Raw genomic sequence first — 56255 nt, 5'->3', positions numbered from 1 at the left:
ACCTCTTCGGCCGTGGCAACCAGGGGTTTGCGGGTGGTGACCTTGACTATCGGCACGTTTCCGCACACGCACACCGGAATGTCCGGCGGGCAGGTGCAACCCTTCGAAAGCTCCTGGAACAGGCGCTTCACGATGCGGTCCTCCAGCGAATGGTAGGAGATGACGCAAACGCGGCCACCGGGGTTCAGCCAGCGGATCGCGGCCTCGAGGCCGCGCTCGAGGACATCGAGCTCATGGTTGACCTCGATGCGGATCGCCTGGAAGCTGCGCTTTGCCGGATGGCCTCCGTGCCTGCGGGCAGCCGCCGGGATACCGGCCTTGATGGCATCGACGAAATCTCCCGTGGAGACGAGCGGGCTCTCCTGCCTGCGGCGCACGACCTCGCGGGCGATCTGGCGGGCGAACTTCTCCTCTCCATAGATGCGAAGAATCCGGGCGAGGTCGGCTTCGGTATAGGTGTTCAAGACCTCAGCTGCGTTTAGGGTGTTGGTTCCCGGATCCATACGCATGTCGAGCGGGGCGTCCTCGTTGTACGAGAAACCCCTACCAGGGATATCGAGTTGCGGGCTCGAGACGCCCAGGTCGAAGAGGAATCCATCGACGCCCGGCACCTGCGCCGAGCACAGGAGCTCATCCAAATCCCCAAAGTTGCCCTTCAGGAGCTTGTGCGGCGTATCGGGGGCCTCAGCGTCAAGTCGCTTCCCCGCTGCCGCGAGCGCCATGTCATCCTGATCGACACCGAGCAGCAGCCCTTCCGAGCCCACGCGCTCGGCCATCCTGACGGAGTGACCGGCGCCGCCGAGCGTGCAATCGCACACGACCGAGCCGGGCTTGAGCTGAAGCTGCTCGAGCACTTCTTGGAGCATGACGGGTTCATGCCGATATTCAGGTGTCAACGTACCTGCTGCCTTGTTCGCGTCCATGTGGGGGCGTCTCCTTTAGTCGAAGAAGTCCGCGAGGATGTCCTCGGTCTCGGCCTGACGTGCCGCGTAGGTCTCGCGATCCCAGATCACCAGACGGTCATCGCTGCCGACGACCGTGACCTCGCGATCGAGGTGCGCCTTCTTACGGGCGGCTTCGGGAAGGCTGATGCGGGCGGCGGAGTCTATTTCAAGTGTGATTGCCGCACCGTACAGAGCCTCCTTGACCATGCGATGAGAGCGGTTGGTGGGGTCGAACCCGCCCTTCGCCTCAAACACGGAGTCAAGCCAAACCTTGAACGTGTCCTCAGTGAACACGTACAGGGCGTCGACTTCCTTTTCAGGGGCAGGAAGGACGCGCACATGCTCCTCAAGCTGCTTTTTGAAGGCGGGCGGCAGTGACAAACGTCCCTTCGCATCGAGATTTCGATCGTAGGTACCGTTGAAATACACTGGCGCGCACCCCCTTAGGCTTACTCGTGGGCATATGCGGGAGCCACCCCGCCGTCGACGTTTTCAATTCTATGGGGCCTACTCCCCTTTCGCAACACTTTTTCCCACTTTCTCCCCCACACTCCCCCACTATCCCCCACAGACCCCAAACGAGACAGCGAACAGGTGTTGCCCTCAACACAAGATATTGTGTTTTGACTGCAATGCGGCACCACTACTCGATGCCGTTTTCCCAGGTTAAACCTTCTAGTTGAGGTTGAAGCGATTTTTAAATTGTGCCCGACTTGTGGTCGCAGCCTCCCACCGAGCCCTCACCGGCGAAGGCGCGAAACGCCTCCCGATCCTAGGCGCGTGGATGCGCCGCCAGATAGACCTCGCGCAGCTGCGTGCGGTCGATATGGGTGTAAATCTGCGTCGTGGCGATATCCGCGTGCCCCAAGATCTCCTGCAGGGCACGCAGGTCCGCACCGCCTGCGAGCATATGCGTTGCGAAGGAGTGTCGAAGGGTGTGCGGGTGCAGTCCATCGATCCCGACCATACGTCCGTAGCGCTCGCAAATCGCATGGACGCTTTGACGCGAAAGGCGCGTGCCCCGCATATTCAAGAACACCGCGGCCGACGCCGAAGCCGATCGCGTGTGGGAGAACAGCTCCGAGCGCGCCTCGGCGAGATAGGTACCGAGAACCCGCCGTGCCGTACCCACAAGCGGGACCAAGCGTTCCTTGGAGCCCTTGCCCATCACGCGCACGAATCCCTCATCCAGGTAGACCTCGTTCACGTCCAGGCCGCACAGCTCGCTGGCGCGCAGGCCGCATCCATACAGCACCTCGAGCACCGCACGGTCCCTCATGCCGGCGGCCGTTGCGGGAAAATCCTGGTCGAGCAAGCGCTCGGCAGCCTCAATTGAAATCACATCGGGCAGATGGTCGCCCATTTTGGGAACGCGCAACGTGGCCGTGGGATTGACCGAAGAGAGACCCTCGCGAACCATGAACCGGTGAAACCCCTTGACGGCGGAAAGCGCTCGGTTCACCGATGCATCCGCGGCATGGTCGGCGCGCTTGGCGGCCACGAAATCCTCCACATCGCGGCGAATCACATCATCCGGGCGGCGCGTTCCGCGCTCTCCAAGAAAGGCAAGGTAGGCTCTGAGGTCGCGCTCGTACGCCGCGATGGTGTTGGCGGCCAAATTGCGCTCGACCGTCAGGTGATTCAAGTATTCGCCTCGACAGCGCTCAAGCTCGGTCACGCCTGTCCGCCTCCTTTCGACTCGACCATTGTAAGACGCCCGCCGGTCCTCGACACCCTGCTCGGGGTCGCGGACCGGCGGGCGGTCAAGACGCATGTATGCGGACGGGCCTATCGATGGTAATACCCGCTGCGCTCGAACTTGGGCTCGCAGCACACGTTGATGCCGAGCTTCTTGAAAAGCGCCTCATCGGAGCTGGAGATGATCACCGAGAAGAAGGCATCACAACCGCGCAGCTTGGGCAGGCCGGCGAGCACGCGCTCGGCGATCTCGCTGGATGCGGAGGTGATGGACAGGGCGATCAGCGTCTCCTCGGGGTGCAGGCGCGGGTTGGCGCTGCCGAGCTGGCTGGTCTTGAGGCGGCTGATGGGCTCGATGGCATCGTTGGAGATGACCTCGAGCTCCATGTCGACGCCAGTCACAGCCTTGAGCGCGTTCATCATGAGTGAGCTCGCCGCGCCCAGACGCGTGGAGGTCTTGCCCGTGACCACGGAACCGTCGGGCAGGACCATGGCGCCGGCGGGCGCGCCGGTGGTCTGCTCCTTGAGCAACGCGGCGGAACGCGCTGGGGACTGGTCGTTGGTCACGCCCACCTTCTGCATGATGGCCTTGAGCTTGTCCACCTGCTCCTGACCGCTGCCGGTGCGCTTGACATCGGATGCGGCCGTGAAGTAACGACGCACGATCTCCATGCGCGCGGCCTCGCGGCAAGCCTCATCGTCGCAAATGGCGTAACCGACCATGTTGACACCCATGTCGGTGGGGCTCTGATACGGGCTCTCGCCCAGAATCTTCTCCATCAGGGCCTTAACCACGGGGAACGCCTCGACATCGCGGTTGTAGTTGACCGTGGTCTGCCCGTGCGCCTCGAGGTGGAACGGATCGATGATGTTCGCGTCGTCCAAATCGACCGTGGCGGCCTCGTAGGCGATGTTGACGGGATGGTTGAGCGGGAGGTTCCACACGGGGAAAGTCTCGAACTTGGCATACCCGGCGGCAACGCCGCGCTTGTGCTCGTGATAGAGCTGGGACAGGCAGGTGGCGAGCTTGCCGGAACCGGGGCCGGGGGCGGTCACCACGACGAGCGGGCGCGTGGTCTCCACGAACTCGTTCTTGCCGTAACCCTCCTCGCTCACGATAAGGTCGATATCGTGCGGGTACCCCTCGATCGGGTAGTGCAGCTTGCACGTGATGCCCAACATGTTGAGACGACGGCGGAACTGGTCGGCCGCAGGTTGGCCCGAGTACTGGGTCAGCACGACGGCGCCCACAAGGAAACCGCTGGACCGGAAGATGTCGGCCAGGCGCAGGACATCCTCGTCGTAGGTGATGCCGAGGTCGCCGCGGGCCTTGTTCTTCTCGATATGATTCGCGTTGATGGCAATGATGATCTCGACGTCATCCGCAAGGCTCTTGAGCATGCGAAACTTGCTGTCGGGCTCGAAGCCGGGCAGCACGCGGCTTGCGTGGAAATCGTCGAACAGCTTGCCGCCGAACTCGAGGTAGAGCTTGCCGCCGAACTGGGCGATGCGCTCCTTGATGTGCTCGGCCTGGCTGGCGATGTACATATCGTTATCGAAACCCTGGCGCATGTGGCGGCTCCCTTTTTGTCATGGCGGTACCGAAACAGTCTAGCCGAGATTCGCGCGCATGCGGGGGCGGTCAGGGTTTCTTCACGCAAACGGCCCCGGCCGCGCGGTCTCATACACACGCAGCCAGGGCCGAACACTCATATGGGGAACGGCGCACGAGGCACCCGCAGGGACGGCACCCTCCCTATCCCTATCGATCGAACTCCGCGAGAGCCTCGCCCAACAGATCGAGACCCTTTTTGAGCACGTCCGGCTGGGCGCAGTACCCCAAACGGGCACCACAAGGCAGCTCGAAGCGGCTGCCAGGGACAAGCAAGACGCCGCGCTCCTCGAGCAGACGCAAGCAGAACGCCTCATCGTCCTCGGGGATATCCAGTCGGATGAACGATGTCGACACGCCCTTGGGAGCGACCCAGCTCACACGGGGCTGAGAATTAATCCACGACTGGGCGATCTCGCGATTGCCGAACACGATCTCACGGTTGCGGTCGAGGATCTTGTCGCGATGGCGCAGCACGTAGGTCGCGAGTTCATCGTTGAACACACCTCCGCAAATCATGGTGTAATCGCGATAGGTGCGAATGGCGTCCGAGACCTCATCATCGGCGATCACCCAGCCGCAGCGGGCGGCGGGCACCGAATAGGTCTTGGACACGGAATTGGTGACGATCGCGCGATCGTACACATCGGTCATCGACTTGAATCCCTCGGTGTTCTCGAGCGGCAGATACACCTCGTCGCACAGGACGTAGGCACCCACGCTGTCGGCGATCTCCGCAATCTGCTCGAGCATCTTGGCGTCGAGCACCGCACCCACCGGATTGGAGGCGTTGTTGATGCAGATGAGGCGCGTGTTGGGGCGGACCAGCTCGCGCAGCTCGTCGATGTCGGGCATCCAGCCGAGCTCCTCGTGAATCTGCCAATACTCGACCTCGGCGCCAAGCGTGCGCGGGATCTCGTAAAGCGGGGCGTAGGTGGGCCATTCGGCGATCACATGGTCGCCGGGACGCACCACCGCCATGAGCGCGTTCAAGTTCGCACCGGTGCATCCGTTCGTCTGAAGAATGTTCCGATGCTCGACCTTGCGGTCATAGAGCTTGGCGACCTCGTCCTTGAACTCGGGCGAGCCCTCAATCCAACCGTAGTTCATCTTCTGCGCATCGAGCATCTCGTAAAACGAGGCGCCCTCCTGACCGTCGAGCGCGCGCAGCTCCCCCATGGTAAGCGACGAGATGGTCGACTGGGCGATATCCCAGGTCGCGTCCATCTCGTGGACGTTCAGCCAATCCTCGACTCCGATAACCGGAATATCCATAGCAGGCTCCTTTTTTCTCAACTCATGAACCCATGCACCCATACGGGCCCGTACCGCCGCCGTCGACGGCGCGGTCGGGGCGTCGACGCGAAAGTGCATCCGCCCCGACCTGCAAGGGCCCGCTAAAAAACGGGAATGATGCCGGCGGCCGTCAGCGGGATCGACACGACGGCGAGCACGGCGAACACGGCGATGAAAATCCAATCGCGCTTGGTCAGGCTCTCCCCCGCCTCCTGACGGGCCTTCTTATAGAAGAAGAAGCCGGGAAGGTAGCCAAGGCAGGCAAGCAGGAGGAAACCCCAACCTGTCATGAGAACGCCCACGACCTGGAAGGCAAGTGCGATGACGCCGAATGCCATCTGCATGGGCTCGTTGCGCTCGCGGGAGAGCTTGATCTGGTACGCCGCGGCATAGGCCCACGTAATGGCGATGGTAACCGTGCACATGGAGATGGCGAAGGTGTACGCATCGGCGGCGAACGTCGCCACGATAATGAAGACCTCGGTGAGGACGCCGACGATGAGCAGGGCCATCTGCGGCGCTCCCTTCGCATTCATCTTGTTCCAAGACGCGGGCAGCAGGTGATGCTCGCTCATCATCGAGGAGGTCTCGGCCGGAAGCATGGTGAAGGAAAGCCAGGAACCGCAAACGGAGATGATGATGGCCCAGGAAATGAAGGCGCCGCCCCAACCGGGAGCCATGTACTCGAAGACGGAGATGGTGGCGGGCTTGGGAGCCGCGATGAGGTCGGCGTAATCCATGACGCCGTAGGGAATGATGGAGGCGCCGATGTAGAGGGCGAGCAGTACGCCGAGACCGAGAACGGTGGCGCTGCCGACCTCGCTGCGGCGACGAGCGCGACCGGACATGACGGAAGCACCCTCGACACCGATAAACGCCCACATGAGGATCAGGACGCACTGGACGATCTGGTTGGCAACGCCGCCGAGGCCGGTGCCATTGGCGGCAAGCACAGTGGCATTGCGCTCGACAGTACCCCAGAAATCAGCGGTGAACAGGCCCGCGTTGAAACTGAAGGTGGCAAAGGCAATGAACACGAGAATGGACGCGATCTTCACGACCATCACGACGGCGTTGAGGAACGCAGCGCTCTCGACACCGCGGATGACCAGGAACGTGATGGCCCACAAAACGAGCGAGACGATGATGACGCCGCCGACGGCGGGATTACCGGTCACGGGATCGGAGAAGACGCCGGGCAGAAGGCCACCCAGGCAGTAATCGCTGCCGAGTACCTGCGCGACCATCGTGCCGAAGCCGACGTTGCCGAGCCAGGCGGACAGCCAATAGCCCCAACCGGAGACGAATCCGTGGAACGGACCGAAGCCCTCCTCGGCGTACGCGCAGATACCGTCAAGGTCGGGTCGCTTGGCACCCACATTGGAAATGGACAACGCCAGGAACAGGAAGCCGGCGCCGCAAATGAGCCAAGCGAGCAGAGCCGCACCGGGCGAGGCGACATTGGCGAGCTGGCCGGTCAGGGCAAAAACGCCCGAACCGATGCAGGACGAGACGACGAGGCCGATCAGGCCAAAGTAACCGACACCGTTCGGGTTGTCGACATGCGTGTCATGAGACATAAGTACCCCAATTATTAGACACAGCGGGAGCGTTCCCGCAACTTATAAGGACATGTGTAGCCGTTTTTTAGATCGGTAAAGAAGTGCCCCCCTCCGCGCACGGATACGGAAGGGGGCTGAAAGGTAGGTCGCAACCGGGACGCCTAATGCCGAGCCGGCTGGACGACTCAAAAACAGCGGGGCGTCATTTCGAAAACACCGATAGACGCCCGGACCGCGTTGCGCCTGGAAGGCGCTTAGATCATGACGCAGGCGATGGTCAGGATGACCGCGCAGACGATGGTCAGCACCACGATGAGCTTGAGGGCGAACTTGAGCCAGGTCGTCCACTCAACCTTGGCCAGGGCGAGACCGCCCATGATGGCGCCGGAGGTGGGGGTGAACAGGTTCACGACACCGATGGCGGCGGAGAAGATCATAACCATGACCTCAGGAGCGAAACCGAGCTCAGCGGCCAGGGGCCCCATGATGGGCATGGACACGGTGGCCATACCGGAGGTCGAAGGAATGAGGAAGGACAGGCCGAAGTAGACCAGGAAGCTCATGGGGGCGAAGATCACACCGGACAGGCCGGCGAGCGCGTTGGCGGCAGCGTCGAGGACGTAGACGTCGAGGCCGGTGGCAGCCATGAGGACGGAGATACCACGGGCGAGGGCGATGATCAGAACGACGGACATCATGTCGGCGGCGCCGGTGATGAAGGTGTCGACGATCTTCTTCTCAGACAGGCCACCCACGATACCGATGACGATGGCCATCACGAAGAACCACGTGGAGGCCTCATCGAAGTACCACTGGCCGATGGGCAGACCGGTGATGACGGCGGACCAAGCCTGGGTGATGACGTTGCCCTCGGCATCGTACACGCCGTTGTCGAAGAAGCCAGCCACGCCGGCGTTAAGGTCGGCGAGCGGGATGAAGCCAACGATCATGACTGCGAAGGTGAAGGTGAAGATGCCCAGGACGGCCTTCTGGCGACCAGTGAGCTTGACGTCCTTGGTGACCTCAGCGGCGGCAGCGCCGTGGGCCTCCTCGGCGTCCTTGAGCTCCTGCATGGACAGGATGGTAGAACCCTTGTCAGCCTTGACCTTCTTGGCGTAGTTCATCACGAAAGCGATGGAGATCAGGGTGGTCACAGCCCACAGAACGAGGCCGAGGCCGATGATGATGGTCTGGTTGACCTCGATGCCGACGCCGGTGAGGGCATCAACGGCGGCACCGACGGCGAACGGGTTGACCGTGGAGCCAAGGCAGCCGCAGCCAGCGCCGAGCAGGACGGTGGCGGCGCCGACCAGCGGGTCAAAGCCGGCGGCCATCATGGTGGCAGCGAGCAGGGCGTAGAACGGCACGGTCTCCTCGCACATACCATAGGTGGTACCACCGAGGGAGAAGATGAGCATCAGGACGGGGACCAGCATGATCTCGCGGCCATGGAGCTTCTTGACCAGAACGGCAATACCGTTATCCAGGGCGCCGGTCTCGGTCATCATGCCGAGGAAGCCGCCGAGAATCATAACGAACAGGCAGACGGGCAGAGCGTCTGCGAAGCCCTTCACCGGGGCGGTGAAGAAGTCGCTCGGACGAGCAGCGGTAACGGCGCCGCCGGACGTACCGGAAATGACGACGGTGATAACCGCAACGATAGCCAACAGGAGCAGAAGAATGGTGAACGATGAAGGCATGCCGCGCTTTTTCTTAGCGGTCTCAGTCATTGTTCTCATCCCCCCTTCTTTAACACGTGTCATTGATCTTGCTTACGCGGCCTTTCCGTGCCGTGCGCACCGCATGGGCAAGATTGTTACCAAGGAGCCGCTCGGAGCGCGCAGCGATGCGCTCCGAGCGGACCGACAAATCGCTCCTACTTGAGCGTGGCGTACATAATCGCCTTGATGGTGTGCATGCGGTTCTCGGCCTCGTCGAAGACCTTGGACTGCTTGGACTCGAAGACGGCGTCCTCGACCTCCATCTCGGTGACACCGAACTTCTCGGCGATGTCCTTGCCGATGGTGGTGTTGGTGTCGTGGAAGGCCGGCAGGCAGTGCAGGAAGATCGCAGAAGGATCGGCCATGGCCATGAGCTCGGTGGTGACGCGGTAGTCCTGGAGCTGGTTGATGCGCTCGGTCCAGACCTCGTCGGGCTCGCCCATGGAGACCCAAACGTCGGTGTAGATGACGTGAGCACCGGTGCAGGCGTCCTTCACGTCGGAGGTCAGCTTAATGGTGCAGCCGTTCTCCTCGGCGATGGGCTTGCAGGCCTCGATGACGTCGTCAGCGGGCATGCACTCCTGCGGGCCGCAGGCCACGAAGTTCATGCCGAGCTTGGCGCAAACGACCATGAGGGAGCGAGCGACGTTGTTCTTGCAGTCGCCCATGAAGACGAGGGTCTTGCCCTTGATGTCGTAGTTGAAGTTCTCCTGAACGGTCAGGATGTCGGCGAGCATCTGGGTGGGGTGCCACAGGTCGGTCAGGCCGTTCCACACCGGAACGCCGGACTTGGCGGCGAGCTCCTCGACGTCCTCCTGGTCGAAGCCACGGAACTCGATGCCGTCATACATACGGCCGAGAACGCGGGCGGTGTCCTCGATGGACTCCTTCTTGCCCATCTGGGACGAACCGGGATCGAGGTAGGTGACGCCCATGCCGAGGTCCATGGCGCCAACCTCGAAGGCGCAGCGGGTGCGCGTGGAGGTCTTCTGGAACAGCAGGACGATATTCTTGCCCTCGAGGTAACGGTGCGGGGTGCCCGCGCGCTTGAGGTCCTTGAAGTTCTTGGAGAGCTTCAGCATGTACTCGATCTCCTCGGTGGTGAAGTCGAGGAGGCGCAGGAAGCTGCGACCGGAGAGATTAACGCCCATGTGGGCTCCTTTCATACATATGAATAGGTCATGCGGATGCCCAATGCACCCGCATCGAAGTACGACGGCGCACCGGAGCCGATGCGCCGCCGAAGAAGATGCTTAGAGATCCTCGCGCCAGAAAGGCATGCTCATGCAGCGCGGGCCGCCACGGCCACGGGACAGCTCAGCGGAGGGAACGACCAGGAGATCCAGGCCCTCCTTGTAGAGCACGTCGTTGGTGACGGTGTTGCGGGCGTACACGCAGATCTTGCCGGGGGCAACAGCCAGCGTGTTGGAACCGTCGTTCCACTGCTCGCGAGCAGCAGCGATCGGGTCGCCGCCACCGCAGGGGATCAGCTTGATCTGATCAACGCCGGTAGCATCCTCGAGGATGTGTTCGAGCGTGTCGACCATTTCCTTGATGTTGACCTCGCCGGGGTTATTGCCCGGGGTCAGCTCGTACACCTTGAGGGTGCCCATGATGGCCGGGTGGATAGTGAACTTATCCACGTCGATCTGGGTGAAGACGGTGTCGAGGTGCATCATGGCGCGGTTGTTCGGGATGTCGAAGGCGAGGATGCGATCGACCTTGGAGTCGCTGTTCCAGAAGATGTTCTGGGCCATGACGTCGATGGCGGCAGCCTGGGTGCGCTGGGAGATGCCCACGGCCAGGGTGTGCTCGTTGATGTTGAGCACGTCGCCACCTTCGGTGTGGTAAGCGGCGTCACGGCGGAAGTACAGGGAGACGTCCTTGTAGTCCGGGTGATACTTGAAGATGTACTTGCCGTACAGGGTCTCGCGGTTGCGGGTGACGGAGTACATACGGTTCAGGCAAACGCCGTTGCCGACGACCGCGAACGGGTCACGGGTGAAGTACAGGTTGGGCATCGGGTCGATGATGAGATCGGACTCGGACTCGGTGTTGACCAGGGAGTCAAGCGTGGTGGAGCTCACGAGCGGCATCTCGATCTCGGCCTTGGTGAGACCGGCCATCGTCTTCTGGACGAACTCGAGGTTATCCTTGATGGAATCGAGCTTCTCGCGGACGACCCTGGGCATCTCCTGGCCCTTGATGCCGGCCTCGGCGATGTACTGATCCAGGAACTCCTGGCGTGCATCGGGGTTCAGGTCGAAGACCTCGGCAACGAGCTTCTCAAGATAGAGAACCTCGACACCCTGGTCGCGCAGGATCTGGGCAAAGGTGTCGTGCTCCTCCTGAGCAACCTCGAGGAAAGGAACGTCGTCAAAGAGCAGGCGCTCCAGCTCGAACGGCGGCAGATTCAGAAGCTCCTCGCCGGGCCTGTGCAGGCAGACCTTTTTGAGCTGTCCGATTTCGCTCGGGACATGCAAGCCTTTCGTCATTGCCTCCTACCTTTCTTTTCTGGAACCGCATGTGCGATTCCGGTTCAAGCCCCTCGCGGGGCTCCGTTCAACAGTTACCGTTATATCCAAATTTCAGAGAGGGATACACGAGAACGCCAAACGGACGATATTGAGGAGTGAACGGTATATCTCGATCAATCTCCCAGTTGGCTGCTTTTATCTAATAAAGCGTTTTACGTGCGTAAATATCGTTCCTGGCGGAGTTTACCATGAGGGATAAATGAATAAGAACATACTCAATATTGCATATTTTCGTACTTGTTCTGCATATTGGGAAGTAGCTGGCCTGGGATTTTGCACTGGTAATCAATATGCAGTGCCTGAAAAGATTTATTCAGAATTCTTCTCATAGGGACCGTTTAGCCGCCGAATCCTACCGTCCGCCCCACCCGCGTGTCATCGGCCTGACGATCGCGACGGCCGCGCATGCAACGGACATGAGACATCCTGTGGCCCCGATGAAGGGCATAATGCCCGAAATCGACCTGAACGGCATGTGCTTGATGCGTTACACGACCTTTGCACGCCAGAAGAATCCCCGCTTCCGCTATCATGGGTAAGATTGACGCTCAAAGCGTCCCTGTGTTCGATTCGTCTGCAACGGTGGTGCCCTACTTATGGAGCAAGCGATGCCATACATATATGTGGCTGCCGCGGCCTTCATCGCCACGTACCTGTGCGTGCCGCTCACCAAGCGGCTGGCGCACCGACTCGGCGCGATCGACTACCCCTCTAAGCGCCGCATCAACACCAAGCCCATCCCCCGTCTGGGCGGGCTCGCCATGTTCGCAGGACTCTGCGTCGCGCTCATCGTCGAGATAGCGGGCATCAAAATCTTGGGTTGGCCCCCCATCCTCATCCCCCACCCCAGCATGAGCATCAGCTACCCGGTCCTGGGCCTGTCCTTCCTCGTGATCGTGATCACGGGCGCCGTCGACGACGTGCACTCGCTCAGCCCGCGCAGCAAGCTCCTCGGACAGATCCTCTCCGCCTGCATCGCCGCCGCCGGCGGCCTGCTCATCGGCCGCGTGGTCAATCCGTTCGCCCCGGGCACCTATATCGAGCTCGGCCTCATCGCCTACCCCATCACCGTCATCTATCTCGTGGCCTTCACGAACATCATCAACCTCATCGATGGTCTGGACGGCCTGGCCGCCGGCATTTCGGGCATCGCGTCGCTTTCCATGTTCTCGTTCGCCGTGCTCTCCGGCCGCCTCGACGCAGCCGCGCTGTCCATCGCGCTGTTCGGCGCCTGCCTCGCCTTTTTGCGCTACAACTTCTACCCCGCGTCGATTTTCATGGGCGACTCCGGCTCGCTGCTTCTCGGCTTTGGACTGGGGACCATCTCGCTTCTCAACGTGAGCCGCACCGCCGCGCTCACCTCCCTCATCATCCCGCTCATCGTGGCCGGCGTGCCCATCCTCGACACGCTCTCGGCGATCGTCCGTCGCAAGCGCGCCCACGTGAGCATCGGCCAGGCGGACACGGGCCACATCCACCACCGTCTCATACGTGAGGGCTACGACCAGCGTCAGGCGGTGCTGCTCATCTACGCATGGTGCCTGCTCCTGTCGCTCGGCGCCGTGGTGATCAACCAGGTGAGCGTGGGCTGGCGCGTCGCCATCTTCCTGGTCCTGCTCGCCTGCTCCGCGCTGTTCGCCACCAGGCTCCATCTGTTCGAACCCGTCCTGCGCCATCACTACAACCCCAAGACGCAGCAGGACGAGATCGTGACCCCCGACGACCCGGCCTTTGCCGCCGAGGAACGAGCCGCAGCTGAGATGCGAGAAGAGCGCCTCGAGCACCTCATCCCCGGAAAATCGCCCAAGAGCACCGATTCCCACAAGTAGACGAACGGCATCGCCCGAGCGCACATGCCTCGTGGCACGCACGACCAGCAAAGGAGAAGTCATGCCCAACGAGCTCAGCTACGAGGTCAGCCTCGAACGCAGCAATCAAATCCGCGCCGACCTGCCGCAGCACCCCGAGAAGTACACCATGCTCACCGGCGATCGCCCCACCGGCCGCCTGCACCTGGGCCACTACTTTGGCACCCTCAAGAGCCGCGTCGAGTTGCAGGAGCTGGGTGTTCACACCAACGTGCTCATCGCCGACTACCAGGTCATTACCGACCGCGACAGCACGGACAACATCCAGGACAACGTCTACAACATGGTCATCGACTACCTGGCATGCGGCCTGGACCCCGACAAGACCATGATTTACACGCACTCCGCGGTTCCCGCTTGCAACCAGCTCATGCTGCCGTTCCTCTCCCTCGTCTCCGAGGCCCTGCTCCAGCGCAACCCCACGGTCAAGGCGGAGATGGAGGCCAGCGGGCACGAGCTCACCGGCCTGCTCCTTACCTACCCCGTGCACCAGGCCTGCGACATCCTGTTCTGCAAGGGCAACGTCGTGCCCGTCGGTCGTGACCAGCTGCCCCACATCGAACTCACCCGTACCATCGCCCGCAAGTTCAACAACCGCTACGGCAACGTCTTCCCCGAGGTCGACGCTTTGCTGTCCGATACTCCGCTGCTCCCCGGCCTCGACGGCCGCAAGATGAGCAAGTCCTACGGCAACGCCATCAACATCTCGATGACCGCCGAGGAGACCGCGAAGCGCATCAAGAAGAGCCAGACCGACGGCGAGCGCATGATCACGTTCGACCCCGAGGCGCGCCCCGGCGTGTCCGGCCTGCTCTCCACCGCCGCCATCTGCACCGGCCGCTCCGAGGTCGAGATCGCCGAGGAGATCGGCATGGGCGGCTCCGGCGCGCTCAAGAAGTACGTCACCGAGAGCGTGAACAACTATTTCGCCCCCATCCGCGCCCGCCGCGAGGAGCTCGTCCAGGACATGGACTACGTCAAGGACGTCCTGCGCGAGGGCAATCGCCGCGCCAACGAGGTCGCCGAGGCGACGCTCGCCGAGGTGCGCGAAGCCATGGGAATGGTGTACTAAGCCATCCGCCCCGCACACGCGCGGCGGCACGCGAATGGGCCATCTTCACGTGCCCGCGCTTTCGACATAGCCAGGTCTTACGAGGTGGGTGATAATAAGCCCGCCTCGTTTTTTACGTTGTATGGGGGATTGCATGTACCGACTTGTTGCCAGCGATATGGATGAGACGTTTCTCGATGCCGACCACGCCATCCCGGCGTCCAACCTCCGGGCACTCAAACGCATGAGGGAGCTCGGCGTGCTGTTCGTCCCTTCGAGCGGGCGATGGTATTCCTCTATCATGGACAACTTCTCGGGGGAGGCCCGCGAGCTGATCGAAGACGGCTATGTGCTCTCCTATAACGGCGGCTTCATCAACCGCGTGGGAGACCCCACCCCGCTCACCACCTGCGGCCTTTCCAACGAATGCGCGAACGCGATCTATGCAAAGGGGCTCGAACTCGGACTCTGCATGCACGTCAACGTTGCCGACGGCCACGTGTTCGTGAATGACGCGCCCGCACGGGAGCGCGACTATCTGGAATCGATCACCGGGGTCACTCATTTTCGCGGATCTGACCATCCCGACCTCTCATTCCTCGAAGGCCGTGGCATCGTGAAGATCCTATATGTCGACTGGGACTTCGATGCGCTGCAGGAATTGGGCCGCGAACTCGCGCCCATGGCCAAGCGCCTCGGCGTTGACATCACCTTCTCCTCCAAGCGCTACCTCGAGCTCATGCCCGCAGGCGTTGACAAAGGGACGGGACTCGCACGCCTTGCCGATATGCTGGGAATCCCGATGTCCGAGGTCATCGCCGTTGGCGATTCCGCAAACGACCTCTCCATGATCAAAGCGGCGGGGCTGGGAGTCGGCGTGGCGAATGTCACCGACGACGTGCGGCCGTATTGCGATGTCATCCTTGAAACGGCCGGGACCGACGGCGCCTTCTCCGAGCTCGTCGAGCGATTCCTCGAGCCCTAACGCCCGCATGACGCCGCGTCTTTCTATTTGTAACCCTTGGTTAACTTGTGGAGAGGCTATGTGCTCGTCGGTCTACGACTTGGGTCTCATAGAATTAGCTATAGTTAACTCAACGAAGGCACAGGCGAATTAAAGACCTTCGACACGAACGTTGCGCCTTCCCTCCCCTCGCGCAACACCTCTTTGGAAAGGCGCCCCGCACATGTGGGGCGCCTTTCTTGACTACAATGGCGGTATCGATCGAAAGTGAGGATGGCATGGCGGACCGGAACACCGACGGATTCTTCAACCGCGTATACAACATGGTGCGCCAGGTACCCTGCGGCATGGTTGCCACGTATGGTCAGATCGCCAAGCTCGTTGGTGAGCCCCGTCGAGCTCGATATGTGGGATACGCCCTGCACGTCAATCCGGAACCCGGGGACATACCTTGTCACCGCATCGTATTCGCGGACGGGCGCCTGGCGGAGGGTTTCGCCTTCGGCGGACCCGAGGTGCAGCGCGCATTGCTCGAGGATGAAGGCGTTGCCTTCCTCGCCAATGGGCATGTCGACCTGCAGGCCTCTCGCTGGCCCGCAGGCCTGGTATGACAAGGGGCGCCGACAGCGCCCCTTCCCGTATTTGAAACTATGACAGGCAACCCAATCAGACGGTCGCCTCGAGCGCATCCTCTGCACGGTCGACCGTGCTTCTGACCTTGGCGCCCTGTTTGAACCACAAGCGCAGGTCCTCGAGGGTGCTGCCCGTTGCATACACCTTGATTTTGCGACCGCCCTTCGTAGTCACCGTGCAGCGGTCGCCGCTCTCGCTGTCCTCGTGCGCCGTGACCTTCTTGAGGTAATCGCGGCGGAACGCCACGACGCGGGCGTTGCTGATCTCGATGAACCAATCGTCGTCAACGAGCGAAGTGCCCGTGGCACCCCGGCTTGTCATCTCCTCGGCAAAGGAGAAACCGAGTTCGCGTTCCTGCCTGCCGATCTCGTAGATACCACGAGCGGGCATGCTGAGCATGAGCAGGGGCAGGAGTCCCCCTATGAACAGGAAGAGGAACGGGACGAGCAAGAGCAAGCGGGCTCCGGCATCGGTGAAAACAGCCATGAAGGCGATCACGAGCGAGAAGACGAGTGCCATGCCGTTGAAAACAATCGTCAACGGCTTGATGGCAGACCAACACAGGCCCGCCTTGGTCATGGGGCCGTCGACAGCGTCCGAGATCTCGATGCCCTCTTCCTCCAGACGGGCGAGGAGATTGAGCGAGCACACCCCCTCAAGGCTTATCGAGCAGAACTTTCGATCGCCCTCGAACAGGTCGATCCTCATCATCTGCGTGTGAAGCGTTGCACGGGCGATGTTGCCGAACGTCGACTCCCTGCGGACGCCAAAGGCGTTACGCGAGAGAATTCGCTCACCGTCCACGTCGATGCGCGGGATGCTCAGCAGGGCCCAGATGGCCATGCCCGCAAGTGCCATGGCGTGGCCGAACCACACAAGCTCGTGGTCCCACTCGCCCAGCGAAACGCCCTGCCAGACGTAAACACCCAACATGAGCAGCTCGAACGCGACCGCGCAGCAGGCGATGATCGTGCGGATGGCAGCGGGCATGCGCACCGTGAAGCGATCGAGGCTGTCCGTCGCCTCACTGCGCTCGCGCGCACCGCGACGGGCGACCCATGCAGTGAGCGGACCGACGATGAAGACCACCATCGCCACGCGCAGGAACGATTCGAGCATGTCGCCCATATTAACCACCATCCCAGTAGAAAACGTGAATTTGGGAGACTATAGCAGAGCGAAGCGATCTGCACGGCATCGTCCGGGTGTTTTCGGCATACGGTGGAAACCAGCGGCAGCATCTCGAACGCTCGCCGACTCGATGATGGCCATGGACTCGACGCCGCGAGAATAAGCGGCCAACGGCGCCCTCGCGGGCACGCCGTCGGCCGTCCTTCGCATCGCAACGACCATGCTAGCCGCTTGGGGCGGGTCGCCCATCCAAAAGCGCTACCCGATCTTCCTGATGCTCGGTATCGTCCAGGTGATACCCGCAAGGATCACCATCGCAGCGCCGATGAGCACGAAGCACGCGCTCACGCCGATGGCGTCGGCGAACAGGGTCGACGCGACGAGCCCCACGGGCATGGCCCAGCTGCAAACCGCCCCGTAAAGGCCGAAGACGCGCCCCATGCACTCGGGATCGATGCGCTCCTGCATGAGCGCCATCTGCGGGGCGCTGTACAGCGGACTCGACAGCCCCATCGCGAACGTGAGGCCCAAAAACACGACGAGGGCCGAGGGCGGCACGAGACCGCTCGCGAGCGTGGCCGCGCCGAAGAGCGCGATTGCGAGCGCGCACGAGAGCGCGTGGTTCCTGAGGCCGCCCGTCACCCCAATCCAGCCGCTCGCCGCGATCATTCCGACCGAGAACGCGATCTCGGCGATAGCCGACTGCGTGGTGGTGCCGCCGAAATGGTCGAACACCATGAGCGGGAACAGCGCGGAGATAGGCGAGAACAGCACGGAGAACGCAAATCCGATCCAGAGCATGGCGAACAGCCCGCGATGGCGCTTGAGCTCGCGGTAACCGTCGGCCGTCTCCGAGAGGAACGCCCGCACCGCACGGCGCGACGCCTCGGCGTTCTCCTCGAGTGCATGGCGCTCGGGCACTGGCGTCTTTATACCGGAGACCGCGACCGCGATGCTCGCGAGCACCGCGCCGGCGACATCGAGCGCGATCATGAAGGTCAGGCCGAACGCCGGATAGATGACTGCCGCGATTGCGTTGCCGATGATGTAGCTGCCCGACTGCATGAACTGGAGCATGCCCGCCAGCTTTCCGAGCGCCTCGGGCGGGGCCATAAGCGGCGTGAGCGCGTTGAACGCAGGCGTGTGGAGCGTGCTACCTAGGGCGCGAACGAACAGCACCGCCGCCACGGCAGTGACGGAGAGATCGCCGCGTAGCGATCCGAAGACGAGCGTGAGACTCACGGCGGCTATGAAGAGGTCCGCGCCGATCATGAGCCGCTTGATGGACGTGCGGTCCACGATGGTGCCCGCGAAGGCGCCGAGGAGCGCCATGGGCAAGAAGGCCGCCAGGCTCACGAACGACAGGGCGCTCGCGGAGCCGGTGGTGAGGGTGACGTGCCAGATGAGGCCCATCTGCAAGATGGAGCTCGTGAGCACGGAGAAGAACTCGCCGATCCAGACGATGGCGAGCGAGCGCTTCCAGGAAGCGCGGGGATTCGGTTGTGTCATGGAATAATCCTTTGTTGCGATCGGTGATATGCAGCGAAGTACCGGTCGCTCACGCGACCGTGGCTAGAGCCAAATCCTCATGGAAGCGAGCATGATACAGCTCCCCTTTCCTAAATCCAGGTGCACCTTCAGTCGTGAGTAGGAGCTATTCTAGGGACTTGCCGGCAAAGATGCAACAGAGCGGCCGCGGCGGAGCACAGAAGTGCGCGCGCAGGCACCGATTCTTCTTGACTTGGTCTCAATGTGATATCACAATGCAATCAGCAGCCGCACGGACTGCTCGGGGATTCGCCTCCTCCCCATCGCAATCTGGAGGCGGCGCCGGGGCCGTCACGCAAACGCCGGCGCAGTCGTGAAAGGAACTCGCATGAGCGTGGAAAAGCAACTCAAGGCCACGTCGGGCTATGGCATGCTCGCCGCCGTCATCGCGGCGCTGCTCGCCATCGTCGGCCTCTTCATCTGGAGCGTCGCGGGGCTAGCCGGAACGCCGGACGGCGTCGACGCGCCGGCCGCCTACGGCTGGGGCATGGGCATCAGCATCACGGCGTTCTGCTTTTGGTTCCTGCCGCTCAACGGCTTCTTCTCGCTGCAGCCCGGCCAGGCGCGCGTGTGCATCCTCTTCGGCAAGTACGTGGGCACCGTGCGCGACGAGGGCTTTTTCTGGGCGAACCCGTTCTTTAGCAAGAACATGGGTGTGAGCGACGCCTCCGAGGACGCCATGGCCGCAGCCGCCGTAAAGGCAAGTCTTTCCCTGAGCGAGAGCGTCAAGGCGGCGGGCAACGCCGCCAAGGGCCTGTCCACCACCATCTCCACCCGCGTGCGCACCCTGAACGGCGAGCGCCTGAAGGTCAACGACAAGATGGGCAACCCCATCGAGATCGCCACCGTCGTGGTGTGGCACGTGGCCGACACCGCCAAGGCCCTGTTCGACGTGGACGACTACCTGAGCTACGTGGCCATGCAGGCCGAGACGGCGCTCCGCCACGTGGCCAGCGTGTACGCCTACGACCACCTGGAGGACGAGTCCGACGCCGCCGGCGCCATCACCCTGCGCGCCAACGTTGAGGAGGTCTCCGAGGCCCTGCGCCGCGAACTCGCCTCACGCCTGGCTCCCGCCGGCGTGGAGGTGGACGACGCCCGTCTCACGCACCTCGCCTACTCCCCCGAGATCGCCCAGGCGATGCTGCGCCGTCAACAAGCGGAGGCCGTCATCGCCGCGCGCAAGAAGATCGTCGAGGGCGCCGTCTCCATGGTCGACATGGCCGTCAAGGAGATGGCAGCGGGCGGCACCATCGAGCTGGACGACGAGCGCAAGGCGCAGATGGCCAGCAACCTCATGGTGGTGCTCTGCGGTGAATCCGAGGCGCACCCGGTCCTGAACGCAGGTTCCCTGTACTAACCACGCAACCTCAGTTTAGGGACAGTCCCTAAACTGAGGTTTTCCAGCCACACGCACCTCAGCTCGATAAGAAAGCACGTCATGGCACGCAAGCAATACCCCCTTCGCATAGACCCCGCCATATGGGAGGCCGTCCAACGCTGGGCGGACGATGAGATGCGCAGCGCCAACGGCCAGGTAGAGTGGATCTTGCGCGACGCCCTCAAGCGCGCGGGAAGGCTGCCAAAGAAGGAGAAGCCACGCAATGAATCCGAGGGGCAGGTAGACAGCCTGTAGTCGCAACCCGCCAATCGATGTACCCCCCCCCTCCGAAAGCACGTCGCTTTCGAGGGGGATTTTTACGTCTCTGAACGATAATGGACGCACCCGAGGCAGACGCGGACGAGGAGACCAACATGACCGCGAACATCCTGGTCGTCGAAGACGACGCCGACATCAACGAGATCATCTCCACCCAGCTCTCGCGAAATGGGCACACCTGCACGCAGGCGTTCTCCGGGACCGAAGCGCTCATGCGTCTCGACCCCAATGGCGGCCCGCTCCCCTACGACCTCGTCATATGCGACCTCATGCTCCCCGGGGCCACGGGCGAGCAAATCATCGACAGCGTGCGGGGAATCGATTCCGCGCTGCCCGTGATCGTCATATCGGCGAGGACCTCGACCGCCGACCGCGTTGAGCTGCTCAAGCTCGGTGCAGACGACTACCTCACCAAGCCATTCGACCTTGATGAGCTCGCAGCACGCGTCGAGGTACAGCTCCGGCATAGGTCGAAGCAACGCGGACCACGCACGAATAAGAGCAGAACGCCGCACGAGAAAGCCAGCGGCACGCTCGTCTTTCGCGACTGGATGCTCGAACCCTCCTCACGCACCTTCTTGGTAGCGGGCTCCCCACTTCAACTCACCCGCATCGAGTTCAACCTCCTCGAGGCCATGATGCGCCAGCCCAGGCGCGCCTTCTCGAAGCAGGATCTCTTTGAGGCGGCCTGGGGTGAACCCTATGCCGGCGACGACAGCACGGTCACGGTCCATATATCCAACATCCGAGCCAAGCTCAAGCCGTCGGGCACCGACGCGTACATAAAAACCGTCTGGGGCATCGGCTTCAGGCTCGACGAAGATAAACGCTAACCCACCAAGCCGAACTTTACCCTTTCTTTAGGGTTGCTTCGGACTTTATCAAGAGATGGACCGCATCCTTGTAATCAAGTTGATGCTGAACTGCAAGGAGGCACCATGAACATCATCGAAACCCATGCGCTCTCGCGCGTCTACGGCAAGAGGCGCGCCGTCGACAGCCTCGACATGTGCGTCGCTGCCGGCGAAATATACGGATTCGTGGGCAAGAACGGCGCAGGCAAGTCGACCGCAATGAAGATGATCGCAGGGCTCGTGCGCCCGACCTCGGGCTCCGTAGAACTCTTCGGTGCGCAGCGACGAGCGCGCGAGGGGTTCTCCCGCGTCGGCGCACTCATCGAGGACCCCGGCATCCTGCCGACGTTCTCCGCACTCGAGAACCTCATGTGCAAGGCGCTCGCCCTCGGCGTCGTCCGCCCCAATGCGCACTGTCGCGAACTACTGGAGCTTGTCGGCCTTGCCGACACGGGAAGCCTGCGCGTCAAGAAATTCTCCCTGGGCATGAAGCAGCGCCTGGGACTCGCGCTCGCGCTCGTGGGCGGACCGGACCTGCTCCTGCTCGACGAGCCATTCAACGGGCTGGACCCCGAATCGACGAGGGCCATGCGCGGCGCCCTTGTACGTCTCAACCGGGAACGGGGCGTGACCATGGTTATCTCAAGCCACGTCCTCGACCAACTCGACCGCATGGCGACGAGTTTCGGTGTGATCAGGTCGGGCCGCATGGTGCGCGAGCTCTCTATGGACGACCTGCATCGGGAGTGCGGTAACTCCATCCGCATTAGGACGAATGACCCCGCACGAACGCTCGCGATACTGGAGGAAGCGCTGCCGGGAACGGCACTGCGCGCGGAGCCGGACGGGTCGATTCTCGCGAGCGCAGCCGTACGCCACGCCGCCACGAGCTTCGGGGGCGCCGCTGTCGCCCCCATGGCGCCCTCCGCGGAGGACGTGGCAAGGGCCCTCAGTGAGCATGGCCTGCTTATCCTCGAGCTCAGCCACGTCGAACGCGACATCGAGGAGTACTTCGTCGAGCTGATGGGCGGGGCGGATGCTTAGTCCAGCGCCCCTCCCGAGTGCCTTTGCGCCGTCCGTGTTCATGCTCGCATGGCCGCCGACACTCGGCCGGCTCGCACCAGCCATCAACCTCCTCATCGATATCGCGCTCGTCGCGTTCCTCGTCTACATCCTCGTCGCCGCCCGGAAAGGCAGGTAAACCATGTTGAATCTCCTTCGCTCGGATCTCTATCGCTGCACACGCTTCCGCGGGTTACGCGGACCCCTGTGGCAGTATCTCTCCGTCGTCCTCGGCGTCGCGATCCTCGAGGTCGGGCTCAACGCCCTCATCATCTCTCAGGGACTCGGTGAGCTCGAAGCGATCAGCGTGCACGAATCCCTCGCCACGCCCTCAGTGTTTTTGGGCTGGTCCATGTTCGGCTCCGTCTCCGTCGTGGGCTTGGCGAGCGCCTACGGCATGGTCGAGTGGATATTCGCCGATCTGAATGACGGCTATGTCAAATCGCTCGTCTCCTCGCTCGCCGGGCGCCTGTCATATTTCACGGAGAAGGTCGTGTTCTCGGGCATTTGGGCGGCCATGATGCTCATCGCGGGCATCGTGTGCCACCTCGTCTGCATGCAGCTGCTCCTCGCCCTTCCCCTGGGCCTCTCCTTCACCTCGTTCGACGGGGCGGCCGAGCTCGCGCTGTGGCTCCTCGGAGGCTGGCTCGCCGTGTGGGCGCTCACGGTGATCCCGCTTTCCGTCGTCCTGCTCTTCCGCAAGAAGCTGCCCGCCTACACCCTCACGTTCATCCTGATCATGGGCGTCGTCCCCGTCGCGCTCATGTTCGCGGCCAATATGGGGGCGCAAGCCGCTCCCGTGTTTGAGCCGCTGTTCTCCGCCCTCAACGGCATCGCGAACTGGATGCCGAGCATGGTCATCGCCGCCTTCAAGCTCGGCGCGGGAGCCATGTTCGATCCAGCGCAGACCTTGCCGCTCATCGGCGCCGTCCCAACGTGGCTGTGGGGTGCACTGGCGGGCCTCATGTGGACCGCCATCGGCGGCGGCGCGTTTCTCCTCACCGCAAGCAAGCGAGACGTGTGATCCGCGGGCGCTCGATGAGCCGCCGCTCAGGCCCGCCCTCGAGTCCGCACCGAGACGGCGACGAAACCCGACTATCCTATCTTTAAGCTCCCCGCCGCCCACCTGCTCGTCAGGGGGCGGCACGACATCAAGGAGGCACCGTGTCCCCAGGCGCACTCGCCGTACTCATGCTCGTCATCGGCGTTCTCGCGGGCGCGCTCATCACGACTGCGGCATATGCACCCGAGCTCCGCCGAATATCGCGGCTACTCGACGCGCGTCGGGACGGCAGAGCGTCCGCCAACGCGCGCATAACCATGGGCGCGCACGCCCCAGGGGTCGCCGAACTCGCCGAAGCGATCAACCGGGAGCTCGATTGCGCCATGCGCTCGCATATAGACGGCATGAGAGCCCAGCGGGACTTCCAACGCGACCTCTCCGCGCTCTCGCACGACATACGGACCCCGCTCACCGGGGCAAAGGGCTACCTGCAGCTCGCCGCAGACGAGGCGGACCCCGCGCTCAAACGGCGGCGCATCGACGCCGCGGTCGAGCGCATCAACCGGACCTCCGAGCTCCTTGACGCGCTCTTCTCCTACACCAAGGCGAGCGACCCCGACCTCGTTCTCAATGCCGAGCCCATCGACGTGCGCGAAATCGTCGAGCAATGCCTGCTCGGCCACTATCCGGATTTCGAACGGCTCGGATGGGAGCCGGTCGTAACGGGGACCGGAGCTCCGCGCATCACGGAGGCCGACCGGCAGGCGATGGGGCGCATCGTGGAGAACCTCGTCGCGAACGCGCTGAGGCATGGCAGCGGCGCACCCGAGCTCCGCATCGCGACGGCGCCCGAACAGACCATCCTCTCCATCTCGAACCCTATCGACCGTCCCGATGAGCTGGATGTGGAGCATCTCTTCGATCGGTTCTACAGGGCAGACTCCGCACGGCGCGGCGGGGGATCGGGACTCGGCCTGGCGACGTCCGCGAAGCTGGCCGAGACCATGGGGATGTCCCTCGAGGCGAAGGTGGATCGCGGCCGCCTCACCATCGAGCTCCGAAGCCACTAAAGCCGATGAACAATGTGAACTGTAAAACCCGCAGTTCAGAAGCGTGTATAAAGCCTTTTGGCAGCGCGATCTGACCCCTCGGGGACGCGGTATAAAGACCTTTGATGGTACGATTTGCCCGTCAATGCCATGGTGACTTTCGACAAGGGTCACCCCGATCCGCAAGGAGCAAGCGCATGGAGCTGGGCTCTCACATCAAGGAACATCGCACGGAGCTCGGACTGTCCCAGGACGACCTGGCGGAGCGCATCTACGTGTCGCGCCAGACCATCAGCAACTGGGAGTGCGGCCGCACGTATCCTGACGTCCAGAGCCTACTCTTGCTTTCCAACGTGTTCGGGGTGACCGTGGACTCCCTCATCAAAGGAGATGTGGAAACCATGGCACAGGTAATGAACGAAGCGGTCAAGAAGTACAACGCCCTTTCCACGATCACGGTCGTGAGCGCGGTCGTGTTCCTGGGGCTGAGCGCATGGGCGGCGTTCCAGTTCGAATGGGGCTGGGGCGCCCACATCGCGCCCACCGCGGCGTTCGCCGCCGTGGCGCTCGTCGTGATGCTCGTTGCGTTCGTGTATATGGAGCGCATGAAGAAGCAGCACGACCTCGTCACGTACCGCGAGGTGCTGGCGTTCAGCCGCGGCGAGCAGGTCGAGCGCGACACGCTCGAGGGACACCGCGAGCGCGAGATGAACCCCTGGGTCAAGGGCGCGCGCAGCGGCGTGCAGATCATCCTCGGCGCGATCGCCGGCGGCATGGTTGGCGTCGGCATCGGCATGCTCGCCAAGATGTTGAGCTAGGTAGATCTGCAGACCGGATGGCCTTTCGCCGGCACGATCGCCCCCATTCCCGCCCCTCGTGGCAGAATGGGGGCGATTCTCGTTGAGGAGGCCCCATGAACGCAACCGCGCGCGCATCGCTCATCGCCGCAGCCGCCATCGCCGCCGCATGCTGGGCGGTCCCCGCCCTCCTGGTCGGCGCCGTCCCGCCCGATGCGGGGATGTTCGCCATGATGGCGCTCCCCTACGCCCTTCTACCAATCACCGCGGTCGCCCTCGGCCTGCTCGCTGCGGGCTCCGCGCGAACGCTCTTTTGGGTGCCTGCGGCGCTCGGGGCCGCCTTCGCCCTCCTATTTCCCCTCGCGGTCGAGGGCAGCCAGGACGTCGCGTTCTACGGCATCTTCTATACCGCCATTGGATACGTCGCCATGGGGCTGCACGTCAGCATGGCCAAGCGATGTCGCCCACCACGTTGAACCAGATGTCCATAACCAGATGTCCATAAAGGGCCGTACGGGCCCGGCGCTTTCGGTGCGCCTACCGGATCTTCGGTGCGCCTACCGAATCTTCGGTGCGCCTGTGAACCATTTTCCATGCAACATATGGTTCACAGGTGCACCGAACTTTTCAAAGCGCCCCGAAGTTGAAAGCGGATACTCGTCGGTCGCCCAACGCCCCAATCACACCATGACCCATGAATTTCCCAGTTCACAAGCATGTACAACAGATTTTGCAGAGACCGGCGGTCCTTGCCGCGTAAGATGTACAACAGATTCGATAGCGCCCGCGGCGTGTTCGCGAGACGCTCCTTCACGACCGGGAGGTGACGATGGACATCAGCAACCAGATCAAGACGCGGCGTGAGGCGATGGGCCTCTCGCAAGAGCAACTTGCCGAGAAACTCTATGTATCGCGTCAGACGATCAGCAACTGGGAGCGGGACAAGACGTATCCGGACGTCCAGAGCCTGCTCATGCTGAGTGTCCTGTTCGACACCTCCATAGACACGCTCGTGAAGGGAGACGTGACCGTTATGGAAGAGGCTGTCGAGAGAGACCGCAAGTACTCGGGAACGCGGATGCTGCGACTGGCCGTGCTGATGCTCGCGCTGCTCGTATTGCCTTTTGCCCTAATATTCTCACCTGCGTTTGACTGGATGCGGGGGTATTGGGGCGTGGAGATCGCCGCCATAGTAACGCTCATCCCCGCAATAGGCGCCCTTGTTTTGAGTAACACCATAGAGAACATCAAGCAGGAGAACGACTTGGCTACCTATAAGGAGATCCTCGCCTTCATGAACGGCGAGGCGGAGATCGAGCGCGATCCTCGGGCCCTCCCCCGCCGCGGCTGGGCAGCGAAGCATCGTCATGCCTACAACGCGCTGACAATTCTCGCCGGCGGCATCATCGGCGCGGCAATCGGCTACATCATTTGGGGGTTGCTGAACTAACCAGCCTGCCGGCGGGCCAGGCATCCGTCGATTGCCTATGGCTTCTCCGAAATTACCTATGGGCTCTTGCGGTATCCCCGCGACTCCCCCGAAATGCCTATGGGCCCCTTGCAATTGTCTATGCTGTTCAGCCAATTCAAGGGGCCCAAACGGAAGGAAGTCATAGGCAATCTTTCGGATATCGATGCCGGACCTCGATTAGCGCTTGCCCTCACAATGAGGCTCAGCGTCGTCATCTTCAATCACGATCAAGGCGATTCCACTGCCAAGGCTGCCAACGACCCAAGGAAGCCAGAACAAGCCGGAGACACCCTCGGAGGCGCCCATGGCGGACGCGGCGAAAAGCCATACCAGCGCCACCATCGTGGCGACGAGCATGATCACCATGCAGGCCTTCCCCTTGCGGTCGGCGGCGCCTCGACGCCTGGGGTTGTTAGCGCGCAGATAGGCCTCGCGGCTCCGCTGGTCGAGCTGCGCCAGCTCGTCATCGCTCAGCGCAACGGTCTCGAGCCACTCCTTGTTGTAGTCCGCAAGGTCCGTGCGCCCCCAGAGCATGCCCCAATGGACGATCATCCCGACCCCGAACGCGACCAGCACCATCATCAGCGAATTGCCGTATACCTGCACGTTGGACTCAACCTCGAACAAACCTGCCACGGCAACCCCGAGCAGAATCACCGCAATGCCGGCCACGATTGCGATCGAGGCGCGGCGCCGAGCAGTCGCCTTCTCCTCCGCCGTATAGAAATCAGCGACGTAGGGGTGCGCCTTGGCGAATGCGGCGTGGTCCATGCCCGCAGGAATGGTAAACGCGAGGCCGGCGGCAACGAACGCGAACGTCGCGAAAAGGACGATGCCGTCCGAGTGCATGACCTCGTCGGTGAAGATGGCGGCCGCCGCACCGAGGATAAAGAGCACGACGCCGATCGCGATTTTGCGCGCGAAGGTGACCATGTGCTCGTCGTAACCACATACATCCGTAGCTGGACCGGCGGGAATAGCACAGACACCGGCGGAGGAACGTGCGCGTGCAGGTCCCGCAGGTTCACCAAGAGATGCATCCCGCGGTGCGACGGTCAACGGACCAGCGGACATATCGCCAACGGCGCCCTCCGTGGCCACACGCACCGGCGAGTAGCCGCCAAGATCATCCCGAGAGGGGACGCCGTGGCGGGATACATCACCCTGCACCAAATCGTCCAGCGAGCATTCGAAGATCTGGCACATCTTGATGAGCTTGTCCATCTCCGGGTAGGACTTCTCTGCCTCCCACTTGGTAACGGATTGGCGGGACACCCCGAGCAGCATGGCGAGCTGCTCCTGGGTCATGCGGCGCTCGGCGCGCAGGTATTGCAGATTGGTGCGGAAGCTCATGATGGGTCCTCTCGTTGGCTGGAGCGAGAGTCCGAACGGCGCAATCCAACTCAATGCAGCGCCCGAACTCGACATCCAGCGTTTGGCGTTTTTCCTGCCGGCGACTTACACACTACGGTTGCCGCACGGCGAGAACCACCAACTTGGGGCTTCATTTTACGCAACTTGAAGGCACCCTGCGGTTGCAAACCGCAGGTAGATTGACCAGACGTCAAATGAGGGTTCCCATGGCGAAGTTCACCGCAATGCTGCTCGCAGCTGCCGTGCTCGTTCTATCGATCACGCTACTTGTTCTTGCCGTTTTCTAACGGCCGAGGGGTGAGACTCGCCATATAAGGGAACAGCCGCCTGGCAGGAGCGGCTGTTCGTGCGGGTTTCACCCCACTGCTTCAACTCCAGGAGGGCGTACGCCTCCCTAGTCGCCACCAGTATACCCGCTTTCCGGCGCCCCTGCACGCCTCCGCGGGCTCCTGGGGCGGTGCCGGGCTTCGCGAGCCCGGCACCGTTTTTACAACGCCGCCGTCAAGACGGGTCAATCGATTTAAATAACGAAGAACCTAGCCCTGGTTTCGAAAACCGCGTACGAGAGCAACCAGATTCAAACCGAACGTCAACACGATGAGCGCGACTGCGCAGGCGACGTAAACATCAATGGTGTCGTACCACGCAGAAGCATTGTCCACGTGAGCGAAATGCTGCAGCTGCATCAACACTCCCAAAAGCGACAACGCTGCAGCAAGCCCACTGGCCCCTATGAGCGCCGGCATCGCTTTCGAACGTGCAGCAACAGCCGCTGCAAGTGCAAGAACGACAGCCACCACGCCCGGAAGAAGCTGGGTTGCAACCAAGACAAAACCAGATCCCCAATCAAAAACGCTCATGGCAGCTCCCTTCTCAATTAGGGTCTTTACCAGCTTGTACCCCCCTGCGAAATCAAACAATCTTCGCGTACGCTACAACCCGTTGCTTGCGGCAACGGACCATCTGCAGGCAGCATTGCGGTAACGTAGAAGTCAGGCGAGAGAAAGGATTCGCCATGTTGAACGAGAACATCCAGGCCCTCAGGAAATAGAAGGGCCTCTCGCAAGAGGAGCTCGCGCTCAAGCTGAACGTGGTAAGGCAGACGGTATCCAAATGGGAGCGCGGGCTCTCGGTGCCCGACGCTGAGATGCTCGTCGCCATCGGAGAGGTGCTCGGCAACCCGGTGAGCACGCTGCCGAGCGAGACCGTTCCCACATCCGTGCCGGGGGGCCTACAGGCGCTCTCCGAAAAACTTGAGGTGCTGAACGACCAGTTCGCACGAGCGCAGGAATCCAAACGACGTGTGCTGCACGCCCTTTGCATCGCGATCGCCGTCGCCACGACACTCGCCCTTATCGCACTGGCGTCGATCGGCGGCTCGTATCTCGAGTGGGATTTCTCCAATCCGGAATACGCGGTGGCGGGAACGATGCTCCATAGATTCGAGTGGATCTTCGCTCGAATGGCACCAATCATACTGGCGGGGTCGATCACGGGCGCAGTTGCGTCCCGCAAATAAGGCCCTTCATAGCTTTCGCGATCAATTTACCATGGGCACCGCCTCGCAATGGGCAGCACATTGAACAATGACCACACGAAAAAGAGGTTTTTCGTATTGTTTTTCCGTTCCGCCAAGTACAGAAGCGCAGTAAGGCACAAAAGCGCAGGAAAAATGAGGTGATTAACTTCTTGTACTTGACGATTTCCAAAATCAGTACGAAAAACCTCAAGATCATGAATCCGATTAATGAAATCATGCATTTATAAAACTTTACGGTGGGCTTTGACATGGAAAAACCGGATGCGATGCGAATCAGCGCAGAACCGACCACGCCCGCAACAAAACGTTGCTCGACCATCAAGGTGCGTCGCGGGATAATCGCAGGCAAGCGGCGGGATCAAACCCCGCCGCCCACGCCCCGATCAAAGGAAACCCGCCATGATTCTGCTTAAAGACGCCCTGGCCCAAACCCGACGCGAACGCGGCCTCACCCAAGAAGAACTCGCCGCGCGCCTCTTCATCACGCGCCAGGCAGTCAGCCGCTGGGAGACCGGCGCGACCGAGCCCGGCATCGACATGATCAAACTCATTGCGCGCGAGCTCGACGTCCCCGTGACGCGCCTGCTCGACATGCCCGAGCACTACTGCCAGAGCTGCGGCATGATGTTCACCGAACCCGGCCAGCGCGGACACGAGGCGGATGGAACCGAGACCGACGAGTTCTGCCGCTGGTGCTACGACAAGGGCGCGTATACCTACGAGACCACCATGGAAGAGATGATCGAGGACTGCGCACCGCGCATGGCTCAGAACATGGACTGGTCCGTGGACGAGTGCGCGTCGCTTCTGGGCGCCATCCTGCCGACACTCCGCAGGTGGAGGAAGAGCGCCCGACCGAACGAGTAACGGCTATTTGCCGCGGTGCTTGCGGCGTTTCCTTTCACACCGGCCTTCCCAGCGCGAACGCGCTTCATCCTGACGCCGCACTGCTCGCTCGCTTCGCGATTCATCCTTGACGCGCTCCCGCTCGCGGGCGAGCGCAAGTTGCGAAACAGTCGATGGCCCGCGCTGGTGCATCGCCTTGGCCGCCTCGCGCGCACGACGCTTGGGGTTGCCGGGCAGCCGTCCGACACGTGGCCCAACAGGCTCCGCCTCCGCACTCAGGCGCAGGCTCGACCAGCGCTCAAGCACCCACGTATAGACCTCTTCATTCGACGGCTCGGCGCCAAACACCACGCGCTCGACCTTCAACATATCATTTTCGACATGCTCAACCACGCCCACCCAAAACTGACCGTCGTGATAGACCGTCAGGGTCGATGAGACCTCACTCTTTCGCATAGCCGCGACCTCCTTCTATGTAGGGCTACGCGAAGAAGGGACAACCAAGGAGGCAGGTTACTGGCAGGCGAGCACCCACGGCCCGACTACCCGACGGGCACTGTGTTTTTATCTTCGATGGATATCAGTATAGCACCACGTCTTGCCGTATCATCAAACGCCTCCGTCCAAGCTTCTGAGCATATCAGAGATGCTCCGAGCCATCTCATCCGATGCCCCACGAATAATTCCGAGCCAGCGAGAAGGGCTATCCACACCGACCGATGCATCGCCGATTGACAAATCGCCGGACACGTCAGAAGAAATCGCCGCCTCCGCTTCGAGCACGTCGCAGGCGCTCGTGATCGCCATTAAAGGGGTTTTAAGCTCGTGGGAGGCAGAAAGGACGAACTTCCTTTCGCGCTCGCGAGCCTCCCTAACCGGTCGCAGCGACCGCGTTGTCGCGAAAGCCGCCACCGCCGTTGCACACAGCACGATGACAGCTCCGGAGGAGATACATCGGAGGATGAGTGAGGCAACGTATTCGCCATGGGGCGTCACGTCGAGAAACGTGTAAACGCGTCTCCCAGTTGGGGCGGCCTCAACCGCCGCAACGTTTCCGTTCGAAACCGTCACGGCACCATCCTGGGCACCGAGAGGCTGCCAAAGACCGATCCACCTGCGCCCATCAAAAGAGAAAGGTTGGCTCCCAACCTCATCGCGAAGACGCACAAGCTGTGTTGCGCCGCTTTCGGAGAGGCGATCGACGGCTGCCGCTCCCCCGCATTCCACCGCAAGCATCTTGTCCGACTCGTCCACAGCGACCCGGCACCATGAAATGTCGGCGCCGGCAACAATCAAACCTGACGTCCCATGAGCCTCAATACCCGCACCGGTCCGCTCGACGTCAAACGGCTGGTTTGAGAACTCCTCGAGCATATGCCTACGCATCGTCATATCCGCATTGATAAGCGGCACCGCGATCAGCGTCATGCATGCTGCGGTGCACAGAGCGACGAGGACGGCGGAAACCACGACGATGCGTCGGCGGAACACCGCGAGGTCCCTAGACATCTTCATGCTTGGCCTCCAACACGTAACCGATTCCACGAATGGCGCGAATTGAAACCGGGGCCCCGAGGACGACGATCTTGGAACGAAGCAGCGAGACCTGTGTCTCGATCCTGCCGGCGCTCCACTCGCCCGCAGCGCCCCACGCAGCCGTCACGATTCGCTCCCTATGCACAGGAGTCCCCGCATGGCGCATCAACGCTTCGAGCACCAGGCCCTCCTTGGGCGCAAGAACGCAAGATCCCTCACCATATGTCAACTCGCGGGAATCGGGTGCATAGAGCATGCCGAGCGCCTCAATCACTGTGGACGAATCCGTGATGCCACGACGCCTCAAAACGGCGCGCAGCCGCGCCAGAAGCTCCTCGACATGGAAGGGCTTGGCAAGATAGTCATCCGCGCCAAGGTCCAGGCCGCACACGCGATCGCGCACGTCACCGCGGGCCGTGAGCAGGATGACGGGTGTGGCGTCACCACGTGCGCGCAACTCCGATAGAACGGAGAGGCCATCCTTGCCGGGCAGCATGATATCGAGTACCACGGCATCTACAGGAGCCACGGCAAGACGCGCGAGCGCCGCCTCGCCATCCGGCAACGCCTCCACTTCCCACCCGGCGAACTCGAGCGCCCGGGAAAGCGGCTCCCGAATGAGCCGGGCATCCTCTACCAGCAAAAGCCTCATATAAGCCCCCCTACAAGAGCGGCGCGAACCACCTTGGCCCGCGCCGCCGCAACAGTCCGTCGCGCCTATTCCGCAACGTCAGTGAATACCCGCACATCGGGCACGGGCACCACCTCGGTGCCGTCCTCGACCCAGCGAACAACATCGAACTCCACGCCCCCATCGGAACGCGGCGTCGCCTCGCCCAAGCCGATCACGATTCCGAGGGCCCCAGGCGTCTCTTCATCGGCAACGGCAGACGCGGGCGAGAGCATCCCGAGAGCCGCAAACACCGCCACGGCCAAACCCGCAGCAGCCAGTACCAGCTTGCCCATATTCTTCATCTTCACCCTCCAAACATACAGCGTCCATGACGCACGATCAGGATTGGAGATCTCCATGGCCTCATGGTAGAGGGCAAAGCTTTAGGATTGCTTTACATCTGGAAATAGGGAATGCAATTTTTGGCGGCGCCAGCGAACAATCGTGCCATGAATAGAACAGATGTTCGTATTTTATGGTATACTGGACTTAGCGACATGGGCGGTGCCCTCCGAGTCCTTGCAGGGGGTTAGGAGGGTTCCCATGGCGAAGTTCACTGCGTTGCTGCTCGCAGCTTCCGTGCTCGTTCTATCGATCGCGCTACTCGTTCTTGCCGTTTTCTAACGGCCGAGGGGTGAAACTCGTCATTTAAGGGAACAGCCGCCCTGGCAGGAGCGGCTGTTCGTGCGGGTTTTACCCCACCAACTCTGTTCCAGGAGGGCGTACGCCTCCCAAGTCGTTACCAGTATACCCGCTTTACGGCGCCCCCGCACGCCACCCGCGGGTTTCTGGGCGGCGCCAGGCTTCGCGAGCCTGGCGCCGTTTTCTAATGATCGGACCCCAGCGTTGCGACAAAACAACTCGGCGCAGCCCCGCCCCGCAAAGAAAGCACGCCTCAAACTGCTCGCTACAGCTTGCGGCATCCAAAACGAAGCGGGTCTCGCCTCGTTGCAATTAGCATCGATGTCACCTACCGTTGAGGAACCTGCATCCGGGCACTCGACACGGCGATCCCAAGGGGGGCGCAATGAACAGGAAATCGGCTCTCATCGCGATAGCGGGCGCTTTCGCCGCTCTTGGCATCCTGGCGGCGCTCATCGGCCCCTCCTGCGGAAACGTGAAATCGGTCGAGCGCATCGCGCGGGCGACCGATCTTTACAGCAAAGGCGACATAGACGATGCGTTCAATGCCGTCGAATCGGAATTCGCCTCAGGTTTCAAGGGATGCACGCTTGATGAGCTTCGCTACGACGACGAGGTTGAGTCCAAATTTCTGGACGAAATGCTCGCGCATGGGCAAAAAGGCAAAGGGGACCTTATCGTCGTGCTGTCCGAATTCACGACCGACTGGCGGGCAGCCGACGGGGGCTTCTCGCCGAACGACAGATACGAAGACTGGCAATGGATTCTCACCAGGCCTTCGCAAGACGCCCCATGGAAAATTGTCGACTGGGGCTATTGATGACGCTGCGGTGATGCACCACGCGACCCTCGCCCCGTGCAAACCGGCGCACGCTTGCTAGATCGCATCCGTGTTCAGGCCGTCAAAGCCAAATTCCCCCCGGTCGGAGTCGTAGACGAACAGCGCCTCGATACCCAGGTAGTCATCTTTCTCCCCCGACATGGATTCCTCGGAGCAGCGGCCCAGAAAATGGAGGTAGATCTGGGCCATGACTTCACCGCCCTCGCGCCGCACATCGACAGACGCCAGGTACCACTCCCCCGTCATCTCCTTCACGCAAGGGAAGACGTCCTCGTCCATCCAGTCGTCCGCGTCCAGGTACTCCGCGCACTCCTCAATGGCCGTCTCGATCAAGTCCTTTCGGTGGTCGAGATAAAGCCTTTCCAAATCATCGGATTCGAAATTCATCTCGGGTTGCAGCCTCCGACCGTACGTCACGTATTCGTTTCGCGGGTTCGGATGCGGCATGGCTATTTCCCTGAATGCAACCGGCTTCTCCATGACCCATCGCCCTCCTCTGCGGCCGACTCCATTCTTCCGAATCTAGCACAGAAAAGGCCCCGCCCTCGTTATCCAGTCGGACGGCGAGATGGGCGGCGAGGACCTCAGCCGGCCTTCACGGCGTAGGTCGCCCAGAAGGTCGGAATGTTCAGGTCGTGCAGACGACCCTCGCCATAGGTGTCCTCGTAGCAGTCGACCAGCTGGAAACCAGCCTGGAGCTGGCCTCGAATCTGCTCCTCGAGCGTATGCGAGAACTGGATGCCGTCCTCCACGAGGTCGAGCGCCGCCATGTGATCGGGATTCTTCAATGGGTCGAACGGCAGGCTGCACACCACCCGCTCCTCAGCGTCGTCGAACGCGTACCCGAAGCCGTTATCTAGGCCCGCCAGCAGGCGCCCGCCGGGCTTCAGGATGCGATGGCACTCGCGCCAGAGCGGCTTGACCTCTTCTATGTAGCAGTTCGAGACGGGATGGAAGATGAGGTCGAACTCCCCGTCCGCAAAGGGAAGCGGCTTTGACATGTCGCCTCGAACGATCTCGATCTCGTAGCCCTCGCGCTCGGCGACCATCCGCTCGGATTCCAGCTGGCTGGGCGTGTAATCGAACACGGTGCACCGTGCCCCGAGAGCGGCGAAGATGGGCATCTGCTGACCTCCGCCGCAGGCGAGCCCCAGTACGCGCAGACCGGACAGGTCGCTCGGATACCATGCGGGCGGAACGGGCTTGGTGGGGGTCAGCAGCATGCGCCACTCGCCCTGCCGGGCATCGAGATATTCCTCATGGCTCAAGGGCGTGCCCCACTCCCAGCCCTGTGCGTTCCATCCATCGATGGCGCGCGCGTTCACATCGGCGTAGTTTTCTGTGGTTATGTCCGTCACAGGCAGGTCCTTTCGATTCGGGACGTGATATCGATTATGCTACGTCGACGTCCTCCATGCGCAACAGGCCAAAACGCACGAGCAGCGTCTCGCACACGCGCAACCCGCAGCGGGCGCAGGCCATCTCCCCCGTCATCGGCAGGCCCTCCGAGCCGGGCCCCCGCGGAGCTCCGCGCAGACGGCCCCCACCAACCGGGAGAGCGCATCGCCATCATCCGAATCGACGAGCCGCATCGGCCTCGCGCCCTCGTAGGGGACGGCGGTCGCGCCCAGCGCCGATGCGGACGCGGGGGTCTCCTTGATGAGCAAACGGTCGTCGTAGACGCCGCCGAACAACGTGCCCTCCGAGTAGAGGAGGTACTCCCCCATCATCTTCCTCGTGGTCAAGCCCTCGACACCCGAGAGAAGGTCGAGGACATATTCGAGATAGCCTTGCGAAGACGCCATGACAGCCCCCTTTGCTTCAAATCCGGTCAGCCCCGCTCGACGATCGCGCCGTAGCCCGTGTGCGGCAGGTACTCCACAGCAAGCCTGAAGACGGCGTATTCCATCACCCGCTCACCTCCAGCCCTGACAGAACCTCGGCGCGGAGGCGCTCCATGCGGGGCGTGAGCGGCTCAAGTGTAGGATCGCCCGCCAGGCGCGCAGCCTGGTCGGCAGACCCGTGCAGTAGCTCGTACTCGGCGAGATAGAGCTGCCAGTTCGCACGCTGTTGATGGCAATCGGCCAGGGCCATGCGCTCGCGCATGCGCGCGGCGTCAGCGGCGTCCCGCTCGGCGGGCGGGCGCACCAGTACGGCGTAATCGGCGACCTGCAGGTCGGCGGAAGCACGGTTGCGCGAGCCCTCCCTGAAGTTCTTCCGGAACGTCGAGAGCCTCGCCAGCGCATCGCGCGCGCCCTCGAGGTCGCCCACATCGATCCGGCTCAAAAACTCGATCTGCAAGGCTCGGAACCACCTGACGTTGTCCTTGCGCTTGAAGGTGACGGACTCGAGGCGGCGCAGGGCGCCGGCGCTGTCGAGCTCAAGGTAGTCGCAGTACGCGAGCTCGATGGCGATGGTGTTCGCGGAGCGGCCGAAGCGGTCGCGGGCGGAAAGCACATCGAGCACCGCGCGATAGCGGGCAGGGTCGCAATCCTGGGAGACGACCTCTCCGAGCTTGAGGAACAGTGTGCCCATGCGCACGCGCGCGATGAGCACGATGGCGAGCAGGAGGACAAAGCAGACGAGGTAGAGCGCGAAGTGGCCCTCCTCGACAAACCAGATCATCGCAACGAGGTTGGCGAGAATCAGCGCGATGGACTGCGCCTTGATCGCGCGCACCCGCTTGACATACGTGGCAACGGTCTCCTGCGCATCCAAACCCCAGTAGGAGGAGCGCCCGTCACCCGACGGCGAGACGTTGTCGATGCGGTTGGGCTCCGGCGCCGGAGCGGGCGGAGTCGGAAGATTGCTCATGGCGGTCATCTCCTCGCTATGGGTTTAGGGGATTGTACCCCCTCCGGGATTGCAGGCCACCGCACCGGTGTTCCAGGTCGCAAGACGAACGCGGCCGCCACCTTCAATTGCCGGGCGGGCGGCTCACCTCACAGCTTCAAATGATCGAACCCCGGATACCCGCGCCGCAGGGCCTTCTTGAACTGCCGCTTAAGGCAGCCCGCCTGCAGATACCACGCCGCATACAGGGCAAGGCCCTCGACGACGAGCATCGCGATGAGGACGGGCACGGAGCTCCTGGTCATCACCAACATGGCATCGAAGGCGGCGAAGAGGGCGAGCACGCCGCTCGTCGCCCTCGTCCGCTCCTCGATTTGGCGCCTCAACTTGCAACGCACGCCCTCGATCTCCATCTCGGAATACGCGGAGGATTCCAAACCCCTCCTGATTTCATCATCAAGCGTGGCCTTATACAGCGAGAAGAGCATGTGAGCCCCTTTCCAAAACGGTCAGTCGACGAACCAGAGCCAGATGAAGAACACGAGGTACGGGACGCTCGCCAGGTACAGGGCGCCCGCGGCGACCGCGAACCCGGGCCGAACGCTGGCCCCTCCCCTCGCGCGGCGGACCTCCCGCACCGTGAGGGCGACTGCGATCGCCAATCCGCCGACGGCCAGCGCGGCCATGCCGAGCGAGAGCGCCGCCAACCCCATCGCGGCGGCCATGACCGGGGCCATGAGTAGGGCGCACCCGCAGCCCCCGGGGCTGTACAGGCGCGCGGACGAGCGGACCGGACGACGGCACCGTTGACACGCGACGAGAGTCGGCCCCGCGGGACAGCTGCTTTTGAGCGTCGACCGGGCGTGAGGGGACTCCGCCACAGGAGCCGTTCTCTCAGTCGCGCGCGCCATTGCCGCCCCCTACTCGATCGGGTCGCCCGCGGTGGCAGGACCGTCCACGTCGCGCGCGCCCACGAGGGTGCGGGTCTTGGGGTACCAGCGAACCTCGGCCATGGGCTCGTCGAGGACAAGCGCGACCTCGGGCCAGTCGGCCGCGTTCACGCTGAGGCGCGCGTCCACCCGGTGGTTCGCCACCGACTCCCCGTCCCTGTAGAGCGAGACCTCGAACGTGGTAGGCGACAGCGCCGCCCCGCGGCCGCGCGGCTTGTTGATCTCGGCCTCGTAGAAGGCGAAGCGCTCCTGCCGCCATCCCCCGTTGAGGTCGTCAAGCATCTCGCTGCAGGAGAACGCGCCGCCGGCGATCGAGATGACGGCGAACACGCCGCAGAACGCCACGATCGCGGCGGACCCGGTGTGCTTGTAAGAGATGGGGTCCTTCTTGCGATGGCGGCGATACACAAAAGGAATCGCGCCGAAAGCGACCATGAGGACAAGGCCGAACGCGCCCGTGCTGTCCGCAGAGGAGAGCGCGCCCATGGCGAGGAAGAACGGCACCACGTAGCAGAAAAAGCCGAGCAAGATGCCCTTGAGCTCACGGGCGAGGACGGCAGGGTCGATACGCCTGCGGTGCATGCGCTGCAGGTAGACCATGGGCGTGAAGCACAGCATGGAGATGCCGAAGAGGATGAACCCGACACCGACCGACGCACGGTTGTACAGCGCCGCCGCCCCGACGCTCGTGGCGAAGCGGCCGTAGACGAGCACGCCGAACGCGGTGAAGAGGAAGACGCAGCCGATGATGGCGACGGCGCCCTGCTTGCGGTCCCTCGCGGTGGTGAAACGTCTCATGCTTCCTCGCTCACGTCAATGCGGCCCAGTCCGTCCCCGGGCCGACGATTCAGTCGAATCTAGCACAGGGTAAACCAACCCATGGCGGAGGTTCGGTAAAGGGCGCGGAGGGGTCGGCCTGCGCGAGAGGGCGTCAATCGGCGGGATACATCGCAACCGGGTCGGCAGGGGCCCCATGAGCGGTGAAGTGAGGCACGGACCCACTCCATTCGAGTTCATACGTCCCGTTGCCCATGGGACTGTAACCGTCATCTGCGCTGTAGCTCGCGATCTTCCTGCCGACGCCGAACCCGTCTGGCACCAGATACACGTCCCCGTAACCCGCCAGGAGCACGTTTCGCTCCACCACCACGACCCGGTCGCCCGCCGGGCTCGCCGGATCGGCGATATGCGGCGCCGCTAAAAGGCACTCGAAGCCGGCGACCAGGATGGATATGGGCAGGGCGAGAGCCGCCGTGCCGTTCACGAGCCATCGGACCACCCTATTGCGAACGGGACGGACGGGCGCCGCACTCCCATCGCTGGGAGCCGCCCTCCGAGCCCTGGCGATCATCCAACTCGCAAGCGCCAAACCGATCGAAACGGCGGCAATCACCAAAACCAACAGATATCCCGCAGGGGCAAGCACCAACGGACCGACGAGCACCACGGCGCCCGCCGCATCGCGCGCGTGAAGCGCGCAAAGCAGAAGGGACGCCCATGCCAAAGCCCTGCACGCAATCGCCAGCCGACGGGAAAGCCGGTCGCGCGGCGTGGCCGCAGATTCATTCATATCCGCTCCTCTCCGCGCAGGCGAAACGGAATCGAGGCAAATGCTCAAGCCAATTATGCCAACTTTCCGGCGCGCTCACGTATTGTTGATAGAGGGAGATATCGCAAACCGGTCCCTCGCACATCGAAACCACCCGAGAAAGCGAGGTGAGGACATGGGAGCTTGGATTGCATCGGCCGCGCGAAGGGCAGGCGAAACGCTCGAACGGCCGCCGAAGACGGCAGGCGAGCCGACGAGTCGCCCGATCGAAGCGGAGGCGAACCGACTCGTGGCGACATATGCCGACACGATACTCCGTGTGAGCTACACCTATCTGCACAGCACGCAGGATGCCGAGGACATCTGCCAAGAGGTCCTTCTTAAGGCCCTCGGCCGCACGAAGAGCTTCGAATCGCCCGAGCACGAGCGCGCCTGGATCATCCGCGTCGCCATCAACGCCGCGAAAGACCTCCTGAGGTGCCAGATCGGACGCGACACCCTGGCGCTCGACGAGATCGTCGAGCCTGCCGCGCCGCGACGAGCCACGGAACACGAGCTCGAGGCCCGCGCGGAGGGCGTCCTGGAACGCGTCATGGCCCTACCCCTGGAATACCGCGAGGCGATCTACCTCCACTACTACGAGGGCTATTCCATCAAGCAGATCGCTGCCATCGTCCACGCATCCGAATCGGCCGTGGCAACGCGACTCAGCCGCGGCCGGTCCAAACTTCGCCCCGCCCTGGAAGGAGTTCGACATGAGCTCGACCTTTGATTCCTCCTCCTATCGATCCGACCTCGACCAGCTCTCCTTTTCCGACGAGCAGAAAGCGCGCATGACGGCGCGACTCATCGAAGCGGCGAACGCGGACCCCATTGGGATCCCCACCGCGCACGAGACCGCGCCGAGCGCCTCGGCCGAGGGCACCGGCAAAGCCGCTCCCGCCGAGGTCCTGGAGCTCCCCGTCGCCCGCGCCGATCAGCCCTTCCGCATCGCGACGGGTCGTCGGCAGGCCCACCCCTTTGCTCGCCGTCCCAAGGTGCGCCGCATCGCCGCGGCGCTCGGCATCGCCGCACTGCTCACGGTTGGCGGCGGCACCGCGTACGCCACGGGGACGCTCGCCCGCGCGGCGGACTCCCTCGCCGCGGTCTTCGGCGCGGGGCCCGCGCAAACCGAGCTCATCGACCGCATCGGCCGGCCGATCGGCGCGAGCTGCACGAGCAACGGCATCACTATCACAGCCGACGCCATCATCGGCATGCGCCACGCCTACGCGGTGGTCTACACCATCGAGAAGGACGACGGGACGGCGTTCGATGAGATCGCGATGAACGAGAACGGGCACTACAACCTCTTCCTCGAGGGAGGCGGCAACATCAACGCGCTGACCGCGCTGCGCCTCGGCGTGCAAGGCGGCCACGGCGGCGCCTACACCTTCGACGCCGACCCCTCGGACAACGCCATCCAGCTCGTGGAGATGATGAGCCTCACCGGCACCGACGCCTCGCTCGTGGGCGAGACGCTGCACTTCAACGCAAGCAAGCTCCTCTACATGCCCACGAGCGCAGATGGACAGAGGGACTTGCCGGTTGAGACCATCGCCACCGGCGACTGGAACATGTCGTTCAAGATCGACTACGACGACTTGTCTGTCGACCTGCCCGAGGGACAGAGCTTCACCGTGAACGGCCACAACGCTGTCGTGGATGAGCTCGCGATATCCCCACTCGGCGCGTCCATCACCTACATGGTCGACGCCGTGGACGGGACCTCCGAGCCCACCGGACTCGAGACCAATTCCGAGAGCCGTGCCGGCTACGGCAACTTCAGCGTGACCTTCACCGACGGCACCACCGAGGAAATCGGCAGCGGCTACGGGTCCTGGCGGGAGGGCGACAAAACCGTCGTTCAGAAGACCCGCCTTTTCGACCAGATCCGCGATGTCGATGACATAGCAAGCATCACCGTCGGCGATCTGACGGTCCCCATCCAGTAGAGACGGCACCCTTCGACCGGAAATGCCTAACATTACGAAGACGGCGGGCGCCCATTTTGGGCGCCCGCCATTTCCCATTCCGAACCACGCGGGACTATTCATCGAAACACCCGGACTTTGACATCACCTTTGCCCGCGTAGCCAGCCTCCACGTCTAGGTCAGTTTGGCTTCTTGAGCTTTTTCGTATTCAAATCGGAAAACGCCAAGTAGTCTCGATATTGGCCACACCGTCACCTGCACTTTTGCCGCACGAGATATCCGCTGTACTTCGCGAGTTCAAAAATGGATACGAAAAAGCTCAACTAAAGGCAATGCACAAGTGATTTGGCAGCTCGAGTCATCTCGAGGCGGTAAGGTGAACTTGGAAAAGGACAAACATGTTCGACTCCAACGAAGGGAGCGCAGATGATTCTCTCGGAACAGATCAAGCTTGGACGCAAAGAACTCGGGATGTCGCAAGCCGATCTCGCCGACGCCATCTGGGTGTCAAGAAACACCGTCAGCAACTGGGAACGGGGCGATACCACGCCTGACATTCAAAGCCTCGTGCTGATGGGCGCGCTCTTCGGGCTCTCTCTCGACGAGATGGTGAAGGGCGACGAGCAGGTGATGGCCCAGGCGCTCGAACGCGACAAGAATCACCTCCTCATTGCAGGAGAGACGTTCAACCCTGGAAATCGGCAAGCCGCCGACTGGAACCATACATCCACGCTGGGCCTCTTCGAACTTCGCTCGACGGGCGGGCCCGCACACGGCAGATTCGAGGATGCCGATGTCACCGATTCACACGGGCTTGCGTATCGCCTGGTGCGCATCGCGACGCTATTCAGCAGAAGCCTTTACCACATCTTGGATGAACATGGGTACAAAGTTGGCTCTATCACACGCAGACACGCTCTCCAGCACCCCGTCTTCCAAGTACGCATGGAGGGATTCGACCGAATCCAACTCCGTCGCGAGACCCGCATCGACAACGGCTACAAAGACGTCATACGGTTCGACGGCGGCGGCGTCGGCGTGGAAGGCAACCTCATGGGGGACGAGTTCTCGATAGCACGAAACAACAGCGCAATCGCCCGCATCAACGCACGTCGGGCCCTCAACCGGACCGCATATGGCATCGAAATCGTGGACGATGCTTCGGCTCCCCTCGCACTCGGCGTGACGTTCGCGATCTTGATGCTCCGCGACTACGACCGCGTGTGGGTGCGCGGCGCGGGCAAAGCTTCTATCTGAACCTTTGAATGGCCGGGGCTTTGCGAATTGCGGTACATTTCCCGGCCATGCGTCCATTTCAACCCAGCTACATCATCTTTCCCTGGCAATGCCCGCGCACAAGCGCGGGCATTACTCTCACGTAAAAATACGCGCTCGATTCAACCATTAGGCAGTTGACGCCTTATACTATGCTCCGTATAGTATCGGTCGAAGGGAGGTATCATGGATGCTCAGATGAAGCGCGGCTTCCTCGAGATGTGCGTGCTCGCGTCGCTCCAGGGACGGGACTCCTACGGCTACCAGATCGTGAAGGACGTACCCGACATCCTGGGGCTCACCGAGTCGACGCTCTACCCGCTGCTCAAGCGCCTCGAGAAGGCCGAGTGCCTGACCGCCTACTCCGTGGAGCACAACGGCAGGCTGCGCAAGTATTACCGGCTCATGCCCGCAGGTGAGGAGCGCATCGCCGAGTTCCTATCAGAGCAGGCGGACATCATGTCGATCTATGACTTTGTAAAGCGAGGTGCACACGTATGACCAGGCAGGAATTCCTCTCCGAGCTCGAGCGGGCGCTGGGCAAGCTGCCGCACGCCGAAGTCGAGCAGGCGCTCGCGTTCTACGACGAGGCCGTCAGCGACCGCATGGAAGACGGCCTTTCCGAAGTCGAGGCGGTGGCAGACCTGGGTTTGATCGATGAGATCGCAGCGCAGATCACCGCCGAGACGCCGCCCATCCCGCGCGCCATCGCGCGGGCCAACACCGGCAGCCGCACCCTCAACATCGTGCTGCTCGCCGTGTTCTCCCCCATCTGGGTGCCCGTCGCGCTCGCGCTCGCGGCAGCGGCGCTCGCCGTGTACGTCGCGATTTGGGCGGTCATCGCCGCGCTGTGGGCCGTCGACGCGGTCCTCGTGCTCATGCCCTTCGCGGGGATCGCCGCGCTCACCTCGACCTTGGGCGGGGGCATGCCGCTGCCCGGCGTCTTCGTCCTCGGTCTCTCGCTCGTGTCGAGCGGCTTCGGGCTCATCGCCTCCTTCGCCGTGTTCTGGGCAAGCAAGCTGCTCTTCCAGGCAACGCGAGCTTTCGCGCGCTGGATCGCGAGCCTGTTCGTGCGCGTGAGCGGCGAAGGTGACGGCGACACGCCCAATCGAGCAAGGACCCACGGCACCCCGAGCATGCCCTCGGCCGCCGAGAGCACCCGCCCCGGCCAAGCAACCCTCCCGGAAGGAGGCGTCCACAATGCGTAAGGCGCCCAAGATCATCCTCATCACCGCCGCGGCGCTCATCGGGACCGGAACCGTGCTCTCGTGCGGCGCTTGGGCGGCGGCCGGATTCGATACAGCACGTCTATCCACCGTGAACTACGACTGGCATCAAACGGTGAGCACGCTCGAAGACGAAGCGACTTCGCCGCACAAAAGCATCGTCATCACGTCCGAATTCGAGAACGTCCTCCTCGAACCCGCCGACGGCGATGCCATCGAACTCGAGTATTGGACGGGAAACTGCCAGAGTGTCTCCGTTGAAGACACTGACGGCGTGCTCAAGATTGACGTCGACTCGCAGCCCATGGAGGGCGTCATGATCGACCTCTCCCCTGCTGAGGCCGGCGGCGTCGACGACACTACGACCGTAGTGCGCGTGCCAGCCTCGTTCACCGGTGAGATCGAGGTGCACTCCGATTCGGGCGATGTCGTTGCGGCTAACGTGCACGGGCTCGCCGGGCTGCGAGCTTCCAACAGCAACGGAGACGTCGTGGCGAAGAATGTCTCCGCCGCCAAGCTCGACGCAATCAACGAGAACGGCGACACCCTGCTCTCCGGCGTCGAGGCCGAGGCGGTCCTCACGACCAACTTCAACGGCGACATCTCGCTGGGAGGCACCACGGCACGCAAGGCCCAGGTCGTAAACGAAAACGGCGACATCATGTTGGTGGACATGGCGCTGCAGGATGACCTGCTGTGCGAATCGGTGAACGGCGACATCTCGGCGCAGAGGCTCGACGTCACCGCAAGTCGGATCGAGAGCGTGAACGGGGACATCTACCTGTCGTACCTGGGGGCAGAAGACTCCTACCACATCGACGCCCACACCAACCAGGGCGACATCGTGTCGCCGCAAGGTGCCGACGACGCCGCGCGCACCATTAGCGTCGACAGCAACCTGGGCGACATCCAGATCAACTTCACCTCGAAATAGGAATCAGCCCTCACCTCAATTTAGGGACAGTCCCTAAATTGAGGTGATCGCGCTCACCCTCTACGCGCACATGCAGCGATAACAACGGGCCAGCCCTACTCCCTCACGTGCTCGAGCAGGTATTCGCGCATGTAGGGAATCGCAAAGCTGACCACGCCGTAGGACGGCGCCTCGATGAGCGCCGCATCTACGAGGCGGCGACGATAGGTGCTCACGGACGTGGCGTCGACCCCCATCTCGCGCGCGATATCGCCAGACGCCACGGGGCCAGACCCACATCGCGCCATGGCAGCAAGGTACTCGAACTGCTTGCCCGAGACGCGCCTGAGCGCCGGTTCAATCACCATGTTGTCGAAGCTCTTGCGCGCCGTCGCGATGCCCTTTTGCGCATCGCACAGCTCAACCGCATCAGAACCGCGGCGCGAAGCTGACTGCCAGGTGTAATATCCGACAAGCTGGACCATGAAGGGATAGCCGGCAGCGGCGGCCGTGAGCATATCGGACACCCCGGGTGCGACGGACTTGCCCGCGCGCACCATCGTGTCCTCAAACGAGTCTCCGACCTCAAAGTCCATAAGGCGCTTGAGCTCGACATGCTTGGCCCGCTGTAGAAACGTCAGGGTCTCGTCCACCACGACACCATCGACCGAAGCGGGAAGACCCGCGAATGCAAAGGCGACGTTCGCACCCTGGCGCACCAGCAGCTGAATCTCGTTACCCAACTCGCGCATCTCATCGAGCGGCGCATCTTGAATTTCATCGAGCGTGATCAAGAGGCCACCGTTGCGCGAAGCCTCGTACATCGCCTCCCCCAGCTGCGTCGCCGACTTGGATATCTCGACGGAACCCAAGCTCACGCCCAATATAGAAGGGGATATCGACAGCGAGGACACTTCGCGATTCCGCGAGAGGGCACCGAGAATGCGATCGCAAAAGCCCGCGTTCGCGGCGACGTCAACAACATGGAACCCATGCTCGCGCGCGATGTCTCCAAATGCGTTAAGGAGCACGGTCTTACCCACGCCACGGACCCCGGAAACGCGAAGTAATCTGTCAGGAGCTCCGGGGCCGTTTTCAAGCGCTTCGGTAAAGTCGTCGAGAATCTCATCTCGACCGATAAGTTCAGGTGGATTCATTCCAGCCGTCGGCTTGAACGGATTAACGCGCACCACCGCACATCACCCTCTGCGGTCAAAGAAGTTTAACAAGTTGAACAGAGTTTAACAAGTTGAACAAGGTTTAACAAGTTGAACAAAACTCATACAGAGGGCTCGATAGAAGAAACGCCCGCTCAATCAGCTCACTCGCAAATTCTGTCACTCATTGAGAAACCGCACCGGTGCGGTCCTGATCATGCGCAGCACCGGCATCAGCCCTGCTACGACCAGCACGACGAAACCTGCGACGGCGATGAGGACGGCAGGGACAAAACGCACGGACAGCATCGCGCTCCCAGCACCCAAGCCCAACGCATGGGCCGCGATCATGTTGGAAAGCACAACCGCAAGTAATGCAGCTGAGCCTGCTGTCACCACATGCATATACGCCTCGAGAACCGAGACGACACAGACTTGGCGTGGGGTGGCGCCCAGCACCTCCAGCAACGATGCGTCACGCTCCCGCACACGCAGGGCGAGAGCCACGTTTGCGCACGACCCCACAGCCGCCAAGATAACCGGCCCCGCGAACATTACGCACGCGAGGCGCGGGTCGAAACCGAATCCGCTCCCAATCGGCAAGTCGTATGCCGTGGCATACTGCTCCATCAGGCTCATCATCGAATAGAAACCCGCAACGACACCCATGGCAACCACGAGGGATGTCTCAATCGACAAGCTCTGTGTCAAGCCGTGCTGAGCGCTCCCGCGCGCGAGAAGCCACGCCGTCCAGCGCGACAACGGACACGTCGCCGCTCGCAGGATCCTCGGCAAAAGTACAGGGGCGAGAGCCGTAATTAGCGCCGGGATTGCAATAGGCAAAAAGACGAGCCAGGTGCTCTGACCGAAATCGACAGGGGCTAAGACGGGGTCAACCGTGGACACACACCATGCGGCAGCGGCGCATGCGGCAAGGGCGGCAAGCCAGCGCAGCGGCATCATGCGCTCGGATGCGCCCTCGACCGACCACTCGTCACGCAAAGCCATCACGGGCGGCGTACACGCCGCCGCCCTTGCGGCGCGCGTCCCGCCGAGTACCGACACGAATAGCGACACACCCAGAACCGCAGGGCAGAGGGAAAATCCCGGCAGAAGCCGCACCCCTTCGAACAAGTCGATATCCATGAACAGAGCGCTGAACACGGTGGATGAGCTTGCCCAGCACAAGGCCAAGCCCAAGCACAAACCGAAGACCCCCACGAGTGCAATTTGAACGATGACGGCAAAGCCCACCACAACCGGAGGAATGTTGATCACCTGCCACAGGGCGTAGGTTCGCCGCAACGAGACGACGCTTCCCCGAGCCGTTGAGGAGAGAACGACGCATCCGGCAATCGCCGAGAACATGAGAATCGCCTGGGCGGCGCTTCTAAAGAAGAAAGAAGTCGAGACCATCGGGTCCGCGGCCGCCGTTGCGGAAAACGATGCGAACCAACCTCCCATATAGCCAAATGCGGTAGCAACGGCGAGCACACCGAACCACACATGCCAATGCTCCCGAACATCACCCACAAGCAGACGGATCATCGCAACATCGCCCCCTCATCGGTATCGCGCTCCCCAACCGCCTCCATCGCGGTGAGGATTTCCCGCGACGCAGGACGAGTCATCATGTGGACGATCTTCCCGTCACGCATTACAAACACCCGATCGGCACGAGCGGCCGCCTCAAGATCGTGCGTCACCATGACGACGGCCCGGCTCTCCCCATCCGCCATGGCTCGCAGTATGTCGAGGACCGCGTTCCCGTTCGCCGTGTCGAGGGCGCCGGTGGGTTCATCGGCGAACACGATGTCCGGACAGGAAGCGATAGCCCGGGCGAGCGCCACGCGCTGCGCCTCGCCGCCGGACAACTCGGCTGGACGGGCATGCTCCTTCCCTCCCATACCGACCCTCTCCAAGAGATCGCACACATCCTTCCCGCTCACCCTGCGACCGGCAAAGCGCGCGGGCAGTGAGACGTTCTCACCCACGGAGAGCGAGGGCATGAGATTGTACTGCTGGAACACGAACCCGACATGTCGAGCCCTGACCTTCGCGCGCTCGCCGCGCCTCGCTCGCACGACATCCACGCCCATAAGATGAATCTCGCCCGCATCGGGGACCTCAAGCCCCGCCAGACAGTGCAGCAGCGTCGACTTGCCCGAACCGGATGGTCCCACGATGGATACCATCTCACCTGCCAACACATTCATATCAACGTGGCGAAGAACCTCGGTGTTCAGATTTCCATGCTTATAACTTTTGCATACGCCACACGCCTCAACGAGGATGCCCATAATTCTTCTGCTCCTTTTGCCAATCCGCCCGTGAGCATGCAAGGCCAAAGCGCACGAGCCCTGCACCCTGCAAGAAAGGGCGCATCGGACAAGCGCCAAGTTACCTTGCACGCGTCTCATCAGTTGATAGTGAATACGAGGCCTCGGCCAGCGGCTACTTCCAGCCGGGGATGTCGGCACCCGAGGTGAGTATCGTGGACAGGATGGTCAGGATAACGACGATCAGCAGGAACACAACCGCAGTGCCCGCGATGACCATGAGGGCACTGAGGGCGAAGCGGTACTCACGCGACAGCTCGCGCGGGGCGGGCGCCGAGGGCGTCTCGCACACCGACGGGACGCTCGCCGAGCCCGTGAGGATGAAGTCTGTGCTCACACGGTAGATCTGCGCGAGCTTGACCACGTTGTCGACTTCGGGGCGGCCCTGGGCACCCTCCCACTTCGAGATGGCCTGACGGGAAACCCCAAGCAGGTCCGCCAGCTGCTCCTGCGAATAGCCGGCCTTGCGGCGAAGGTCGAGCAGACGATCGGCTAGCTGCGTCGTCGCGTCATCCATAATGAAAGCCTCCTTGTAGCGCTGATATTCCGGGGCCCGACGGCAGCCGTCATGGGATGCTTTCACCCCCTTTGGCCATCGGGCCTCAGCGCAAGACTATCCTCGCAACCGCCGTTGCGCTCCACCATCTAGCAGCGACAATTGTAGCAACACATCGCGACAATTCCGCCACCGCCCGTTGCGGTGAGGATGCAGGGCGAATACTCGCAGCTTCGAACCCAGCTTCGCCCCGCCGTTGGCATCGTTGCGGCAGTCGGGATCAAAACCAAGTCGCCCGTCTGGTGCATCGTGACGGGAGTCGCGGCGTTCGCCATCCTACAGGCCGCTGCCCTCTAGCTGAGATGTTGCAAAACGAGATGCCGCCGATGATAGAGACGGACGACAGGCCGAGGAGGTCGTCGTTGAAGAACCAAGCGACGGCGAAGCCCATCGCCGCGGCGAGCAAAAGCTTGGGGATGCGCACGACGACGCCCGTCTTGACGGCGTCCGGCGTGGCCTTGAACGAGATGCCCGCGCCGTCGTTGCCCTGTTGCCGTCAGTCGCCATATGCGCGTCCTCCGTCTTTTCGTGCTGCGCTTTCTTTCAGTAAAGTGTTGACATGCTAGCAGATGGCTTCGCGCCTCGGATAGCGGCAGGGTCGGAGTGTCGTAATATGTCGAAACCGTTACGAGATGTACGGCACGGGCAGTTGCAAACGGAAGGGAACCCGGTGAAACTCCAACAACTCAGATACATCGTCGAGGTGGCCTCGTGCGGCAGCGTCACCGAGGCGGCGCGGCGGCTTTTCGTATCGCAACCGAGCGTGACCGCCGCCGTGCGCGATTTGGAACGCGAGATGGGCATCACGGTGTTCGACCGGACGAGCAAGGGCATGGTGACCACCACCGAGGGCCAGACGTTCCTCGGCTACGCCCGTCAAGTGCTCGAACAGGCGGACCTGCTCGAGGAGCGTTACAAACGCGACACCGAACCCGTGCCCCGCTTCGCTGTCTCCTGCCAGCACTACTCGTTCGCTGTGAATGCCTTCGTCGACGTGATTCGCGCATACGACGCCGCGCGCTACGAGTTCACCCTGCGCGAGGAGCAGACGCACGAGATCATCGAGGACGTCGCCCATATGAAGAGCGAACTCGGCGTGATTTACCTATCTGATGCCAATCGCGACGTGATCGGCCGCATGCTGCGTGCCGAGGAGCTCGAATTCAAGCCCTTGTTCTCATGCGCCGCGCACGTGTTCCTCTCCTCGACCCATCCCCTGTCGGGACGCGCCTCGGTCACGCTCGAGGATCTTGCAGACTTTCCGTACCTCTCCTACGAGCAGGGGGATTTCAACTCGTTCTACTTCTCCGAGGAGCCGTTGTCCACGCTCGGCCGCTCCAAAAACATCCGCGTGCGCGACCGCGCGACCCTGTTCAACCTGCTCATAGGCCTCGATGGTTACACGGTGTGCTCGGGCGTGATCTCGCACGAGCTCAACGGCGAGGACATCATCGCCGTCCCACTCGAGGTCGACGACCGCATGGAAGTCGGCATCGTCACGCGGCGCGACACCCACCTCTCCCGCTATGGGAAGGCGTTCGTCGAGGCCATCCGCACGCATATCCCGTGATGACCATGGGATCGCAAGCCTTCGTTACCCACCTATCTCCATAGGTTTTTCCTATCGGTATTGGATTGTTTTAAGTATTTCCCAATCGGATGCGCGTCCCGCATACTCCTTTCATCAGATATCGCATCTACCGAAAGGAACCCATCATGGCCGCCATCGCACCCACCCGATTCGACGTCGTCGGTAGCTTCCTGCGCCCGGAGGCGCTCAAGGAGGCCCGAGCCGCACACGCCGCCGGCAAACTTGACGACGCAGGTCTCATCGCCGTCGAGGACGCCTGCATCACCGAGCTTGTCGCCAAGCAGAAGGCCGCCGGCCTGCCGCTGCTCACAGACGGCGAGTTCCGCCGCTCCTACTGGCACCTCGACTTCATGTGGGGACTCGGCGGGATCGAGCATGTGGAGCTCGACCACGGCTATTTCTTCGTGGGCGAGGAGACCACGCACGGCTCAGCCGTCCTCACCGGCAAGATCTCCGGTGAGAACCACCCCTTCGTCGAGCACTTCAAGTTCGTTCAGGCGCTCGAGGAGCCTGGGCACACGGCTAAGCAGACCATCCCCGCCCCCGCCCAGCTCCTGCTCGAGCTTTACCGTGACGAGGCGGCGGCCGAGCGCACGCACAGCTTCTACCCGAACGAGGACGAGCTGCTCGAGGATATCGGCGCCGCGTACCGCACCGTGATCGCCGAACTTTACGCCGCGGGCTGCCGCAACCTGCAGCTCGATGACTGCACCTGGGGCGCGCTCGTAGACGAGGGCTTCCAGGCGGGCATCCGCGCCGCCGGCTCCACGCCCGAGGCCGAGGCCGAGAAGTACCTGTGCGTGAACAACCTCGCGCTCGAGGGACGCCCCGCCGACATGGCCGTCACCACGCACGTGTGCCGCGGCAACTATCACTCCACCCACGCCTCGAGTGGCCCGTACGACCTGGTGGCCCCCATCCTGTTCGCGCGCGAGAACGTCGACGCCTTCTACCTGGAGTTCGACGACGAGCGCTCCGGCGGCTTCGAGCCGCTCGCGCACGTGGCGCCGGGCAAGAAGGTCGTCCTCGGCCTGGTGACCACCAAGCGCCCCGAGTTAGAGGACCGCGACACCGTGATCGCGCGCATCCACGAGGCCGCGCGCTTCGTCCCGCTCGAGAACCTCTGCCTCTCCCCGCAGTGCGGCTTTGCCAGCTGCGAGATCGGCAACAAGCTCACCGAGGACGAGCAGTGGGCCAAGATCGCGCTCGTGCGCAGCATCGCCGAGGAGGTCTGGGGGGCCTAACTGCGCCGCTCGTTGCTCAGCGACCTTAGAAGCTTGGCAAAGTTGAGCAGGGTGTCTCCGATCGTTGAGCCACCCTGCTCAGACCAACAGAAGCCAAACCCCGCCTTGCGATAACGACACATCGAAATTACCGGAGCACCTCGACCGGATTACCGTACTCTCGCCTCATGGCCTCTTGGGTCACAACCCACTGCTTACCAAATTTACGTGCGTCAATCCCCGCTTCTATCTTTCCATATGCCACAGCCTTGCGCAGGGCAGACTCGCTCAGGCCCCAAAGCTCACTTGCATCGGAAAACGCCATGAGTCCGTCAAAAGGCGTCTTCACGTCGACGCCGTTTTTCCAAAGCTCATCGCAAGAAAGGTCGAGATCGTCGTTCCAGACGATGCCATAGCCACCGACATCAACTTGCACTTCCTCAAAGAGGTGCTCATCTTCCAAAGCGGCAAACTGGGGAAATCGAGCGGCAAGCTTCTCTACGTCATATTCCTTTGTCGATCCATTTGCAAAACGCACACATAGCCTCATGTCCTGCAAAGGAACAACTTCTTTCACTTTGTGAAACACAGGCATCTCCTATTCAAGTGAATCGAGCTTCTTGAATTCTTGGGTCTCCCACATTTCAATAAGCTCATCCTTGTGCAACGCCATCCACTCTTTCACCAATGAGGCAGCGCGCTTTGGAAGATGACCGTCCATTATTTCGCCAGATCTGATGTCAAAGGCGGCTGTGTCTTCCCCATAAATGGCATGGATATGCGGAGGATTGTGCTCCGATCCCAAAAAGTACATGCGAATTACTATGCCGTAAAACCGTGCCAGCACTGGCATGAGCATCCTCCTAACCCTGAAACAGTTTCACCCATGATATCACGATATCGTGATATCATGCATAGAGGCTCTTCTGGCGGATTGAGGTGTACCCTAACCGGCTTCGACACCGATGTCTGGATTTGCAGCGATGGCACGAGCGATAGCAACGCGCTGCGCCTCTACTAAGACACTCATGTTCGACCTTCTATTCGTTTTATTTCACCCAAACGCTGAAAGGCGTCGTCTCACCTTAAATGAGCACCTCAAAATAGGGACAGGCACCAATCTGAGGTTTTAGCAGCCCCGACACTCACCCCTCGCACGGTCTCACCTCAAATTAGTGCCTGTCCCCAATTTGAGGCTACCGCTCGCGTGCTTGCCACCAGGCGACGGCAAGCTGGGTGCGGTTTTTGTGCCCGGTCTTTTGCAGAACGGAACTGATCCGATTGCGCACCGTGCCTTCGCTGATGAACGCGGCGGCGGAGATCTCATGGTTGTCCAGACCCTCGGCAACCAAGCGTACCACCTCGTATTCGCGCTCGGTCAACTCCGAAAAGGCGGCACGACAGCGCCCTTCGGGCGAGCGCGCGGCAGCATCAACGTCAGCTACGGCGCACTCGGATACCACATCCGCGCTAGGCTCCGAACAACCATCCGCCGCCACGACACCGCTCGATCCCTCCGCGCCGAACAGCTCGTGCGCGCGAAACTCGTCCCGGGTCCGATGCCGCAAGTCGCGCTGGGCAAGCAGCATGCTCGTCCGCCAGGACAACAGCCCCGCCAACGTAGACAGAGCGCCCACGCTCGCAAGCTCCGTCCCAGAAATACACGGCGCGACCACCATGCGCGCGACGGGCAATAGCAAAGCAATCGGCGCCGCGCGCCACGGCAGCGGCTCCCGCGCGAATTGGAGCAACTCGTACACAACGGCGGGAAGCAGAAATAGCCCCTCCGGAACAAACGAACTCACAACGCAATACGCCAACGGGCCGAGCACGCACCACTTCCCCTGCGCCCACTCGCATGTCAGCACCGCGATGATCGTCACAAGCAGGCAGACGACCGTCGGGACAGCAAGTGCATCCCCCGCGAGTCCCGCAACGGCCGACGCCGCGCCCACGACCCCGGCGGCAACGCGGAACAGCGCGCACGCGACGAGCACCAACACTATGTCGATGATTCTCTCCATGGCTCCCCATGGTAGCAAAAGCAAGTTAGGGCAGGTAAAACCAAGTCGTGACAATTGTCACTATCGCGTTGCGAGGGCGTCGGGCACCATGTTCGCAGCAAGCACGGAATCGAAAACCTCAATTTAGGGACTGTCCCCAAATTGAGGTGGAGCGGAGGAACCATGGACGTCATCGCGATCGAGGGGCTCGTCAAACGCTACGACGAGCTGCTCGCCCTCGACCACTTCGACCTGCACGTCGACCAGGGCGAGATCTTCGGCCTGCTGGGCCCCAACGGCTCGGGCAAGACCACGAGCATCAACTGCATGCTCGCCCTTCTCACCTACGACCGCGGCAGCATCCGCCTGTTCGGCGAGTCCATGGCGCCCACGCGCTACGACCTCAAGCGCCGAATCGGCATCGTTCCGCAACAGGTGGCGGTCATCGACGAGCTTACCGTGCGCGAGAACATCGACTACTTCTGCTCACTCTACGTGAACGACCGCGCCCAGCGTCGCGCGCTTGTGGACGAGGCGATCGAGTTCGTGGAGCTCGAGGAATTCGTCCGCTTTCGCCCCGGCAAGCTCTCGGGCGGACTGCTGCGCCGCCTCAACATCGCCTGTGGCATCGCCCACAAGCCTGAACTCATCTTCTTTGACGAGCCCACCGTGGCCGTGGACCCGCAGAGCCGCAACGCCATCCTCAACGGCATCCAGCGCTTGCGAGCCGAAGGGGCGACGGTGGTTTACACCAGCCATTACATGGAGGAGGTCGAGCAGATCTGCGACCGAGTGATGATCATGGACCACGGCCGGGCGCTCGCGCAGGGCACGCCCGACGAGCTCAAGCGCTCGACCCGCACGGGCGAGCGCATCGTAATCGAGCTCGAAGACCCCTCGGGCCCACGCGCGAGACCGGGTTCTCGCGCGAGCGACGGCGACGCGCTCCCCACCCGCGAGCTTGAACGCCTGTGCGCGCTGCCCCACGTCCTCGACGTCTCGCTCGCCGGCAACCTGCTCACCGTCTCCTGCGAGGCAAGCGAGCACAACCTCACCGACGTCCTCGCATCGCTGCGCGCAGGCAACGCGCGCCTGGGCCGCATCACCTGCGCGCCGCCTACCTTAAACGACGTGTTTCTCGAGATCACCGGCCGCGAGCTGCGCGATTAGGAGAGCGCCATGTGGACCACCTTCAAAGCGACCGTGCGCACGCTGCTGCTCACGCCGAGCGCCGTCATATGGACGCTCATCTTCCCCATCGTGCTTGCCACGGTGTTCAACTTCATGTTCGAGCCCATGCGCTCCACGGGCTCCGTCGAGGCGGTGAAAGTCGCCGTCGTCGCCGACGACGCCTGGGAGGATTCTCCCTTCTCGCAGATAGTCGATACTTTGAGCGAGGCAGACGAACCCCTTCTCGCCGTTCATCCCGTGGCCGGCGAGGATGAGGCGCGCGTCCTGCTCGCCGAGGGGTCCGTGGCGGGGACGTACGTCGTCGACGCTGCGGGAGAGTCGACCGCCACGCCCTCCGCCAGCGCCGCGGGCGCACCCCGCATCATCCTCGCCCCCGCCGGGTCCGGCACGAGCAGCGACGCCTCCTACGACGTCAACCGCGCCATCCTCGAATCGGTCGCGACCAGCTATCTGCAACGCGTGGCGCTCATCGAAGACCTCTCCGCGCATGACCCCGCGGCGCTGAGCGACCCTATCGCCCTCGAAGATGCACTCGGTCTCGGCGTCTCCGTGCGGGAGGTCTCGTTCACGCATGCCCAGCCCGATAGCATGGTGCGCTTCTACTACGCGCTGCTCGGCATGGCCTCGATCTTTGCCGCGCAGCTCGCCGGGGAAAGCGTCTGGCGCCTGCAACCCACCTCGTCCGCCGCCGGCGCGCGGCGCGCCGTTTCGGGCACGAGCCGCATGCGCCTGCTCATCCCCACCATCGGCGCCTGCTGGGCGGTCTCCACCACATTTTTGGTTATCGCCTTTGGTTACATCTGCCTGACCGCGCACATCGACTTCTCGGGACGCGAGGGACTCTGCCTCGTTGGAATCGCGGCGTCGAGCTTGCTTTCTTGCGGCATCGGAGCCCTGGTGGGCGCGTTGCCCGGACGTATGGGCTCAGACTCGCGCAGGGGCATCCTCACGGCGCTTACCTGCCTGCTGTCGCTTTTTGCCGGCCTCTACGGAGAGCCCACGATGGAGCTCGCCGATACCGTCGCACATGTCTTCCCCGCTGCGACGTGGCTCAACCCGGTCTGCCTGATCCGCGACCTGTTCTACACCGTCTACTACTACGACACACTCGTCCCGTTCTCCCTTCGCCTAGCGGCGTGCGCCGGCATCGCAGCCGTGCTGCTTGCCGTATCGGCCGCTTGCATGAGGAGGTCCGCGCATGAACATCTGTAAACGGGCACTCACCATCGCGCTTCGCCACCCGCTCTACCTCATCATCTACATCGGCTTTTTATCGAGCATGGGCGTTGTGCTCATGGGAGAGGTGGGCGGAAGCGGCGCGCGGGAGGCAACCGAGGTTCCCCGCGCCCGCATCGCACTCGTCGATCGCGACGGATCAGCCGTAGCACAATCGCTCGAGGAGATGCTCTCCCAGACGGACGAGCTCATAACCGTTGCCGACGAGCCCCTCGCCCTGCAGGATGCGCTCGCGACCGGCAAGGCCGACGCCGTGCTCGTTATTCCCGCGGGCTTTGGCGATGCCCTCATGGATGCCGCGCGAACGGGAGGCGACCTGCCCGAGCTCGAGGCGGCGACCGGCGGCGACATGCAGGCGGCGGCGCT

General features: G+C 62.4%; 60 protein-coding genes and 1 pseudogene (1 of these 61 running past the window's edge). 28 read left to right on the top strand and 33 right to left on the bottom strand.

Annotated features, from left to right (window positions below):
- The 9 genes from rsmH to arcA form a co-directional block, all read right to left on the bottom strand.
- Positions 1-923: the 5' portion of a 16S rRNA (cytosine(1402)-N(4))-methyltransferase RsmH gene (rsmH, locus tag COLINT_RS00780; protein ID WP_006722387.1), read on the bottom strand. 55 nt of this gene lie to the left of the window's left edge; only the first 923 of its 978 coding nucleotides appear in the window; the start codon lies at positions 921-923; the stop codon falls past the left edge of the window.
- A gap of 15 nt (positions 924-938) precedes the next feature.
- On the bottom strand, positions 939-1373 hold the full coding sequence (locus tag COLINT_RS00775; RefSeq protein ID WP_006722386.1) for a division/cell wall cluster transcriptional repressor MraZ: 435 nt from the start codon (positions 1371-1373) through the stop codon (positions 939-941).
- Positions 1374-1716: 343 nt separating this feature from the next.
- Positions 1717-2622 carry a site-specific tyrosine recombinase XerD gene (gene xerD, locus COLINT_RS00770; protein ID WP_039910207.1) on the bottom strand — a complete coding sequence of 302 codons (906 nt, stop codon included), beginning with the start codon at positions 2620-2622 and terminating at the stop codon, positions 1717-1719.
- 110 nt (positions 2623-2732) lie between these two features.
- The gene (locus tag COLINT_RS00765; RefSeq protein WP_006722384.1) at positions 2733-4214 is read right to left on the bottom strand and encodes a DUF1846 domain-containing protein; all 1482 of its coding nucleotides are present in this window, start codon (positions 4212-4214) and stop codon (positions 2733-2735) included.
- Positions 4215-4404: 190 nt separating this feature from the next.
- Positions 4405-5529 (bottom strand): aminotransferase, encoded by a 1125-nt coding sequence (locus tag COLINT_RS00760; protein ID WP_039910206.1) that lies wholly within the window; start codon positions 5527-5529, stop codon positions 4405-4407.
- Positions 5530-5651: 122 nt separating this feature from the next.
- Complete coding sequence (locus tag COLINT_RS00755; protein ID WP_006722382.1) at positions 5652-7130, bottom strand: amino acid permease; 1479 nt, start codon at positions 7128-7130, stop codon at positions 5652-5654.
- Between the two features lie 236 nt (positions 7131-7366).
- Positions 7367-8851, bottom strand: coding sequence for a YfcC family protein (locus tag COLINT_RS00750; protein ID WP_006722381.1), 1485 nt, complete (start codon positions 8849-8851; stop codon positions 7367-7369).
- A 137-nt stretch (positions 8852-8988) separates the two neighbouring features.
- Positions 8989-9984 (bottom strand): ornithine carbamoyltransferase, encoded by a 996-nt coding sequence (gene argF / locus COLINT_RS00745; RefSeq protein WP_039910204.1) that lies wholly within the window; start codon positions 9982-9984, stop codon positions 8989-8991.
- Positions 9985-10086: 102 nt separating this feature from the next.
- A complete protein-coding gene (gene arcA / locus COLINT_RS00740; RefSeq protein WP_006722378.1) occupies positions 10087-11328 on the bottom strand; it encodes an arginine deiminase in 1242 nt (413 codons plus the stop codon).
- Between the two features lie 638 nt (positions 11329-11966).
- Here arcA and COLINT_RS00735 point away from each other — a divergent pair.
- The 4 genes from COLINT_RS00735 (at position 11967) to COLINT_RS00720 (ending at position 15864) form a co-directional block, all read left to right on the top strand.
- Positions 11967-13199 carry a glycosyltransferase family 4 protein gene (locus tag COLINT_RS00735; RefSeq protein WP_006722374.1) on the top strand — a complete coding sequence of 411 codons (1233 nt, stop codon included), beginning with the start codon at positions 11967-11969 and terminating at the stop codon, positions 13197-13199.
- A 61-nt stretch (positions 13200-13260) separates the two neighbouring features.
- Positions 13261-14310 (top strand): tryptophan--tRNA ligase, encoded by a 1050-nt coding sequence (gene trpS, locus COLINT_RS00730; protein ID WP_006722373.1) that lies wholly within the window; start codon positions 13261-13263, stop codon positions 14308-14310.
- A gap of 133 nt (positions 14311-14443) precedes the next feature.
- On the top strand, positions 14444-15274 hold the full coding sequence (locus tag COLINT_RS00725) for an HAD-IIB family hydrolase (RefSeq protein WP_039910203.1): 831 nt from the start codon (positions 14444-14446) through the stop codon (positions 15272-15274).
- A gap of 257 nt (positions 15275-15531) precedes the next feature.
- Positions 15532-15864, top strand: a complete 333-nt coding sequence (locus tag COLINT_RS00720) for an MGMT family protein (protein WP_039910453.1) — start codon at positions 15532-15534, stop codon at positions 15862-15864.
- A gap of 55 nt (positions 15865-15919) precedes the next feature.
- Here the strand turns inward: COLINT_RS00720 and COLINT_RS00715 are convergent, their stop codons facing one another.
- Positions 15920-17014, bottom strand: a complete 1095-nt coding sequence (locus tag COLINT_RS00715; RefSeq protein WP_039910202.1) for a hypothetical protein — start codon at positions 17012-17014, stop codon at positions 15920-15922.
- Positions 17015-17275: 261 nt separating this feature from the next.
- Positions 17276-18526 (bottom strand): MFS transporter, encoded by a 1251-nt coding sequence (locus tag COLINT_RS00710; RefSeq protein ID WP_039910201.1) that lies wholly within the window; start codon positions 18524-18526, stop codon positions 17276-17278.
- Between the two features lie 367 nt (positions 18527-18893).
- Here COLINT_RS00710 and COLINT_RS00705 point away from each other — a divergent pair, with 367 nt between their 5' ends.
- The 10 genes from COLINT_RS00705 to COLINT_RS00665 all read left to right on the top strand — a co-directional run bounded on the left by COLINT_RS00705 (position 18894) and on the right by COLINT_RS00665 (position 26440).
- Positions 18894-19925, top strand: a complete 1032-nt coding sequence (locus tag COLINT_RS00705; protein ID WP_006722366.1) for an SPFH domain-containing protein — start codon at positions 18894-18896, stop codon at positions 19923-19925.
- Positions 19926-20006: 81 nt separating this feature from the next.
- Entirely contained in the window at positions 20007-20201 is a 195-nt protein-coding gene (locus COLINT_RS00700) for a type II toxin-antitoxin system antitoxin (protein WP_006722365.1), read from the top strand.
- A 119-nt stretch (positions 20202-20320) separates the two neighbouring features.
- Positions 20321-21058, top strand: a complete 738-nt coding sequence (locus COLINT_RS00695; RefSeq protein ID WP_039910452.1) for a response regulator transcription factor — start codon at positions 20321-20323, stop codon at positions 21056-21058.
- 105 nt (positions 21059-21163) lie between these two features.
- Positions 21164-22123: an ABC transporter ATP-binding protein gene (locus COLINT_RS00690; protein ID WP_006722363.1), complete on the top strand. Its 960-nt coding sequence runs from the start codon at positions 21164-21166 to the stop codon at positions 22121-22123.
- 34 nt (positions 22124-22157) lie between these two features.
- A complete protein-coding gene (locus COLINT_RS08805) occupies positions 22158-22280 on the top strand; it encodes a hypothetical protein (protein WP_267878529.1) in 123 nt (40 codons plus the stop codon).
- Positions 22281-22283: 3 nt separating this feature from the next.
- Positions 22284-23165 carry a hypothetical protein gene (locus tag COLINT_RS00685; RefSeq protein ID WP_006722361.1) on the top strand — a complete coding sequence of 294 codons (882 nt, stop codon included), beginning with the start codon at positions 22284-22286 and terminating at the stop codon, positions 23163-23165.
- Between the two features lie 140 nt (positions 23166-23305).
- Positions 23306-24214, top strand: a complete 909-nt coding sequence (locus tag COLINT_RS00680) for a sensor histidine kinase (RefSeq protein WP_233418300.1) — start codon at positions 23306-23308, stop codon at positions 24212-24214.
- A gap of 176 nt (positions 24215-24390) precedes the next feature.
- On the top strand, positions 24391-25011 hold the full coding sequence (locus COLINT_RS00675) for a helix-turn-helix domain-containing protein (RefSeq protein ID WP_006722359.1): 621 nt from the start codon (positions 24391-24393) through the stop codon (positions 25009-25011).
- Between the two features lie 95 nt (positions 25012-25106).
- A complete protein-coding gene (locus COLINT_RS00670) occupies positions 25107-25466 on the top strand; it encodes a hypothetical protein (protein ID WP_006722358.1) in 360 nt (119 codons plus the stop codon).
- Between the two features lie 353 nt (positions 25467-25819).
- Positions 25820-26440: a helix-turn-helix domain-containing protein gene (locus tag COLINT_RS00665; protein ID WP_006722357.1), complete on the top strand. Its 621-nt coding sequence runs from the start codon at positions 25820-25822 to the stop codon at positions 26438-26440.
- Between the two features lie 198 nt (positions 26441-26638).
- On the opposite strand, the gene COLINT_RS08745 is transcribed toward COLINT_RS00665, so the two are convergent.
- Positions 26639-27814: a helix-turn-helix transcriptional regulator gene (locus COLINT_RS08745; protein WP_006722356.1), complete on the bottom strand. Its 1176-nt coding sequence runs from the start codon at positions 27812-27814 to the stop codon at positions 26639-26641.
- A 557-nt stretch (positions 27815-28371) separates the two neighbouring features.
- A complete protein-coding gene (locus COLINT_RS00655; RefSeq protein WP_039910199.1) occupies positions 28372-28695 on the bottom strand; it encodes a hypothetical protein in 324 nt (107 codons plus the stop codon).
- 203 nt (positions 28696-28898) lie between these two features.
- Between COLINT_RS00655 and COLINT_RS00650 the strand changes: the two are divergent.
- Positions 28899-29354 (top strand): annotated as a pseudogene (locus COLINT_RS00650) (helix-turn-helix domain-containing protein); the annotation flags it as partial.
- A gap of 420 nt (positions 29355-29774) precedes the next feature.
- Entirely contained in the window at positions 29775-30242 is a 468-nt protein-coding gene (locus tag COLINT_RS00645; RefSeq protein ID WP_006722350.1) for a zinc ribbon domain-containing protein, read from the top strand.
- Between the two features lie 3 nt (positions 30243-30245).
- Here the strand turns inward: COLINT_RS00645 and COLINT_RS00640 are convergent, their stop codons facing one another.
- From COLINT_RS00640 to COLINT_RS00625, 4 genes are all read right to left on the bottom strand, one after another.
- The gene (locus COLINT_RS00640; protein ID WP_006722349.1) at positions 30246-30677 is read right to left on the bottom strand and encodes a YjdF family protein; all 432 of its coding nucleotides are present in this window, start codon (positions 30675-30677) and stop codon (positions 30246-30248) included.
- Between the two features lie 153 nt (positions 30678-30830).
- Positions 30831-31736 (bottom strand): histidine kinase dimerization/phospho-acceptor domain-containing protein, encoded by a 906-nt coding sequence (locus COLINT_RS00635; protein ID WP_006722348.1) that lies wholly within the window; start codon positions 31734-31736, stop codon positions 30831-30833.
- Positions 31723-32409 (bottom strand): response regulator transcription factor, encoded by a 687-nt coding sequence (locus COLINT_RS00630; RefSeq protein WP_006722347.1) that lies wholly within the window; start codon positions 32407-32409, stop codon positions 31723-31725. The genes COLINT_RS00635 and COLINT_RS00630 overlap by 14 nt, the downstream gene beginning before the upstream one ends.
- 65 nt (positions 32410-32474) lie before the next feature.
- Entirely contained in the window at positions 32475-32732 is a 258-nt protein-coding gene (locus COLINT_RS00625) for a hypothetical protein (RefSeq protein WP_039910198.1), read from the bottom strand.
- Positions 32733-33457: 725 nt separating this feature from the next.
- Between COLINT_RS00625 and COLINT_RS00620 the strand changes: the two genes are divergently transcribed.
- Positions 33458-33892, top strand: a complete 435-nt coding sequence (locus tag COLINT_RS00620; protein WP_006722343.1) for a hypothetical protein — start codon at positions 33458-33460, stop codon at positions 33890-33892.
- A gap of 57 nt (positions 33893-33949) precedes the next feature.
- Here the strand turns inward: COLINT_RS00620 and COLINT_RS00615 are convergent, their stop codons facing one another.
- From COLINT_RS00615 to COLINT_RS00580, 8 genes are all read right to left on the bottom strand, one after another.
- Positions 33950-34300, bottom strand: coding sequence for a hypothetical protein (locus COLINT_RS00615; protein ID WP_211203974.1), 351 nt, complete (start codon positions 34298-34300; stop codon positions 33950-33952).
- Positions 34301-34497: 197 nt separating this feature from the next.
- Positions 34498-35271 carry a class I SAM-dependent methyltransferase gene (locus COLINT_RS00610; protein ID WP_006722341.1) on the bottom strand — a complete coding sequence of 258 codons (774 nt, stop codon included), beginning with the start codon at positions 35269-35271 and terminating at the stop codon, positions 34498-34500.
- Positions 35272-35403: 132 nt separating this feature from the next.
- Positions 35404-35718, bottom strand: a complete 315-nt coding sequence (locus COLINT_RS00605; protein WP_006722340.1) for a TfoX/Sxy family protein — start codon at positions 35716-35718, stop codon at positions 35404-35406.
- Between the two features lie 103 nt (positions 35719-35821).
- The gene (locus COLINT_RS00600; protein WP_233418298.1) at positions 35822-36727 is read right to left on the bottom strand and encodes a hypothetical protein; all 906 of its coding nucleotides are present in this window, start codon (positions 36725-36727) and stop codon (positions 35822-35824) included.
- A 128-nt stretch (positions 36728-36855) separates the two neighbouring features.
- The gene (locus COLINT_RS00595; protein ID WP_006722338.1) at positions 36856-37194 is read right to left on the bottom strand and encodes a hypothetical protein; all 339 of its coding nucleotides are present in this window, start codon (positions 37192-37194) and stop codon (positions 36856-36858) included.
- Between the two features lie 21 nt (positions 37195-37215).
- On the bottom strand, positions 37216-37587 hold the full coding sequence (locus COLINT_RS08690) for a hypothetical protein (protein ID WP_211203973.1): 372 nt from the start codon (positions 37585-37587) through the stop codon (positions 37216-37218).
- 39 nt (positions 37588-37626) lie between these two features.
- On the bottom strand, positions 37627-38454 hold the full coding sequence (locus tag COLINT_RS00585) for a hypothetical protein (protein ID WP_006722336.1): 828 nt from the start codon (positions 38452-38454) through the stop codon (positions 37627-37629).
- Positions 38455-38587: 133 nt separating this feature from the next.
- Complete coding sequence (locus COLINT_RS00580) at positions 38588-39226, bottom strand: hypothetical protein (RefSeq protein WP_006722335.1); 639 nt, start codon at positions 39224-39226, stop codon at positions 38588-38590.
- 268 nt (positions 39227-39494) lie between these two features.
- Here COLINT_RS00580 and COLINT_RS00575 point away from each other — a divergent pair, with 268 nt between their 5' ends.
- The 6 genes from COLINT_RS00575 (at position 39495) to COLINT_RS00550 (ending at position 44614) form a co-directional block, all read left to right on the top strand.
- Entirely contained in the window at positions 39495-39977 is a 483-nt protein-coding gene (locus COLINT_RS00575; RefSeq protein WP_233418297.1) for an RNA polymerase sigma factor, read from the top strand.
- Positions 39961-41199, top strand: coding sequence for a DUF4179 domain-containing protein (locus COLINT_RS00570; protein WP_006722333.1), 1239 nt, complete (start codon positions 39961-39963; stop codon positions 41197-41199). Before COLINT_RS00575 ends, COLINT_RS00570 begins: the two co-directional genes overlap by 17 nt.
- A gap of 406 nt (positions 41200-41605) precedes the next feature.
- A complete protein-coding gene (locus tag COLINT_RS00565; RefSeq protein WP_006722332.1) occupies positions 41606-42436 on the top strand; it encodes a helix-turn-helix domain-containing protein in 831 nt (276 codons plus the stop codon).
- A gap of 204 nt (positions 42437-42640) precedes the next feature.
- A complete protein-coding gene (locus COLINT_RS00560; protein ID WP_006722331.1) occupies positions 42641-42955 on the top strand; it encodes a PadR family transcriptional regulator in 315 nt (104 codons plus the stop codon).
- Positions 42952-43662 (top strand): DUF1700 domain-containing protein, encoded by a 711-nt coding sequence (locus COLINT_RS00555; RefSeq protein ID WP_006722330.1) that lies wholly within the window; start codon positions 42952-42954, stop codon positions 43660-43662. Before COLINT_RS00560 ends, COLINT_RS00555 begins: the two co-directional genes overlap by 4 nt.
- The gene (locus COLINT_RS00550; RefSeq protein ID WP_006722329.1) at positions 43655-44614 is read left to right on the top strand and encodes a DUF4097 family beta strand repeat-containing protein; all 960 of its coding nucleotides are present in this window, start codon (positions 43655-43657) and stop codon (positions 44612-44614) included. The genes COLINT_RS00555 and COLINT_RS00550 overlap by 8 nt, the downstream gene beginning before the upstream one ends.
- Positions 44615-44709: 95 nt before the next feature.
- On the opposite strand, the gene COLINT_RS00545 is transcribed toward COLINT_RS00550, so the two are convergent.
- The 5 genes from COLINT_RS00545 to COLINT_RS08230 form a co-directional block, all read right to left on the bottom strand.
- On the bottom strand, positions 44710-45750 hold the full coding sequence (locus tag COLINT_RS00545; RefSeq protein WP_006722328.1) for an AAA family ATPase: 1041 nt from the start codon (positions 45748-45750) through the stop codon (positions 44710-44712).
- 180 nt (positions 45751-45930) lie between these two features.
- Positions 45931-46896, bottom strand: coding sequence for a hypothetical protein (locus COLINT_RS00540; protein ID WP_233418296.1), 966 nt, complete (start codon positions 46894-46896; stop codon positions 45931-45933).
- A 398-nt stretch (positions 46897-47294) separates the two neighbouring features.
- On the bottom strand, positions 47295-48050 hold the full coding sequence (locus tag COLINT_RS00535; protein ID WP_006722326.1) for an ABC transporter ATP-binding protein: 756 nt from the start codon (positions 48048-48050) through the stop codon (positions 47295-47297).
- Between the two features lie 154 nt (positions 48051-48204).
- The gene (locus COLINT_RS00530) at positions 48205-48606 is read right to left on the bottom strand and encodes a helix-turn-helix domain-containing protein (RefSeq protein WP_039910191.1); all 402 of its coding nucleotides are present in this window, start codon (positions 48604-48606) and stop codon (positions 48205-48207) included.
- 259 nt (positions 48607-48865) lie between these two features.
- The gene (locus tag COLINT_RS08230; RefSeq protein WP_084743318.1) at positions 48866-49114 is read right to left on the bottom strand and encodes a 2-keto-3-deoxygluconate permease; all 249 of its coding nucleotides are present in this window, start codon (positions 49112-49114) and stop codon (positions 48866-48868) included.
- A 201-nt stretch (positions 49115-49315) separates the two neighbouring features.
- On the opposite strand from COLINT_RS08230, the gene COLINT_RS00520 reads away from it, so the two are divergent.
- Both COLINT_RS00520 and COLINT_RS00515 read left to right on the top strand, forming a co-directional pair.
- Positions 49316-50215 carry a LysR family transcriptional regulator gene (locus COLINT_RS00520; protein WP_039910189.1) on the top strand — a complete coding sequence of 300 codons (900 nt, stop codon included), beginning with the start codon at positions 49316-49318 and terminating at the stop codon, positions 50213-50215.
- Positions 50216-50361: 146 nt separating this feature from the next.
- The gene (locus COLINT_RS00515; RefSeq protein ID WP_039910188.1) at positions 50362-51480 is read left to right on the top strand and encodes a 5-methyltetrahydropteroyltriglutamate--homocysteine S-methyltransferase; all 1119 of its coding nucleotides are present in this window, start codon (positions 50362-50364) and stop codon (positions 51478-51480) included.
- 127 nt (positions 51481-51607) lie between these two features.
- Here COLINT_RS00515 and COLINT_RS00510 read toward each other — a convergent pair whose 3' ends face one another.
- The 3 genes from COLINT_RS00510 to COLINT_RS00500 all read right to left on the bottom strand — a co-directional run bounded on the left by COLINT_RS00510 (position 51608) and on the right by COLINT_RS00500 (position 53483).
- The gene (locus tag COLINT_RS00510; protein ID WP_006722320.1) at positions 51608-52054 is read right to left on the bottom strand and encodes a DUF2442 domain-containing protein; all 447 of its coding nucleotides are present in this window, start codon (positions 52052-52054) and stop codon (positions 51608-51610) included.
- A gap of 3 nt (positions 52055-52057) precedes the next feature.
- Positions 52058-52312, bottom strand: a complete 255-nt coding sequence (locus COLINT_RS00505) for a DUF4160 domain-containing protein (protein ID WP_039910187.1) — start codon at positions 52310-52312, stop codon at positions 52058-52060.
- 343 nt (positions 52313-52655) lie between these two features.
- The gene (locus COLINT_RS00500) at positions 52656-53483 is read right to left on the bottom strand and encodes a helix-turn-helix transcriptional regulator (RefSeq protein WP_006722318.1); all 828 of its coding nucleotides are present in this window, start codon (positions 53481-53483) and stop codon (positions 52656-52658) included.
- 162 nt (positions 53484-53645) lie between these two features.
- Between COLINT_RS00500 and COLINT_RS00495 the strand changes: the two genes are divergently transcribed.
- The 3 genes from COLINT_RS00495 to COLINT_RS08225 form a co-directional block, all read left to right on the top strand.
- Positions 53646-54632, top strand: a complete 987-nt coding sequence (locus COLINT_RS00495; protein ID WP_006722316.1) for an ABC transporter ATP-binding protein — start codon at positions 53646-53648, stop codon at positions 54630-54632.
- A gap of 9 nt (positions 54633-54641) precedes the next feature.
- Positions 54642-55865 carry an ABC transporter permease gene (locus COLINT_RS00490; protein WP_006722315.1) on the top strand — a complete coding sequence of 408 codons (1224 nt, stop codon included), beginning with the start codon at positions 54642-54644 and terminating at the stop codon, positions 55863-55865.
- A partial coding sequence (locus COLINT_RS08225) for an ABC transporter permease (protein WP_006722314.1) occupies positions 55852-56255 on the top strand: 404 nt, incomplete at its 3' end. The genes COLINT_RS00490 and COLINT_RS08225, both read left to right, overlap by 14 nt.

It is taken from the genome of Collinsella intestinalis DSM 13280 (assembly GCF_000156175.1).
GTDB lineage: Bacteria > Actinomycetota > Coriobacteriia > Coriobacteriales > Coriobacteriaceae > Collinsella > Collinsella intestinalis.
Note: the sequence above shows the minus strand (reverse complement) of the source record. Positions and strands in the feature narration are given on the sequence as shown.

What these genes read in the sequence shown, in the direction of transcription:
- COLINT_RS00765 (WP_006722384.1), bottom strand. Translation starts at nt 4,214, where the DNA reads ATGCGCCAGGGTTTCGATAACGATATGTACATCGCCAGCCAGGCCGAG.
- COLINT_RS00760 (WP_039910206.1), bottom strand. Translation starts at nt 5,529, where the DNA reads ATGGATATTCCGGTTATCGGAGTCGAGGATTGGCTGAACGTCCACGAG.
- COLINT_RS00755 (WP_006722382.1), bottom strand. Translation starts at nt 7,130, where the DNA reads ATGTCTCATGACACGCATGTCGACAACCCGAACGGTGTCGGTTACTTT.
- COLINT_RS00750 (WP_006722381.1), bottom strand. Translation starts at nt 8,851, where the DNA reads ATGAGAACAATGACTGAGACCGCTAAGAAAAAGCGCGGCATGCCTTCA.
- argF (WP_039910204.1), bottom strand. Translation starts at nt 9,984, where the DNA reads ATGGGCGTTAATCTCTCCGGTCGCAGCTTCCTGCGCCTCCTCGACTTC.
- arcA (WP_006722378.1), bottom strand. Translation starts at nt 11,328, where the DNA reads ATGACGAAAGGCTTGCATGTCCCGAGCGAAATCGGACAGCTCAAAAAG.
- COLINT_RS00735 (WP_006722374.1), top strand. Translation starts at nt 11,967, where the DNA reads ATGGAGCAAGCGATGCCATACATATATGTGGCTGCCGCGGCCTTCATC.
- trpS (WP_006722373.1), top strand. Translation starts at nt 13,261, where the DNA reads ATGCCCAACGAGCTCAGCTACGAGGTCAGCCTCGAACGCAGCAATCAA.
- COLINT_RS00725 (WP_039910203.1), top strand. Translation starts at nt 14,444, where the DNA reads ATGTACCGACTTGTTGCCAGCGATATGGATGAGACGTTTCTCGATGCC.
- COLINT_RS00720 (WP_039910453.1), top strand. Translation starts at nt 15,532, where the DNA reads ATGGCGGACCGGAACACCGACGGATTCTTCAACCGCGTATACAACATG.
- COLINT_RS00715 (WP_039910202.1), bottom strand. Translation starts at nt 17,014, where the DNA reads ATGGGCGACATGCTCGAATCGTTCCTGCGCGTGGCGATGGTGGTCTTC.
- COLINT_RS00710 (WP_039910201.1), bottom strand. Translation starts at nt 18,526, where the DNA reads ATGACACAACCGAATCCCCGCGCTTCCTGGAAGCGCTCGCTCGCCATC.
- COLINT_RS00705 (WP_006722366.1), top strand. Translation starts at nt 18,894, where the DNA reads ATGAGCGTGGAAAAGCAACTCAAGGCCACGTCGGGCTATGGCATGCTC.
- COLINT_RS00700 (WP_006722365.1), top strand. Translation starts at nt 20,007, where the DNA reads ATGGCACGCAAGCAATACCCCCTTCGCATAGACCCCGCCATATGGGAG.
- COLINT_RS00695 (WP_039910452.1), top strand. Translation starts at nt 20,321, where the DNA reads ATGACCGCGAACATCCTGGTCGTCGAAGACGACGCCGACATCAACGAG.
- COLINT_RS00690 (WP_006722363.1), top strand. Translation starts at nt 21,164, where the DNA reads ATGAACATCATCGAAACCCATGCGCTCTCGCGCGTCTACGGCAAGAGG.
- COLINT_RS00685 (WP_006722361.1), top strand. Translation starts at nt 22,284, where the DNA reads ATGTTGAATCTCCTTCGCTCGGATCTCTATCGCTGCACACGCTTCCGC.
- COLINT_RS00675 (WP_006722359.1), top strand. Translation starts at nt 24,391, where the DNA reads ATGGAGCTGGGCTCTCACATCAAGGAACATCGCACGGAGCTCGGACTG.
- COLINT_RS00670 (WP_006722358.1), top strand. Translation starts at nt 25,107, where the DNA reads ATGAACGCAACCGCGCGCGCATCGCTCATCGCCGCAGCCGCCATCGCC.
- COLINT_RS00665 (WP_006722357.1), top strand. Translation starts at nt 25,820, where the DNA reads ATGGACATCAGCAACCAGATCAAGACGCGGCGTGAGGCGATGGGCCTC.
- COLINT_RS08745 (WP_006722356.1), bottom strand. Translation starts at nt 27,814, where the DNA reads ATGAGCTTCCGCACCAATCTGCAATACCTGCGCGCCGAGCGCCGCATG.
- COLINT_RS00655 (WP_039910199.1), bottom strand. Translation starts at nt 28,695, where the DNA reads ATGAGCGTTTTTGATTGGGGATCTGGTTTTGTCTTGGTTGCAACCCAG.
- COLINT_RS00645 (WP_006722350.1), top strand. Translation starts at nt 29,775, where the DNA reads ATGATTCTGCTTAAAGACGCCCTGGCCCAAACCCGACGCGAACGCGGC.
- COLINT_RS00640 (WP_006722349.1), bottom strand. Translation starts at nt 30,677, where the DNA reads ATGCGAAAGAGTGAGGTCTCATCGACCCTGACGGTCTATCACGACGGT.
- COLINT_RS00635 (WP_006722348.1), bottom strand. Translation starts at nt 31,736, where the DNA reads ATGAAGATGTCTAGGGACCTCGCGGTGTTCCGCCGACGCATCGTCGTG.
- COLINT_RS00630 (WP_006722347.1), bottom strand. Translation starts at nt 32,409, where the DNA reads ATGAGGCTTTTGCTGGTAGAGGATGCCCGGCTCATTCGGGAGCCGCTT.
- COLINT_RS00625 (WP_039910198.1), bottom strand. Translation starts at nt 32,732, where the DNA reads ATGAAGAATATGGGCAAGCTGGTACTGGCTGCTGCGGGTTTGGCCGTG.
- COLINT_RS00620 (WP_006722343.1), top strand. Translation starts at nt 33,458, where the DNA reads ATGAACAGGAAATCGGCTCTCATCGCGATAGCGGGCGCTTTCGCCGCT.
- COLINT_RS00615 (WP_211203974.1), bottom strand. Translation starts at nt 34,300, where the DNA reads ATGAATTTCGAATCCGATGATTTGGAAAGGCTTTATCTCGACCACCGA.
- COLINT_RS00605 (WP_006722340.1), bottom strand. Translation starts at nt 35,718, where the DNA reads ATGGCGTCTTCGCAAGGCTATCTCGAATATGTCCTCGACCTTCTCTCG.
- COLINT_RS00600 (WP_233418298.1), bottom strand. Translation starts at nt 36,727, where the DNA reads ATGAGCAATCTTCCGACTCCGCCCGCTCCGGCGCCGGAGCCCAACCGC.
- COLINT_RS00595 (WP_006722338.1), bottom strand. Translation starts at nt 37,194, where the DNA reads ATGCTCTTCTCGCTGTATAAGGCCACGCTTGATGATGAAATCAGGAGG.
- COLINT_RS00585 (WP_006722336.1), bottom strand. Translation starts at nt 38,454, where the DNA reads ATGAGACGTTTCACCACCGCGAGGGACCGCAAGCAGGGCGCCGTCGCC.
- COLINT_RS00580 (WP_006722335.1), bottom strand. Translation starts at nt 39,226, where the DNA reads ATGAATGAATCTGCGGCCACGCCGCGCGACCGGCTTTCCCGTCGGCTG.
- COLINT_RS00570 (WP_006722333.1), top strand. Translation starts at nt 39,961, where the DNA reads ATGAGCTCGACCTTTGATTCCTCCTCCTATCGATCCGACCTCGACCAG.
- COLINT_RS00565 (WP_006722332.1), top strand. Translation starts at nt 41,606, where the DNA reads ATGATTCTCTCGGAACAGATCAAGCTTGGACGCAAAGAACTCGGGATG.
- COLINT_RS00560 (WP_006722331.1), top strand. Translation starts at nt 42,641, where the DNA reads ATGGATGCTCAGATGAAGCGCGGCTTCCTCGAGATGTGCGTGCTCGCG.
- COLINT_RS00555 (WP_006722330.1), top strand. Translation starts at nt 42,952, where the DNA reads ATGACCAGGCAGGAATTCCTCTCCGAGCTCGAGCGGGCGCTGGGCAAG.
- COLINT_RS00550 (WP_006722329.1), top strand. Translation starts at nt 43,655, where the DNA reads ATGCGTAAGGCGCCCAAGATCATCCTCATCACCGCCGCGGCGCTCATC.
- COLINT_RS00545 (WP_006722328.1), bottom strand. Translation starts at nt 45,750, where the DNA reads ATGAATCCACCTGAACTTATCGGTCGAGATGAGATTCTCGACGACTTT.
- COLINT_RS00540 (WP_233418296.1), bottom strand. Translation starts at nt 46,896, where the DNA reads ATGGATATCGACTTGTTCGAAGGGGTGCGGCTTCTGCCGGGATTTTCC.
- COLINT_RS00535 (WP_006722326.1), bottom strand. Translation starts at nt 48,050, where the DNA reads ATGGGCATCCTCGTTGAGGCGTGTGGCGTATGCAAAAGTTATAAGCAT.
- COLINT_RS00530 (WP_039910191.1), bottom strand. Translation starts at nt 48,606, where the DNA reads ATGGATGACGCGACGACGCAGCTAGCCGATCGTCTGCTCGACCTTCGC.
- COLINT_RS00515 (WP_039910188.1), top strand. Translation starts at nt 50,362, where the DNA reads ATGGCCGCCATCGCACCCACCCGATTCGACGTCGTCGGTAGCTTCCTG.
- COLINT_RS00510 (WP_006722320.1), bottom strand. Translation starts at nt 52,054, where the DNA reads ATGCCTGTGTTTCACAAAGTGAAAGAAGTTGTTCCTTTGCAGGACATG.
- COLINT_RS00505 (WP_039910187.1), bottom strand. Translation starts at nt 52,312, where the DNA reads ATGCCAGTGCTGGCACGGTTTTACGGCATAGTAATTCGCATGTACTTT.
- COLINT_RS00500 (WP_006722318.1), bottom strand. Translation starts at nt 53,483, where the DNA reads ATGGAGAGAATCATCGACATAGTGTTGGTGCTCGTCGCGTGCGCGCTG.
- COLINT_RS00495 (WP_006722316.1), top strand. Translation starts at nt 53,646, where the DNA reads ATGGACGTCATCGCGATCGAGGGGCTCGTCAAACGCTACGACGAGCTG.
- COLINT_RS00490 (WP_006722315.1), top strand. Translation starts at nt 54,642, where the DNA reads ATGTGGACCACCTTCAAAGCGACCGTGCGCACGCTGCTGCTCACGCCG.